The sequence below is a fragment of the Streptomyces sp. 11-1-2 genome, from assembly GCF_003595545.1.
GTDB classification, from domain to species: Bacteria; Actinomycetota; Actinomycetes; order Streptomycetales; family Streptomycetaceae; genus Streptomyces; species Streptomyces hygroscopicus_B.
This window is the reverse complement of record NZ_CP022545.1, coordinates 7,776,440-7,834,110: the sequence shown is the minus strand read 5'-3', so window position 1 is coordinate 7,834,110 and position 57,671 is coordinate 7,776,440. Positions and strand designations below refer to the sequence as shown.

Genomic DNA, 57,671 nt, shown 5'->3' with positions numbered 1-57,671 from the left:
CAGATCACCGAGCAGTACACCCCCGACGAGGCGCTCTTCATCGTGGGCGACTACCGACGCAGCCTCCTCGAGTGCGTACCGGAGTCCCATCTGGTCGGTTACGCCACGACGCAGAACGCCTTCGACAAGTACGTCGCGGACATGAACACCCTCATCGGCAGCCGCATCCCCGGCACCGACGTCACACCCCAGCAGCTACGCAACCGTAGCTGGTGGAAGGGACCGCGGGCGTTCATCGTGGTGGACGACTACGACCTGGTCGCCACGTCCTCCGGCAACCCCATGACCCAGCTGGTGGACAACCTCCCCTACGCACGTGACGCGGGCGTCAACATCATCCTGTCCCGCAACACGGCGGGGGCCGGCCGCTCGTCCTACGAGCAGTTCATCCAGCGCTTCAAGGAACTCGGCGCGCAGGGCGTGCTGCTCTCGGGACCTTCCTCCGAGGGCGAGCTGCTGGCCAACGTGAAGGCGCGTCCTCTGCCGCCTGGCCGCGGCGTGTTCGTCTCCCGTCGAGGGGACGCCTCGCTCGTCCAGACTGCCTGGCTGCCCGACGACTGATCCGACCCTGGAATGAGCTGAAGCCCCCGACGATCCCTGTCCGCAGGAGCCGGGGGCTTCACTGTCAGACCGATCACCGGGTGGCGGCGTAGCGCTCCACCTCTGCCGTAACGTCATCCAGGGCGCGCTGACGATCAGCGTCGAGCATGAATCCCGCGCGGGCCGTCAGCTGTACGAGGATCCCTCCGACACCCTGTCCGCCCGCGGCCAGCTGACAGCCGATGGCGGGCCGTGTAGGCCCGGAACCGGCCGCAAGCAGTTCCAAACGCACCTCGGCGGTGTCGAGGGGCGCCGGGCCGAGCGCCCGCTCGATGTCCTCCGCCAGCGGCTCCGCGTTGGCGTCCAGCGTCTTCTGGCGCAACCGGAACTCGCGATCCAGGTAAACCTCACCAAAGCCCCGGAAACCGACCGCACCGGCCTGGATAGCACGCGTCGCCAAGAGCCCATGGTGGTGCAGCACGTAGGCGAGCACCAAGGCGGTTTTCACCAGGTCGGTGACGACACCCTCCGCCGTCCGGGCGAGTCCCCACTCCAGGCTCCATGATGAGACGCGCCGGGGTGCCCGTCCCTCGGCCAGTGACGCCAGCCCTTCGGCCGCGGACTCGCCCAACAGCCACCACCCGCTGTGATCGACGGCGAAGAGCCGACCCTTGTCATCCACCGCCAGCAACGCCCCGGCATCGGTGCGGCCGAACGGAAACAGCCGGTGACCGAGCCCCTCCTGGAAGGCCGCGAAGGTGCGCAGGGCATGGCGTCCCAGGGACGGATCGACCACGCACCCCGTCGCGGCGACGTCGACGCCAGGCCCTGCCGGAGCCACGGTGAGTCCGTAGAACTCCCGCAGCGCCTGTTCGACGGCGGAGAACGTCTGCCAGGCAGTGACCCCGTCAAGAGCCACGGTGCTCGTCGTCTCGAGAATTCCCAGGAGCGCCCGATTCCCTGCGTCCCTTCCCGGCTGCCACCCCGCAGCGACCAGCGCCTCGTTGCCTCTCCCGCTCACGGCCGCATGATCTCCACGCCGAGACGGTCCAGCAGGGCGGCGCAGGAACGGCACGGTGTGGCCGTGCGGCCGTGCTCGGGGTCACCCTGTTCACGGATCAGCTTGGACACGATCACGGCTCCGGCGAAGTGCGGCCGCGCTTCGTCGAGCCCTGTCCAGCGCCCGTCGGATCGCCCCTCGTCAAGCGACCACAGCTGGTCCGAGATCAATGCGGATTCGGCGCAGTAGCCGATGAACGGTTCGCGCAGCCCGGAGGGAAGGGCGGAGAAAAAATCACTCACGGCGGGATGAAGGTCGGGGGTGCCCTCACCAGAAAGATTGGTCTGGCTGAAGATGTTGCCCTGGACCAGCAGGCTCGAGGAAACGCCGAGGTCGATGTCAGACATAGAATTCCTCCGCATCGGTCTGGTCCCCGGTCAAGAGGCTGTTGAAGATCTCATCTCGCTCCTGGCCCAGGTAATAGTACCCAGACCAGTGAGTGTAGAAGACCCTGCCAAGCGGATCCATGACGGCCGTGCCACGCTCCATCCGCTCGAATGCCACCGGAAATAGCGGCTGCTCCAGCAACTCGGACAGCTCCGCAATCTGCTCGGCCCTGATGGCATCTACGAACCGAACTTCAGTGACGCAGTGTTCCTGTGGAGGCTCCCCGGGCGACTCAAGATCGAGAAAGGCAAATTCCCGGAGAAAGTCAATGGCGGTCGGGAACGGAGTAACAGAGTACCCGTGAGAGAGAAGTTGGGCAGCAGCAGACTCCATGAGTTCGCTCGATTCAACCGCAACATCCCGTCCCGGGTACCAGCCTGCTGAGCGCAGTCGATGCTCGATCTCTTCGTGAGTGAGCTGGCGAGGCATCAGATATCGCTCCTATCTCTTCGTTTTGGCGCTGAGCTAGCGAGTGGGAGTAATACCCAGGGCTGGCAGGGCATGCCGGCATGAGTGGCACGCTGGCAGATGGTCAGCGTGCGGTACGACCTTTCCGGTGTCCGGATCAACCTGCTCTCCAATGGCACGAGTATCGATCACAGCCCCGGACAGTGCGTTCCGTGCGTCTTCCACGGTTCTGATCGATTGTCCTGTGGGATCCATCTGATGCAGACGATCCGAAATGAGAGCAACCTCAGCACACTGGCCATGACCTCGTCCTGTCCTTACCCCGGAGTCCGCGATCTGCTGATAGAGATCGCGGACAGCAGGATGGAGGTCCGGTGTCTGCGCGGCTACCGCCTGGTCCCTGGCTTCCCCTGTCAAGTTCTTGGAGATCTTCATCCGCTGCATGCTCGTGTGGGCTGTAATCTCGCCATTGTGCAGCAGGCTCCCCGCACAGCCAGAGTTGACGCGGCTCTTACCGAGCGGCGCCACGCCCTTCTCGCTCTCCGGTCGCTTCTTCTGCGCCTCGTTCGCGAGTCGCGTCGACTCCTCCTCGAGCGCCCGCCGCTGCGCTTCAGGAGAGAGACCGCTCACGTTCCGCGTATCCAACCGATGATGCCGTGTCTCTCGAGCCGTGCGCCCATGCCAATTCTGACCACCACCAGACCCATTGCCGCCGCCACCCGGCGGATTGCCTCCACCGCCGCCCCCGCTCGCCGGAGGCTGCCCGGAATTCGAACGGAGGCCCTTCTGGAAACTCGCGCGCGCTTTGTGGTTCTGCGTCGCCTGGCCCCCACCGGCCTTGACGAGCCCGTCCCCGACCTTGTTCAGATGCGTCCTCAGCTTCCCGTGCGCATCTCCGAGAGACGTCATCGCCTCCTCGACGACCCCCTCGATCGCCTGCGCCAGTGAGCCGCGACCTTTGGTTCTACCGAAGGACATACGAGTGCGCCCGAGGTGAGCCCCGCCCTTCTCATCGAGATCCTTCGAGTGGTCGAACACACGCGCGGCGAAGAGATTGTGTTCGTGGTCGTCAAAGACCAGGTCGCCAACGCCTCCGGCGGCTCCCCCGCCTCCGACACCCGCGAGCACCAGCCCACCGCCCCCGGCGCTTGCCAGTTGCATGCCTTCCCTGCCCGCTTGCGCCGTCTGGCCGAGGTCGACACCGTCCTGGATACCCGCACCATCGGCAGCGACTTGAACGATGAGATCGGTCGTCATGGCCCCCAACGCGGCGAACACAGGGGCGGTGGCGATGGCCAGAAGCTCCTCGGCGGCATACTCCGCGGCCTCTTTCAGGAGCCGTTTGACGATCGTGCGCGTGGTCGCCACGCCGGCCACGGCTCCGAGTTCCGACAGACCCAACGTGAAGGGCGCCGCGGCCTGTGCCGCGGCAACCTCTGCCGCAAGAATGCCCAGTTGGACGATCGCGGCACCCTTGGCACCCTCGACGATGACCGCGGCCCCGTCCAGCCCACCGGCCAACAGTCGCCCGGCCTGGGCCAGGTTGTGGAGATGCTCGGCGTTGAGCTTTCGCACATGCGCGTTGATGGCATCGGCCATCTCACCGCGGTTCGTCGAGATCAGTCGATTCAGGGCCGTGTTGGTGCCTCCCCGCCCTGTGTCCACGTCATCCGCGAACGTACGCAGAGCGTCAGCCATATCGCGGTAGTCGTCCTCGTCCACGTTCGGCCAGGCCACGCCGATCAGATCGAGCACGAAGGCCAACTCGTCCGGCAGAACAACGCCCATACCTGTACCCCCGGTGACATTCCAGGCTCAGCGAACCCGAACAAGTTTACGGGGATTGGGTAGTGATGGGTTAGGCCTCGATCCCTGTCTCGACCTGCCGTGACAGAGTCGTTGCGATGCCGTGGAGATTCACGGGACTTCCAAGCAGCGCCAGCCCGCCCCGGGAAGAGTGTCGGTGCGTTCGGACCGCTCAAGGCAGGGGCACTCTTCGCACTCGCAATCAAGCATGAGTAGCGACCAGTCACGACGCCCGATCGATCGGGGCACCATCACTCTGCCCAGCAGAGTATGACCGCGGTCAGATCAGAGGCTTCGAGAGCATAAACGCACCAATCATGACAGCGAGTGCACCGTAACTGATCATGACAGTGCGCTTCCGCCAGCCACGGATACCCAACCACGCCGCCACCGTCTCCAGCCCGGCGATAATGAGAGTCGCGGGCTTGAATTCGCCAGTCACAGCGGCGGCAATCACCATTGCCCAGTATCCAATAGCGAACATGACAGGACACAACATGCCCGTCAGGCAGGTAAGCCGATCCCTGTCGCTCACTTGAATCGAACTTCCAGTATCGCGATTATCTGGGATATTCATGTCACGTAGCCTATACTACGGCGACAACAACTGCGAGACTTTCATGGGGGATATTCCGTGACACTCCGGGTGACAGAGGACGATCTGGACTCGTACGGAAAGATGGTCAAGCGCGCAGGGAGCGACGCACTTGACGCCCAGCAGTACGTGGCAAAGTACTGCAGGATCGATACACCAGCCCAAGGCCTCTTCATCGAGGCGTTCAATATTCACGGCTCATTAGTTCCTAAGGTAGAGAACGTGTTCAAGCGACTCCACACGCTTCTCGACTCATCCGCGACCGAACTCAAAGATTCGGCGACGTATTATCGCAAGACCGACCTCAAACATGCCGCGAGTATGGACGCCACGCTACCCGAGACGAAGCGGTGAGGCATCCATGGCATTCACCGATCTCACCGAGCCAACCAGTCACCTCACGGCCCCCAAGAAGCCTTCGGAGTTCACCAACCCGCTCAAACCGATCAATGACGCCGGAGACCTGATCAGCCCGACCTACTGGGTCAACGAGATCCTTTCGATCGCCCTGGGTTTTAATCCGAAGGAGAAGGCACAGGAGTACTTTGCGGGAGATTGGGAGGAGTACTCGAAGTGCAGTGAGGCATGGGGGAATCTCGCTCAACTGTGCAGCGACGTCTCCAAGAACATCACTTCAGGCAACAAACTGCTGGATACGACTTGGGATGGCAATGCCGCAGATGCTGCCTATGTCTACTTCAAGGATGTGGCGGACAAGTGCAATGAGCTTCATTCCGAACTAGACGCCCTCAAGAACGAATACTTCGTCATTGCTGAGGGGGTATGGTCAACGGCAGAACTCGTCGGTACAGCCCTCAGCACAATAGGCGACCTCGCGGCAACCGCCGCCATCTCGGCCGCCGCAGGCTCACTCCTTTCCTGGACCGGATGGGGCATGGCCGTCGGGTACGGCGTCGCAGCCACTCAGATCTTGCAGATCATTGAGAAGTGGGGCGAGATAACCAAGACCATCAACGACTTCCAGTTGATCTTTCACACCGGAATGGCCACCTTGGGAACGACCGCCGGTGGCATCGCCACGAAATTTGCAGATTTCCCGCTTCCGAAGGATCCGTACAACAATCCAGTCGTGGCCTGAAGAGCCTGATTCGGCGGAGAAACAATATGGGAACAAACGAACCTGAAGTGGGCGACGAGGATTTCCTCAGCCCCACACGAGACCAGGCTCAAGCACGTGCGCTGCGCAAACAGCTCAAGGAACTCGCCGGCGGTGGAGCCGGTCCGGTGCTGCAGGAAATGGCGCGGGAACTGCTTTCCGGTCGAGTGGGGTTCCGCGAGGCACTGCGAGTGCCCGCCTATTCCGAGGCCCTGGGCGAACGAATCCGCAAGTTTCACGAGGCCTGGGAACGCATGAGCCCCGAAGAGCAGGAGTCTCACAGACAGGGAGCGCAGGAGTTCCTGGAAGCGCAACGCGAAGAGATAGCACAGGAGAACAACAGGCGCTAACGGCCAAATGTGCTTCCAAGTACAGGGTTCCTACTTGAGAAGCACCACCGCGAAAGAGAACAGGGCGACCACTACGAGCAACAGTAGATAAACCCAGCCAACGCGGATTATCGAACGCGTCTGTGAGCGCGCCTCATCGGACTTCCTGTATGAGCGCATGTGTTCGCGGAGCATCGCCCGTCGTTCTCGCGGTGTGGAGTTCTTCCACAGCTCTTGCCACTCCTGACGACCTGCCGGGTCGTTACCAGAATCACTCATGGCGCGCATTTTATGCGCTGTGCGCTGGAGGCGTCGAGCAACAGACGGAAGTGTGGCCCTTGCCGTCCCCAAGGGACGGCAAGGGCCACACCATTGACTCTGCGAAGACTAAACCGACATTCCCGACCTCCGCCGGAGGACCACAAACAGCCCACCAGCCGCTACGACCACAACAGCCACGCCACCGATGACCCACGGAGTGACACTGCCCCCTTCATCCTTATCAGCGGCCAAAGAATCGGCGGGGGCGGCGGCCTCACTCTTCGACGAGGCCGAGGGCTCCGAGCCCTTGGAGGCCGATGGCGACGGATCGTTCGCCTTGACGAGTGGGTTCACATTGGCAGGACCGGGATCTCCCTTGCCATCAAGAAGGTTGATGCGGGGTCGGACCGTGCCATAACCGATGTACCGGCTGGGGACCTTGCCTTCGCTCGGTTTAGCCGCGGTCTGGATCATGACCCGGAGCACCTGGTTTCCGGTCCAACTGGGGTGCTTGGCCCAGATGAGTGCGGCAGATGCCGAAGTGACGGCTGTTGCTTGGCTAGTACCTCCGCTGCGGCAATATCCGGGTTTTCCGTCCAGGCAGCGAATGGGGATCTCGTCACCTGCCGCCGCGAGCGCAACTTGCGGGCCGTACGTGGAGAACTTGGCCACCGTGAAAGTGTCGTCGACAGCTCCGATACCAGCCACCCCTGTGCTTGCCGCGGGGTATGTGGCCTCGTTTCCATCAGTCGCATTGTTTCCAGATGCAGCGAACAACAGCTTGCCTCGTGAAATGGCATAGTCGACCGCTCGCTGGATTTGGTCCCGCTCATCTGATTCAAGCGTGTAGAACTCATATCCCATGGATATGTTCAGGATTCGGGCATCACTGTCAGCCGCATACCGAATGGCGTCCGCAAAAGCGCGCACATTCCGAGTCCCGGACTCTTTAGTAGTTCCAGCAACAGCCAGGGGCAGAATTCGCGTGTCCGGAGCCAGACCTTTGATTCCCTGGCCATTCATGCCGTTTCCGGCGATGAGCATGGCCATCGCCGTGCCATGACCGTCAGGATCCTGGCGAGCATCTTTCTTCGGCTCCGCGAAGTTCCTCCCCTTGAGGACCTTCCCCTTCAACTCTGGCACGGAGGCGTTCACCCCACCGTCCAGCACAGCAACTGTGATGCCCCTGCCCGTACTGACCTTCCACACCCGTTCGGCCTGCATACGGTCGAGGTACCACTGGCGTTGGCGCATGGTCTCGGCCGCAGCGGAGGGGGCCATAGCGCCCCCGACAACGAGCATGGAAGCAAGCAGAGAGACCACCACTCGCCATTTCTTACATGCAAGCGTCACTGTCGCTTCCATGCCACCTACCGTTCTTCACTCACGCTGGAGAGCAACTTCTTTCGAAGCCAGTCCTACTCGATCACGGGCGGTACGACGTCGCGACGCCCGATGACCTGATCGTCATCGTCCATGAGATAGCCCGTATGTGTCTCGTCGTCACCATCATCCGACCGCTGCCGACGGTTCCCGGGCGCACCTCCCGAGTTCACTCCACCGCGGACCAGCCCGCTGCCGCCAGGAGTGAAATCCCTTCGGCCTGCACCAGGCTCGGACGGCAGTCTCCGAGCAGAACCCGCGGAACGATTACCTCCGCCAATCACCCCGCTGCCGCCGCCCATCATTCCTCGGCCCATGGCCTGAGGGGACTCATTCCCGATGATCGTCCCACGGTTCAGACCGCGTGTGGCCGCTGTCTGCCCTTGGGGCGGAAAACCTCCCACAACGGGATTGTTGGTACGAGTCGGCGCTGGAATCCGATCCTTTCCAATCCCCGGCCCTGTGACAGGACTTACGGGACCGACCCGCCCCAGGGGGCCGGGGCCAGGCCCGGGCCGCCTGATGTTCGAGGGGGACGGAAGAGTCGGAACGGGCGGCATCACAGGCGCAGGGTTGTTGGGCGTCGGTGCCGGAGGAGACACGGGTCCGAGATCGGAAGGCTTCGGCGTGGCCGGTGTGTCCGGCATCGTCACCTGGTCGATGTTCGTGTGCGTGGCGTCAGGAACAGTGACGCGCCCGACTTCCCTCGGGCCGGAAACTTCTCCGACGCTCCCAGCGACGCCGCCAGTGTCCGCTGGGGTGGTGGAAAGTGGCTGGTTGCCAGCCGTGTAGGCAGAGGGCGCCGATGGCGCACCCCCTGAACCTCCTGACGACCCGTATCCCTCCTGCCAGCTGTTCAAGCGGTCTGCCGGCGGAAGTGCGGCAGCTGGCAGCGGTTTGAAGACCGGCGGCTCGTGAAAGCTGAAGCTGTCCGCTCCCGACTGGTAGGCATTCGCCACCCGGGTCATGTACGGGGCGAACTTGTCACGCAGCCCGTCCGACTTCTTCTGCAGCTTGCTCAGAGTCTCGGGATCGTCGTTGAGGTTCCCCGCCGGTACCTCCGGCATCTGAGTGATGGCTTCCTTGAGCGTGTCGCTCGCATGGAGCATGACACCGCCCACGCTGCCCGCGTACGACGCCAGCTTCAGGACCTGCTTGGCGAACTCGTCCCCCCACTCCCGGAAAGCATCGCCACCATCGCCATCCCATTCGACCCGCTGGACTCGCTTTTTCAGCTCGTCGCCGATCTTGTCGAGCGCGGTCTCCGCGTCCTGGAGGGCTGTGGCCTTGGTGGAGAGGGCGCGCCAGTCCGCGTTCTGGATCATGGACACCAGCTCAGCCAGCCCACGCTGCCCCATGCCAGTCCGGTCACTGCAGTCGGGAATGTTCTTGGGCTCACTCATGTGTCTGTACCCCCGTTCACATCAACCGCCGGCTCCGCCACTGCCCTTGCCATCACCGGTCTTCTCGTCGTCCGCGGACGGCTCGTGGGGATGCTTCTTCTTCTGATACTGCTCGTAATACAGCTCGGTGCGCTTCTGGATCCGCTGGAGGCGCAAGGCCTCCTCCTGATCGACGTTCTTGTAGTCGCCCTCGGCCATGTGGACGGTGATCCCCATCGCCTCGAGCTGCTGTCCGAGCGTCTCCGAGAGCAGCTCCAACTGTGCGTGGACTATCTCGTAGGCCGTGGCGAGGTTTCGGGCCTCCGGGAATTCAGCGGACCCGAACGACGTGCTGGTCAGCTTGTAGCCCACCATCTTCTTGTGGCTCGCCTCAGACTTGTCCAGGTCGTCGAGAAGCTCGTCCACACGCTTCTTGAACCTGCCCAGGTCCTCACCGACGCCGAGCTTGTCTTTGGGAGAGCCGTGTTTGTCTCCCCCCGAGTCCTTCTGCCCCACGAAGCACCTCCCCAAAGTGCCTAAAACCCATAGATGTGGGTGTGAGATGCTCAGCGCATCTCACACCCACGACAGCCGGGACCTTTCCGGCTGTGCCCATCCGGCTTCCTCAGCTCTGGAAGCGGCGGGCCTGCGCAAGGTCGTTGCTCTTGTAGCCGTCGGTGGCGTTCATCATCTTCTGCGAGATCGTCAGCAGGGTCTCGTGCAGGTGGTCGACCTGCTTGTCCCAGTCCCGCTGACGGTCGTAGAAGGCCCTCTGGGTCTCACCGTCCCAGGTGTCGACGACAGCTTTGACCTGCGTGATGAGCGTGTCGAGCTCGCTCTTGATGTTGTTGGCGGTCTTCTTGACCTCACCGGCGGCGTGGATGACGCCGGAGTACGTGATCTCCACGGAAGCTTGTCTCCTATGCGAGGCGGGCGGTTACCGGCGGGCTAGGACACCTGGAAGCGGTCGAGCACACCGTTGCTTCCCAAGTCCCCTGCGCTCTTGAAGTCGTTGAGCCGCTCGACCTCTTGCTCGTCGAAGCCCCCCTTGCTCGCCTGGACCGCTTCCTTGGTGAAGGCGAGGAGCTCCTTGATGCGCTTGACGTCCTGGTTGGCCTGCGTCTGCAGGTTGTTGTAGGCGTTGGCCGCGATGCCCTTCCAGTGGCCCTCGACCGCGTCGATCACGCCGTTGAGTGTGCTGATCCTGGCTTCAAGGCCGTCATGCATGGAGCCGAGGTCGCGGATCAACTTGTCGATCTCACTACCTGTAAGCCGGAGCTTGTCTGCCATGTCGCACCTTCCCCCATGAAGTTCGATACGGTGACCCGCCGCCTCGACGGACACCTCACGGAACGTAGATTCGTGTCGTCAACAGCCACTCTAGCCGCCCGAAAACGCGTCCGCTTGGCGATGTGGCGGGTTGTGACAGCGCCGTTACGGCATTGATCGATTCCGGCCGAGTTGTCCCCTGTCGCCCCCTGTGACCTCTGCCGCACCGCGTCGGCGACGCCAGTCGCGGAGCACCACCGCTCCCCCAGCCGTCAGTGAGACCAGGACCGCGGTGATGCCGAGGGCGTACGTGGCAAACCGCTCCCGGCGCTCCTGAGGTGTCTCCCCCTGAATCAGCTTCGCCGCTTCCGGTTCGGGGACATCTTTAAGAGAGCCCTTGTTCTCCGTTGGCTGGTCGATGGAGTGGTCGTCATCGGTGAGCGCACGTACCGGGTCGACAACTCCCCATCCGACGAAACGATCGTGTCCGCTGACACCGCGTTCCGCCGTCTGTTCGATCTGGGCGACGACCTGGTGCTGCTTCCAGTCCGGGTGCTTGGCCCTAATGAGGGCGGCTACACCCGCCACATAGGGAGCGGAGAAGCTGGTTCCGTTGTCGACGCACTGACCGCCTTTCGGAACAGTCGAGACGATATCCACCCCGGGTGCCGCGACACCGACGAAGTCGCCGCTCTGCGAGAAGACCGCTCGTTCGTTGTTGCGGTCGGAGGCGGCCACTGCGAGAACGCCCGGGTAGGACGCCGGGTAGGTTTTCTTGGACTTGCCGTCGGCACCGTCGTTGCCGGCGGAAGCGACGACCACAACATTGTGGTCGATGGCATACGCGACAGCTTCCTCCAGGACGGTTGAGGGACGCGCCCCCTTGGTGTCCTGAGAGATGTTGATGACGCGCGCCCCCTCCGAGACGGCCCTCTTGATGGCCTGGGCCAGCGTTTCCGGGGTGCCACTGCCCTGGTCGTCGTTCTGCTTCAGGGGAATGATCTTCGCCTCCGGAGCCAGCCCCACGAAGCCGGTCCCCTCCCGTGGACGTGCGGCGATGATGCCCGCCGCCTTGGTGCCGTGGCCGACCTGGTCATCGGTGCCGTCCCGCTTCCGGGACTTCCCTGATCCAGAAGCGCTCTTGTCCTTCGGCAGGTAGTTGAACCCTTTACCGGCGTCGACCGCCGTCTTGAGCTGTGGGTTGGTGTTGTCCACTCCGGTGTCGATCACCGCGACCCGCACGGGATTCCCACGGGAGTCACGACCCTTGGTGTCCTTCCACAGCTGATCGAGGACGATGCGCTGCAAAGCCCAGGGGGTGCCTTTGATCTGCTTTTTCATGGGGAAGGTGCATTCCCCATTGCCGTCCAGGTCCGCAGGAGAGCTCGAGGATGGAGTGTCGGCCATCGCGGCAGCGGCAGGCCCCAGGGCTCCGGTCACTCCCACGAACAGAGCTACCGCCGTCAGGCCGGCGGCGTGCCTCGTGGACCGGGCCGCGTTCACTGGTGCCACCTGTGGCCTCTTCTTCGACACTACGAACCCTGCGGCTTCCTGGCGCTGTTGGAGTCGAGCCGTGGTCCGATGGGAAGGAACTCGGACCATGTGGCCGGGATGGGAAGGGGGTCCACGCCTTCGTAACCCAGCCGGATCTGGGCCTGGTTGACATTGGACGAGTCCGTGCCCTTGGCCTCGTCGTCACCGATCTTCGGCTTGCCCGCGCTGCTGTCGCTGTTGGACTGCACCTGGTAGCGGAGGCCGGTGTCCGTGACCAGGAAGATGGACCCTGTCTTGGTCCCCTTGCCCTTGAACTGGCGGTAGAGAAGGCCCGTTCCGGGGGTGACGTACGCGCTGGTGGCCCCGTCGACGATGGTCGCGGGGTACTCGGTCCCCGCCCAAGTGCCCAGCTTGGGGGTTCCATTACCGCTGACGCCGTCGAGCACGCTGCACACGGTGTCACGCGCGGCGCTGCTCTCGGCGGAGGCCACGGAGTTGGCCTGCCGTGGGGCCTGGCCGGGCCAGGCCTTCTCGCCGTAGAACTCCTGGCCGTCGGATGAGAAGTCGGCCGCGCTCACCCGCTCCGCCATTCCCGCCTGGTTGAGCGGCCGTAGCTGATCACTGCTGAGCAGCAGCTTGGCGACGAAATCGGAGATCCGAGCGACCTTGCCCGGCAGCACGACGTAGTGCTGGGTCCCTGGGCCCGTCGTGGCCCGCAGGACCATTCCGACCCGATTGGCCTTGGCACTCAGGGTGTCGACCCCGGCATTGGCCTTGATCTGTCCCGGCACCGGGGGGAAGCGGATGGGTGAGCCGTCCTTGAACGTGTTGAGCCAGTCGTCGGTCACTCGCTCGGGCTTCGCACCGTCCTGGACGAGGACCCGCAACAGGAGGTTGTACTCGGCTTCGGTCGTCGAGCTCTTGCCTTTCTCGCCACCGATGAGGTACTTCGTGCCGTTCGAATCCACGAGGTAGCGTGCACCGCCGCTGCCTTCGACGTAGAGAACCTGGCTCCCCCGTAGCCGCTGGGAACCCTCCACCTTCTTGGCCTCGCGATCGGCGAAGAGGAAGACCGCCTTCTGCGTGGTGTTCTGGTTGCCGCCGGGCTGTTCGCAGATTGCCCAGCGCTTCCTCTTGTGGGCTTCGCTCGCCGAGGGCAGCCGGTCCGGGGCGTACGGGATACCCAGAGTGGGACCGCGAGGAATGTCACCGTTGTCCAGTTCCGACTCCTTGACATCGACGATGCTGGACTTATCCGGAGTCAGAAGCAGTTTGGCCGAGGCGAAGTTGAGGACGGGATGAAGCTGCTTCTTACCATCGGTCTTGAGGACGACGTAACGAGTCGTCGAATCGCTGCCGACGATGATGTGGGATTCGGGCTCGTCCCATCCCTTGGGCGCGGTCGGCTTGAACATGCCCCACGCCCCGAACCCCGCCAGGATCAGCGCCCCCACCACGAGGCCGGGCACGACCGAACGCAGTGGACGAGGTGCCGCCTCTTCGGAGACCCCGTACGAAGGCCGTAGAAACGCCGCAACGGTCCGCTTCTTCGCAAAGGTGTAGGCGTTGAGCTCATCTCGCCGCGATGCCATGTGTCGCCGCTTCTCCCCGGTTATGTGTCCTCGGCCCGAACAATCACGCGCCGGTCAGGGCCCGATACTGACCCAGCTCTCTACTATGCCGGTAGGTGGGGTCGGCGTGTGACCGAGGTGGGGCAAGAGAAGGGAAGAGTGTGGTCAACAGCCATGCGGCTTTCCGATACCGTGACAGCGCGATCTGCCGACCCGTGAGCCGGTGTACTGACGAAAGGGCGAAGTGGTCTCCCTGATGAGCTCTGCCACAAACACCCGAACACGCTCTCCCGAGAGTGGCGCATCGCGGCAGCCCTCACGTGGCACCGGATTCAGGTTTCTGCGACTGCAGCAGCTCGTGCTCCTCGAGATCGCCGCCGCACTGCTCCTGGTCGCCTGGGACAAGCCACTGCTGGCGGTCGTCGCCCTGCCGCTGATCCTCCTCGCCGTGCTGCGCCGCCGGCAACAGCCGATCTCCGAGTGGATATCCACCGCGAACGCTCTGCGTCACCGCCAAAAGCTCGCCAAAGAGCCCATCCCAGTTGATATCGACCCCTCGCTCGCGCCTGCGGTCGAATGCGATCCGGCGTTGCGCACGTACTCCTACGTCGCCCGTGACCGACGACAGATCGGAATGGTCGGCGACGGCACTTTCCTCACCGCGGTCCTCCAGATACAGGGCGCGGACACCCCGCTTCGTCCGGCGCGCACCCAGCGGCCCCTGCCGGTCGAACTGCTGCGTGACACGTTGACCGTGGACGATATCCACCTCGAGTCCGCTCAGATCGTGCTGCACACGCAGCCCGCCCCGGCCCCCCATCTGCCGCAGCAGTCGGTCGCCGCCCGTAGCTACGCACCGCTCCATGAACAGAGCGGTGCTCCCGCCATCCGCATGACCTGGGTAGCCCTCAAGCTGCACCCGGAGCTGTGCCCCGAGGCCATCGAGGCTCGCGGAGGCGGGCTGGAGGGCGTACAGCGCTGTCTGGTGCGGGCTGTTGATCAATTGGCCAGCCGACTGGCAGGAGCAGGCTTCACCGCGAAGGTCCTGGACGAGGGTGAAGTGGCGGCGGCCGTCGCGACGTCCGCGTGTTCCAACCCTATGGCGACCGCTCAGGCAGGGCGTGCGAATGCGTCCTCCCGCCGTACGCTCGAGAGCACTCGCGCCTGGCGATGCGACGACCGCTGGCACACCACCTACTGGGTGGGTCGCTGGCCGCAGTTGGGGGCGGGTGGCGCACCGCTGCCGCAGGTCGTCGCGCTCCTCACCTCCCTGCCGGCCCTAGCGACCACCTTCAGCCTGACGCTGGCTCGCGGGAGTCGCCAGGGGAACGACCTCAAAGCCAGTGCGTATGTGCGCATCACGGGACGCAGCGACTCCGAACTCGTCGACTCACGCAAGACGTTGGAGAGGGCCGCTCGGGGTGTGAAGGTCGGCCTCGTGCGCTTGGACCGCGAGCAGTTGCCTGGCATGCTCGCCACTCTGCCGTTGGGAGGCACCCGCTGATGTCCACCACAGCCGCTACCCGCGGCTTCACCACCGCTCCGGATGAGGGTCCGGACACGCCCACCAGGCCACGCAGGACACGTCCCGGCTTTGGGCTCATCGGGCCGAGGCGGGAACGACACGTGCTGTCGCCGGACCAACTGGAGGCGATGGCCCTTCCGGTCGGCGACGACGGCGTAGTCGTCGGCATGGACGAGCAGGGACAGTCGGCGGTTCTCGGCTTCAGCCGCCCGGAGCCGTTCGACGTGGTGCTGATAGGCGGGCTGTGGACGGCGCAGGCGCTGGCTCTCCGGGCCGCCGGTACGGGCGCCCGGATCGCCATCGAAACCGGCCGCCCCCGCATGTGGGCCAATCTCGTCCAGGCCGCGGGCGGCGGCCAGCAGTGCATGACGGTGTTCGATGTGGGCCGTGTGCCACCGCAGGGTCCCTCGGTGGGCAGCCCAGTCCTGGTGGTGCGGGATTGCGGTATGCGGCCACCACGCGGCCGGGTTTCTGCGCTGCCCTGGCAGTCGGTCCTCACGCTGCTGCCGTATCTGAGCCCCGCCGCCCCCCGGTTGCTGGAGCATGCCGGGCTGGTCGGGATCCAACGGGTCTCGCCGGACGAGGCCAAGCAGATAGGCCGGATCATGGCCCTGCGGCAGGAAGACATCGCCGCCCTCCCGACCATCCCGGACTGGGTCACCCTGTGGTGTACGCGCGGTTCCCGGCAGTACGTCTCGCTCCAGGCGACCGACCCGGAGTCGGGGCTGCTGGGGGCCTCGCGCCGGGTGGACTGACCGTTGCGAACCCTCATCGAGGGGCGCACTCCGCGGTGGGTGCGCCCCTCGACGCGGGGTAGCCGGGGTCAGGGCCCGAAGGCCAGGAGGAGTTTTTCGGGGGTGGTGTCGTTGCCGGTGACGCGGTTGGTGGCGATGTAGAAGTTGCCGTTGCGGTAGGTGTGGGTGGCGGAGTAGAAGTTGCGCTCGGTGCTTTGGGTGGCCTGGGGCAGGCGTAGCAGGGTTTTCGGCTTGCCGCCGTCGGGGGCGATGCGGACGATCTGGCCGGGCTCGCTGTACGAGGGCTTTTCGTAGGCGATGAGGGTCTTGTCGTCCATGTTCAGTGGGAGCAGGAGCCGTTCGGCCACCTTGACGGCCCATTTGCGTTTGCCGGTGTCGAGGTCGAAGGCGTGGATCTCGCTCGTCGAGCCGGTGCCCTGGTCCTGGGTCATCTCGGTCGGCAGGTAGAAGGTGTCGGCGGAGACGGCGACGCCCTCGCAGTTGCCCATGTTCGTGCCGAAGAGGTCCGTGCCGCACTCCGGTTGGTAGGAGTGCTTGCCCAGTGCGAGGGTCGAGCGTTCCCTGCCCTTGTCAGAGATGGCCAGGATGCCGCCGGACTGTCGGTTCTGGTCGGTGAGGGCCACTACGGCGGGGCTGCTGGAGAAGATGTTGTTGACCTTGTAGCCCTTACGGACGTTGTAGGTCCACTTGATCGAGCCGCTGGGGGTGAGTTGCTGCAGCCTCGCGGTGCCATTGGTGCAGGAGTAGGCGCGCAGCAGGACCTTGCCGCCCGCGTAGCCGTCAATGGAGCAGCCCGCACTCGGCTTTTCGGATGAGACTTCCTTGCCGTCGCTGACCTTGATGACGGCGGAGCCGCCGAACCAGGCCATGCCGACGAGGTCGCCGCTCTGTGCCATGCCCACGCTGGTGTAGCCGCTGCCCAGGGAGCCGGCCTCGGGGGCGTGGTGGTCCCAGAGCTTGACGCCCTTGTTCAGGTCGATCAGGGCGAGTTGGCTGCACGAGTCCTTTCTACGGCCCTCATAGGCGACCACGACCTTGCCATCGGTCGTGGAGTGGGGAGCGGCGCAGACCGCCTTGGGGAGTGAGAGGGTCCATTTGCTGCCCCCCTCGTCCTGGTACGCGACGATCTTGTTCTCGACCGCCTTGACGACATAGCCCTTCATCGCCCAGAAGCCGGGCACTTCCAGGTTCTTCTTGCTGAGCTCGGGCGCGGGCGTCTGGTACAGGACCTTCGCCTCGCCCGCCCGGCGCTGGTCGTTGGGATCGCTTTCGCCGCTGCCGCGGCCGCCGGTGTTGTCGCCGTTGCCCGTCGGCCCGGGCGTCGGGTCCTGTGTCCGCGGTCGGTCCGGGGTGGTCGTCGTGGGGCCGGCGGTGGGCTTCTTACCGTCGTCATCGCCGCCCACCGCGGCGTACACCCCGCCACCCGCCGCGAGCAGTACCGCCACCACCGCGCCGATGACGAGGGCTTTGCGCTGACGGGCCGGGCCGCCGCCGCCGGGCGGATGCGCGCCGTACGGCCGGCCGGGCGGCGGGGAGTGCGGGTCGCCGTACCCCGGCTGACTCACGTACGGGCTCTGGGCGTACGGGTGCGCGAGGTCCGGGCCGGGGGGAACGGGCGCGCCGGGCGGCGGTGGAGGCGGGCTCGACGGCAGGACGCCGGTGTCCCATATCTGGGGCGGGGTGTGGCCCGCCGACGGAGCCGATGGGGGTCTCGGGGGTGATGCGGGCGGCACGGGTGGCGCCGGAGGTCTCCGCGGCGAACCGAAGCCGCCCTGGCCCGGCTCCTGGGGCGCCTGAGGCCGCTGGGGCTCCTCGGGCTCCGGGGGCGGGCCAAAGCCGCCGGAGGGGGGCTGGTTGGGGGGCTGGGGCGGCTGCGACATCTGCGCCTACCTCTCACGCGAGTCCACCGACCGGTCGGCCTCCTCTCCGCGATCCGGTCGGCGGCACCGGCCGGAAAGGGGCGACGTGGTCGCAGGTCCCACTGTGCAACGGCATTCGAGCGGGGATTCTTTGTACCACCGGACGCTTGGACTTCCCCCCGTGGTTGCCGGGTACGTACCGCCGTAAGGCACGGTGAGGTCTCGGACTGCCTTGAGTGCGCGGACGGGCCTGCCCTCGTGGCGCTCATGGTGATTAGTCTTGGGGTACCCGGTGGACAACCTGTTCAGGTATCCCCGGCGACACAAAAGGGGAAAGCCGAACGGTCGGACGACAGTAGCGATCGGCAACAGATCGGCCTCGCCAAGATTTTCAAGGGTGTTCGACCACACCAGGAGGCATTGTGAGCAGCGATCGGGACGAGATCCGCACGGGCGGAAACACACCCGGCGATGATCGGTCCGACGCGGAGACCGAGCACACGGGCGAGTTCACCATCGACTACACCCCGCCCGCCTGGTACACGCAGAACGCTTCGTCGTCGTCCTCGCCGGCCTCCACGGCCCCCGCGTCGACCGGCGGTTCCGGAGGAATCGGGACGGGCACCGGTGCGGGAGCGCCGAGTCCGCCGCCTCCGCCGCCCACGGGTAATCCTGTGTCCGTGCCGGGGGCGCCGGAGCCGAGCGGCTTTCCGGGTGCTTGGCCGTCGCCGACCGCGCCGCCCTCCGCCGATGCCGCTTCGGACGCCTCCGAGGTGGAGGAGGTCCCCGCGCGGAGGGAGGACGAGGCACGGTCTGAAGCGGAGGCCGAGGGGTCGGACGCGGGCATCCGCATGCCGCCTTTGCCCGACTCCGAGCCGGTTTGGGGCAGTCGGCCCGCGGCTGACTCCGTGCCGGGTGGTGCCGCGTCGGACAACCCCGAGGCCGAACCCGCGCCCCGAGAATCTTCCGTCGGGGCGTCCGATGTCGAGGCGGAGTCCTCTGCCGCGGCTCCCGCTCCGGCTCCCTTCACCGCTTCCGCTCCCGTCGATGACGACTTCAACCTGGCGCCCGCCGCGGCCCCACGGGACGACGACGCCCCCGAGTCCGCGCCCGAGCCCGAGTCCGGCTCCGATGAGAGCGACAACAGCGATCTGGTCAGCCACTCCACCGTGCGGTTCTCCACCGCCGCGCTGCGGCGCGAGGTGGCCGAGAGGCGGAGTGAGGACTCCGAGGCCGCCGAGGCTGGTCCCGGGTCCGGTTCCGGTTCTTCTTCCGGTTCCGGCTCTTCTTCCGATTCCGGCTCCTCTTCCGGTTCCGGCTCTGGTCTTGCGTCCGATTCCGCTGACAATTCCGGCTTCGCGGACACCGACGACCGTACCGACGACGATGTGCGCAGCGAGGGCACGCTGCGCTTCTCCACGGCCGAGCTGCGGCGTGAGATGGAGGAGCTGAGGCAGGCGACCGCCGAGCCTCAGGACGCGATCCCCGAGGACGCCGTGCCGCCGAGCACGCCCTCCTCCGAGCAGCCCGCCGCCACCTGGGCTCCGCCGCCCGTTCCGCAGTCGGGGCTGCCGCCCCTGCCGCCGGACTTCCAACCCGCCGCGCCCGAGGACGCCGCTCCGGCTCCGGGTCCCGCTCCGGTTCCGGAGCAGCGGACGGACGCCACCCCTGGCGCCGGCGTGCCGCTCCCGCCCCAGGACACCTCCTGGGCGCCTCCCCCGCCCCAGACGCAGGGTCAGCCCGGTCAGCCCGCCGCCGCGGCGCCTGGGCCCGGGCCGCAGGGCGGATACGGCTATCCGCGTCCCGGTGAGGGCGCTCCGGGTGCGATCCCCGGCCAGCCCGGTCCGGCCCCGCTGCCGGATCAGGCCCAGGGGGCACACCCCCCGGCGGCCAACGTGCCTGGTCCGCAGGGCGGTTATCAGCAGCCCGGCCCGGCCGTGCCGGGACCCGGTCCGCAGGGTCCCCCGGCTCCGCAGGGCCCCCACTACGGCTATCCGCAACCCGAGGGCCAGCCCGCACCCGGCCCGGCCGGTCAGGTACAAGGCCAGGGCCAGGGGCCGATGCCCGTCCCGGGCGGCTATGGCTTCCCTCAGCCGCCCGCCCCGGACCAGCAGGGCCAGTACCACCAGCAGCCCCACCCCCAGCCCTATCCCACGCCCCAGCCGGGGCAGGCCGACTACCCCGGACAGCCGGGACAGCCCGGTCAGCCCGGGCAGCCGATGTACCCGGGCCAGCCCGGCCAGCCCGGTCAGCCCGCACCGTACGCGCCGACCGACCCCGCCCAGGGCCAGCAGCCCCCTGGCCAGCAGTTCCCGGGGCAGCAAGGTCCGGGTGCCCAGGGCGGCTACGGCTTCCCGCGCCCCGGCGACGGCGTTCCCGGGCCCGGGCCGCAGGGGCAGGGGCAGGCGCAGGCGCAGGCGCACGACGGCTACGGCTATCCGCGTCCCGACGCCCACGCCGCACCAGCCGCCCCGGCCACCCCGGCGGCCCCGGCCGATCCCCGTACCGGCGGCTGGCCGACGGTCACGCCCGACCAGCGGCGCCAGGGCGGAAGCGCGGGGGCGCCGCTCGGATACACCGCCGCGGTCGAGCTCTCCTCGGACCGGCTGATCAAGGGCAAGCAGAAGCCGAAGAAGAACACCCCCGGCCCCTCCCGCTTCAAGATCGGCGGCAAGAAGGAGGAGGCGGAGCGGCAGCGCAAGCTGGAGCTGATCCGTACGCCGGTGCTCTCCTGCTACCGCATCGCGGTGATCAGCCTCAAGGGCGGTGTCGGCAAGACCACGACGACCACCGCCCTCGGCTCCACCCTGGCCATCGAGCGCCAGGACAAGGTCATCGCGATCGACGCCAACCCGGACGCGGGCACCCTCGGCCGGCGCGTGCGGCGGGAGACCGGTGCGACCATTCGCGACCTGGTCACCGCGATCCCGTATCTCAACAGCTACATGGACATCCGGCGGTTCACCTCACAGGCGCCGTCGGGGCTGGAGATCCTCGCCAACGACGTGGACCCGGCGGTCTCGACGACGTTCAACGACGACGACTACCGCAGCGTCATCGACGTCCTGGGCAAGCAGTACCCGATCATCCTCACCGACTCGGGCACGGGTCTGCTCTACAGCGCCATGCGCGGCGTCCTCGACCTCGCCGACCAGTTGATCATCATCTCCACGCCCTCCGTGGACGGTGCGAGCAGCGCCAGCACAACCCTCGACTGGCTGTCCGCGCACGGCTACGCGGATCTGGTCTCGCGGAGCATCACCGTGATCTCGGGAGTCCGGGAGACCGGGAAGATGATCAAGGTCGAGGACATCGTGTCCCACTTCGAGACCCGCTGCCGCGGGGTGATCGTCGTGCCGTTCGACGAGCATCTGTCGGCGGGCGCCGAGGTGGACCTGGACATGATGCGGCCCAAGACCCGTGAGGCGTACTTCAACCTCTCGGCCATGGTCGCGGAGGACTTCACCCGCGCCCAGCAGCAGCAGGGGCTGTGGACGGGCGACGGCGGGGCTCAGCCGCCGCAGGTGGCCCCGCCGATGCCCGGACAGGCCCAGCAGCCCTACCCCGGCCAGCAGCCCTATCCGGGCTCCTACGCGCCTCAGCAGGGGCAGCAGCCGCAGTACCCCGGATACCCGCAGCAAGGCGGTCAGCAGGGCGGCCAGCAAGGCTGGCAGCAGTCCTACGGGCAGGGGCAGCAGCCGCAGCCCGGCCAGCCGTGGCAGCAGGTCCAGCCGGGTCAGCCCGGGCAGCCGGAGCAGCCCTGGCAGCAGCAGCCCCCTGGGCCGCAGCAGTAGCAAGGGGCTACAGCAGTAGCAAGCGCAAGCGATGCGCCCCGTGGGCCCGGATCACCGGGCCCACGGGGCGCATCCACGTTCACCGCACGGCGTACCTCACGGGCGCACCGCACACCGCACGGCATGCCTCACGGGCCCACCGCACGTCGCCTCAGCGGCTGCTGCCGTGCTCCTCGACGAGTTCACGGGCCCGCTTCACATCGGCCGCCATGCGCTCCAGCAGCGCCTCGATCGAGTCGAACTTCTCCTGGCCCCGCAGATAGGCCAGGAAGTCGACCTCGACATGGAGTCCGTACAGATCCAGTCCGACCCGGTCGATCGCATACGCCTCGACCGTCCGCTCGGTCCCGTCGAACTGCGGATTGGTGCCGACCGAGATCGCCGCGGGCATCGCCTCGCCCCGCGCCGTCAGCCACCCGGCGTAGACGCCGTCGGCCGGGATCGCGGTGTGCGGCGGGGTCTCCAGGTTGGCCGTCGGGAAGCCCAGTTCACGGCCGCGCTGCGCACCGCGCACCACCACGCCCTCGACCCGGTGCGGCCGGCCGAGGACCTCCATCGCGCCCGCGACATCGCCCTCGGCGACCAGTCGGCGCACCAGCGTGGAGGAGAACGGCTCGCCGCCGCCCGCCTCGCCGCGCTCGTACAGGTCGATGACCTCGACCTCGTAGTCGTAGGTGGTGCCGAGCTCGCGCAGGAACGCGACGTTCCCGGCGGCCTTGTGGCCGAAGCGGAAGTTGGGGCCCTCCACCACGACCCGTGCGTGCAACTTGTCGACCAGCACCTTCACGACGAAGTCGGCGGGGGTGAGCCGGGAGAACTCCGCCGTGAACGGCAGGACCAGCACCGCGTCCACGCCCAGCCCGGCCATCAGCTCCGCGCGCCGCTGATGCGTGGCCAGCAGCGGTGGATGGCTGCCGGGCCGCACGACCTCGCTCGGATGGGGGTCGAAAGTGACCACGACCGCCGGTACGCCCAGCTCACGCGCCCGTGCCACGGCACGGCCGATGATCAGCTGGTGCCCTCGGTGCACCCCGTCGTAGGAACCGATGGTGACGACGCTGCGCCCCCAGCCCTCAGGGATGTCCTCCAAGCCACGCCAGCGCTGCACTTTGCCCGCTCCTCGCCCGAACCTTTGTCTGTCGACTTCGCAGGTCTAAGACTGCCATGCCCCGGTCGCCCGCCTCGCATCGGTGGTCTCCACGAGCGCCAGGACCGGCCGGAAAGCCACCGTAGGCGGCCGGTCCTGGCGCTCGCAACGCAGCACGGAGTCAGAGATGACACACCGCGGTGCCCTGGCCCCGACGCGGCCCGATGGCCTCATACGAAGACGGCCAGGCTCTTCGCCTTGCCCTTCGACTCCTCCACGAGGGCGAGAAAACGCCCCTCCGGCCCGAAGACCGCGACCGGCCCCGGCCCCGAATCCGACCCCGAACCCGGATCCAGCGCCCCCTCCCCCGAGGGCATGTCGATCCGCACGCCGTTGCCCAGCAGCCGGGCCTGGTGATCGTCCACGTCCCAGCGCGGGAAGGCGGCGGCCGCCGCCTCGGCGATGGGCATGATCTCCAGCGACTCCTCCAGGCTCTCCAGCGTCCTGGCCGCCTCCAGTCCGTACGGGCCGACCCGGGTGCGGCGCAGGGCCGTCAGATGGCCGCCGGCGCCGAGTCCGGCGCCCAGGTCGCGCGCCAGCGCCCGGATGTAGGTGCCGGAGGAGCACACCACCGTGACGTCCAGGTCGAGGACGGTGGTGCCGTCCTCCGCCTTGGCCTCGCGGCGGTCGTGGAGGACGAAGGAGGAGACGGTCACCGGCCGCGCCGGGATCGCGAACTCCTCGCCCTCCCGAGCCCGTGCGTAGGAGCGCTTGCCGTCGATCTTGATGGCGCTGACCTTCGAGGGGACCTGCTGGATGTCCCCGGTCAGCTCCTCGATCCCGGCCTCGACGGCGCCCGGTTCGACCCCGGCGGCGCCGTCCGATGCGGTGATCTCGCCCTCCGCGTCATCGGTGACCGTGGCCTGGCCGAGCCGGATGGTGGCCCGGTACTCCTTCTCGGTCAGCGCCAGATGGCCCAGCAGCCGGGTCGCCTTCTCCACGCCGACCACGAGCACGCCCGTGGCCATCGGGTCCAGTGTCCCGGCGTGGCCGACCCGCCGGGTGCGGGCGAAGCGGCGCATCCTGGCGACGACGTCGTGCGAGGTGAAACCGGCCGGCTTGTCGACGATCACCAGGCCGTCCGGTGCCCCGGAACCGGCCCTGCCCTTGCGCGTCATACGTCCGATGAACCCTTGCCGTCCGTGCCGGACCCTTCGCCGTCCGCGCCGGGCTCCGCGTCGTCCGTGCCGGGCTCCTCGTCGTCCTCGTCCTCGCCCGGCTTGCGGTAAGGATCGGCGTCGCCGGCGTAGCTGGCGCCCGAGGACGCCTCGCGCACCTGGGCGTCCGCCTCCCTGGCCTTGGCGAGCAGGTCGTCGATGGTGCGGGCGTTCTCCGGCAGTGCGTCCGGGACGAACGTCAGGGTCGGGGTGAAACGCACCCCCGTCTGGCGTCCGACCTCCGACCGCAGCACACCCTTGGCGCTCTCCAGGGCCGCGGCGGAGGCCGCCCGCTCCTCGTCGTCGCCGAAGACCGTGTAGAAGACGGTCGCCTCCCGCAGATCACCGGTGATCCGGGTGTCGGTGATGGTCACATAGCCCAGCCGCGGGTCCTTGATCCGCCGCTGCAGAGTCTCCGCGACCACGACCCGGATGCGGTCCGCCAGCTTGCGTGCCCGCGCGGTGTCGCTCATGCGTCTTCTTCTCTCTTCTTCGCGTCAGTCATCGATTGCCGCGGCGGTCTGCCACCGCCGATCCGGCCCTCATTCATCATCGCCACCGTGGAACCGCCGTCGCACCGACAACAGCTCCACCTCCGGCCGCGCCGCCACCAGCCGCTCGCAGCGGTCGAGCACGTCCGTGAGATGGCCCGCGTCCCCGGAGACCATCGCCAGGGCGATCTGGGCCCTGCGGTAGAGGTCCTGGTCCCCGACCTCCGCCGCGCTCACCGCGAATTTGCGGTGCAGCTCGGCGACGATCGGGCGGACGACGGAGCGCTTCTCCTTCAACGACCGTACGTCGCCGAGAAGCAGGTCAAAGGACAACGTCCCTACATACATGCGGTCCGGGTCAAGCCACCCGTGGGGCCTTTGTGAATGCGGGCTTCTCGCACCGTACACGCAAGGGCCGGGGCCGATCGACGGAAATTTCTCCGCCGACCGGCCCCGGTGGGACAGCCGCTTGTCAGCCGCGCGGCTTCTCGCGCATCTCGTACGTCGCGATGACGTCGTCGATCTTGATGTCGTTGTAGCTGCCGAGGTTGATACCGCCCTCGAAGCCTTCGCGAATCTCGGTGACGTCGTCCTTGAAGCGGCGCAGACCCTCGATGTTGAGGTTCTCCGCGATGACCTTACCGTCGCGGACGAGGCGGGCCTTGGTGTTCCGCTTGACCTCGCCGGAGCGGATGAGCACACCGGCGATGTTGCCCAGCTTGGACGAGCGGAAGACCTCGCGGATCTCCGCCGTACCGAGCTCGACCTCTTCGTACTCCGGCTTCAGCATGCCCTTCAGGGCCGCCTCGATCTCCTCGATCACCTGGTAGATGACCGAGTAGTACCGGACGTCCACGCCCTCGCGCTCGGCCATCTGCGTGGCACGCCCATCGGCGCGCACGTTGAAGCCGATGACGATGGCGTCGGAGCCGGTCGCCAGGTCGATGTCGGTCTCGGTGACCGCACCCACACCGCGGTGCAGGACGCGCAGGTCGACCTCTTCGCCGACGTCGAGCTGGAGCAGCGAGGACTCGAGAGCCTCCACCGAACCGGACGCGTCGCCCTTGATGATGAGGTTGAGCTGCTGGACCTGACCGGCCTTGAGCACCTTGTCCAGGTCCTCCAGGGAGACCCGGCGGGTGCGCTTGGCGAACGCCGCGTTCCGCTCGCGGGCGGCACGCTTCTCGGCGATCTGGCGGGCGGTGCGGTCCTCGTCGACGACGAGGAAGTTGTCGCCCGCACCGGGCACGTTGGTCAGACCGAGCACCAGGACCGGGGTCGCCGGGCCGGCCTCTTCCAGCGCGTTCCCGTTGTCGTCGAGCATCGCCCGGACGCGGCCGTAGGCGTCGCCCGCGACCATCGTGTCGCCGACCCGCAGGGTGCCGCGCTGGACCAGCACGGTGGCCACGGCGCCGCGGCCACGGTCGAGGTGCGCCTCGATCGCGATGCCCTGCGCGTCCTGCTCCGCGTTGGCGCGCAGGTCGAGCGAGGCGTCCGCGGTCAGGACGACGGCCTCGAGCAGGTCGTCGATGTGCAGCCCCTGCTTGGCGGAGATGTCGACGAACATGGTGTCGCCGCCGTACTCCTCGGCCACCAGGCCGTACTCGGTCAGCTGACCGCGCACCTTGGTCGGGTCCGCGCCCTCGACGTCGATCTTGTTGACCGCGACCACGATCGGCACATCGGCCGCCTTGGCGTGGTTCAGCGCCTCGATCGTCTGCGGCATCACACCGTCGTTGGCCGCCACCACGAGGATCGCGATGTCGGTCGACTTGGCACCACGGGCACGCATGGCGGTGAACGCCTCGTGACCCGGGGTGTCGATGAAGGTGATCCTGCGCTCTTCCTCGTTGACCTCGGTCGAGACCTGGTAGGCACCGATGTGCTGGGTGATGCCGCCGGCCTCGCCCGCGATGACGTTCGTCTTGCGGATCGCGTCCAGCAGTCGCGTCTTACCGTGGTCGACGTGACCCATGACGGTCACCACCGGCGGACGCGCGACGAGCATCTCCTCGCCGCCCTCGTTCTCGCCGAACTCGATGTCGAAGGACTCGAGAAGCTCGCGGTCCTCCTCCTCCGGGCTGACGATCTCGACGTTGTAGTTCATCTCGTCGGCGAGGAGCTGCAGCGTCTCGTCGGAGACGGACTGCGTCGCGGTGACCATCTCGCCGAGGTTGAGCATCACGGCGACCAGCGACGCCGGGTTGGCGTTGATCTTCTCCGCGAAGTCGGTGAGCGAGGCACCCCGCGACAGCCGGACCGTCTGGCCGTTGCCGCGCGGCAGCATCACACCGCCGACGGACGGGGCCTGCATGGCCTCGTACTCCTGGCGCCTCTGCCGCTTCGACTTACGGCCACGACGCGCCGGACCGCCGGGACGGCCGAACGCACCCTGCGTGCCACCACGGCCACCGGGACCACCCGGACGACCGCCGAAGCCGGGACGGCCACCGCCGCCACCGAAGCCGCCGCCACCACCGGGACCGCCCGGACGACCGGCGAAACCGCCGCCGCCACCGGGACGACCGCCACCGGGACCGCCGGGACGACCGGCGAAACCGCCGCCGCCACCGGGACGACCGCCACCGGCACCGCCGGGACGACCGCCGCCGCCGGGACCGCGACCGCCGCCGCCACCGCCGGGACCCGGACGCGGGCCGGCAGCCGGACGCTGCGGCATCATGCCCGGGTTCGGGCGCGCGCCGCCGGGACCCGGACGCGGGCCGCCCCCCTGGGCGCCCTGCGGACGGGGCATCTGGCCCGGAGTGGGACGGGGACCGCCGGGACCGCCCTGGCCACGGCCGGGACCGCCCTGGCCGCCGCCCTGCGGACGCGGGCCGCCGCCGGGCTGACCGCCGGGACGCGGGGCGCCGCCGGGACGGGGCGCCTGCGGGCGCGCCATACCGGTGGAGCCACCGGAGGTGAAGGGGTTGTTACCGGGACGGGGACCGGCCGGACGGGGACCACCCGGACGCGGACGCTCCTGACCACCGGCACGCGGACCGCCACGGCCACCACCCTGACCGCCCTGGCCACCCTGACCCTGGCCGCCCTGACCCTGACCGCCCTGACCCTGGCCCGGTGCACCCGGACGGGCGCCGGGGCGCGGACCGGGCGTGGCGCCCGGCTTGGCGGGCGCGCCCGGCTTGGCCGCGGCGGGCTTGGGGCTGGCGGGACTCGGGGCCGCCGGCGGCGCGGTGAACTCGGGCTGCGCCGGAGCCGCCGGCGCGGGGCCCGGCTTGGGGCCGGGGGCCGCCGGACGGGCAGCGGGCGCGGGACGCGGGCCCGGCGTGGGCGCCGCACCCGGAGTGGGCGCCGCACCGGGGGTGCCGCGCTGGCCCTCGGCGGCCGGCTTGGGGCCGGGCGCCGTCGGGGGCTTGGGGGCGGCCGGACGTGCCGCAGCCGCCGGACCGGGGGTCGGCGGCTTGGGCGTCGCCTTGCGCGGCGCCGAAGGCTTACCGGCGGCACGGCCGGAGCCGTTGCCACCCTGGAATGCGTCAGTCAACTTGCGCACAACCGGCGCCTCGATCGTCGAGGACGCCGAACGTACAAATTCACCGAGTTCTTGGAGCTTGGCCATGACGACCTTGCTCTCAACTCCGAACTCCTTGGCGAGTTCGTATACCCGGACCTTAGCCACTTCGCTCCTTTTAGGTCCGGGTTGTCGCCGGACCGTCGCTACTTCATGGGCGTACTCATCGCGTACTCATCGAGTGCTCATCGCAATCTCGACCTACTTCCGACTCGCGAGGTACCTGACCGCACGGTGTCCCGTGCCGTTCTCTTCCAACTTCTTACTCAGGGTGTCGCCTGCTCACCCTTCTCGACAAACCGGCGGAGCGCCGTGGTGTCGAGCGCCCCCGGCCCCCTGAAGGCCCGGGAAAAGGCCCGGCGGCGAACCGCCAGGTCAAGGCAGACCCGTGTGGGGTGAACATAAGCACCCCGACCGGGGAGCGTACCGCGCCGGTCGGGGACACAAACACCCTCGACCAGCACGATGCGCAGCAGATCGTTCTTGGCCGCCCGATCCCGGCATCCCACACAGGTTCGCTCAGGGCAGGCACCAGCTCGCGTGCGGCCAGACACTGCTTAAGTCTACCTCCCCATACCGACCTCACCCCTTGGGGGGAGTGATCGAATCGTCACTCGATTTCAGGCCGGATCCCACGGGATCCGGCCTGAATCAGCCTTGATCACCCGACTGCTCGGTGTCCGGCCGGATGTCGATCCGCCAGCCGGTCAGCCGGGCCGCCAGCCGGGCGTTCTGCCCCTCCTTGCCGATGGCGAGGGACAGCTGGTAGTCGGGCACGGTGACGCGGGCCGAGCGGGCCGCCAGATCGACCACCTCGACCTTGCTCACCCGCGCGGGTGACAGCGCGTTCGCCACCAGGTCAGCGGGGTCGTCCGACCAGTCGACGATGTCGATCTTCTCGCCGTGCAGCTCGGCCATCACGCTGCGCACCCGGCCGCCCATCGGACCGATGCACGCGCCCTTGGCGTTCAGCCCCGAACGGGTCGACCGGACCGCGATCTTGGTGCGGTGGCCCGCCTCGCGGGCGATCGCCGCGATCTCCACCGAACCGTCCGCGATCTCCGGCACCTCGAGCGCGAAGAGCTTCTTGACCAGATTGGGATGCGTACGCGAAAGAGTCACCGACGGGCCGCGCACGCCCTTGACGACTCGTACGACGTACGTACGCAGCCGGGTGCCGTGCGCGTAGTCCTCGCCCGGGACCTGCTCCTGCACCGGCAGGATCGCCTCGAGACGGCCGATGTCCACCAGCACGTTCTTCGGGTCCTTGCCCTGCTGGACGACGCCGGCGACGACATCGCCCTCCCGCCCCGCGTACTCGCCGAAGGTGATCTCCTCCTCGGCGTCCCGCAGCCGCTGCAGGATGACCTGCTTCGCGGTCGTCGCGGCGATCCGGCCGAAGCCGGAGGGGGTGTCGTCGAACTCGCGGGGCTCCTGCCCCTCCTCCAGATCCTCGGCGTCCTCACGGGCCCATACGGTCACATGGCCGGTGTCGCGGTCCAGCTCCACCCGGGCGCGGCGACGGCTTCCATCGGTGCGGTGGTAGGCGATGAGGAGCGCCGATTCGATCGCCTCGACCAGCAGGTCGAAGGAGATCTCCTTCTCTCGCACCAGACCCCGCAGGGCACTCATGTCGATGTCCACGGCTACGCCTCCTCTTTGCTCTCGTCGTCCTCGCCCGCGGTCTTCTCGTCGGGCTTGCGGTTGAACTCGATCTCCACGCGGGCCTTGGAGATCTCCTCGAAGGCAAGCCGTCTGGCGGTGGGCTTGCGCCCCTTCACACCGGGGACCTCCAGATCGAGCCCCTCGTCGTCCACCGCGACGATCCGGGCGACCAGCTCGCCGTCGTCGGTGAGTCGCGCTCGCATGAGGCGGCCGGTGGCGCGGCGGTAGTGGCGCGGCTCGGTCAGGGGGCGCTCGGCGCCGGGAGAGGTGACCTCGAGGACATACGGGACCTGGCCCATCGCGTCCGTGTCGTCGAGAGTCTTGGAGATGTCCCGGCTCAGCTCCGCACACGTGTCCAGCTGGACGCCGTCGTCGGAATCCACGACCACTCTCAGCACACGCCGCCGCCCAGCCGGTGTCACCTCGACCTCTTCCAGATCCAGATCTCGCGCGCTGACGAGCGGTTCCAGCAGTCCGCGCAGCCTCTCGCTCTGGGTCGTGCTCATCCGGGTGACTCCTCGGCCGCGTGTGCTGTTGTGGGAAGGTCGCGTGTCAGGTCAAAGCCTATCTGTTCCGGCGGCGGGCTGACGATTCGGTGGCCGCTGCCGGGCAGACGGGCTCGGCGCGGGTACGCTCGCCTGCTGTGATCACTACCGGCGGCCGGGAGCGGCCGCAGCCCGGAAAGAGGAACGTGTCGATCACGACTCCCCCACCTCCTCCCACACCCGCATCCGACGCGATGTCTTCGGCCTCCCCGGCGTCCGCGAAGTCCTCGGCGGACGCCGCCGCGGTGCCCCGGCGGCGGAGTCTGCTGCTGGGCGGCGGAGCGCTGGGGGCGGTCGCGCTGCTGAGCGGCTGTTCCGACGATGCCGAGCCCCGGCGCGACGCGGGCGGCGAGGCGGCCGTCGCCCAGCTGCGGGCGCGGGGCGCTCGGGACTCCACCGCACTCCTCGCGCGCTACGACGCGACCGTGGACGCGCATCCCGACCTCGCGCAGCGGCTGGCGCCGCTGCGGGAGGAGACGGCCCGGCATGCCGCGGTCTTCACCACAAAGGACCGGTCCGCCTCCCCCTCCGCGACCGCGTCGCGCTCGCCCTCGGCGGGCGGGCAGCGGGTGCCGAAGGTGCCCGAGGACGAGAAACAGGCCCTCTCCGCCCTCGCCCAGGCCGAGCGCCAGACCGCCGACACCCGCACGGCCGCGCTCGCCACCGCGCCGCCCGAGCTGGCCCGGCTGCTGGCCTCCGTCGCGGCCTGCGGCGCCGCCCACGTGTATCTCCTCACGCAGCGCGGCACGGATTCGTGATCACGCTCGGGACCACCGGGAAGGGGTACTGACATGGCCTCTCGAGCAGGCCGATCGGCCGTCGGCGAACGGGCCGCGGCGCTCAGGGCCGCACAGGCCGCGCTCGCCGCCGAGCACGCCGCGGTGTACGGATACGGCGTCGTCGGCGGGCGGATCGGCGACGACCGGCTCGCGGAGGCGCGCGAAGGCTACGCCGCGCACCGCGCGCGCCGGGACGACCTCGCCCGCACCGTGCGCGACCTCGGCGGCAGCCCCGAGGCCGCGGCGCCCGCCTACGCCCTGCCCTTCGCGGTGCCGGACGCGCCCGCCGCGGTGCGGCTCGCGGCCGAGCTGGAGAACCGGGTCGCCGCCGTCTACGCCGACCTCGTCCGGGCCTCGACCGGGTCCCTGCGCCGCCAGGCGGCGGGGGCGCTGCGGGAGGCGGCGGTCCGGGCGGTGCGCTGGCGGGGCGGCGGCGTAGCCTTCCCTGGACTCACCGAACGCGCCGCACCGGCCACTCCGTCGGCATCGCCCAGCGGTGGGGCGGACGGGGTGTGAGACCGATGGGGTCTGTGAAGTCATTGATGGTGGAGGGGACAGCTCAGGAATGGCATCGGCACCACAGCCCGGCGGCCGCGATACGGCCCGCGTCCAGGTGCCGAAGCGGCTCCTGGACGCGCTGAGCGACAGCCCGGCGAGCGCCGTGCGGAGCTGGCTCGACGCCCTGCCCGAGACGGTCGAGCAGCAGCTCGCGGCGTGGGAGCTGACCCTGGAGCGGGTGTCGGCGCCCGGCGGGCGCCGCGGACTCGTCGCGCTCGTACGGCAGGCGGACGGCACGCCGGCGGCGCTGAAGCTCCCGGTCCCCGGCCCGGACGCCGACCATGAGCGGGCCGCCCTCGCGCACTGGGACGGCTGGGGCGCGGCCCGGCTGCTGCGCGCCGACCCGGACACCGGTGCGCTGCTGATCGAGGGGCTGCGCAGCACGGTCTCGCTGCGCTCGCTGCCCGAGGCGAAGGCGGTGCTGGAGGCGGCGGGGACGGTGCGGCGGCTGTGGGTGGCGCCGCCCGAGGGACATCCGTTCGCGTCGGTCACCGGGCGTACGGAGGAGGAGCGCGAAACCCTGCGGACGCTCGGCGCCGGGAGCTGGGCGGCGGAGGCCCGCCCGCTGACCGACGAGGCGCTGGAGCTGCGGGAGGCACTGCCCGCCGAGCCGCCCGAGGAGGTGCTGCTGCACGGCGACTTCCGGCAGGGGAAGGTGCTGGCCGGGGAGCGCACGCCCTGGCTCGCGGTGGGCCCGTCGCCGGTCGTGGGCGAGCGCGCGTACGACCTGGCGCGGCTGGTGCTCGACCGCTGCGAGGACCTGGCCGCCGGCCCCGGCCCCGCCGCGGCCGCGCGCCGCCGGGTCGGCAAGCTGGCGGATGCCCTGGAGGTCGACCGCGACCGGCTGCGGGGCTGGTCCTTCTACCGCGCCGTCGAGACGGGCCTGCGCCACGCCGCCGCGGGCGACCGCCGCCGCGCGGAGCTGCTGCTGGAGTTCGCGGGCTGGCTGTAACGGGGCCTGGCTGTAACGGTGGCCCCGCCCCCAACCCCCTTGCCGAGTGCCGGTTTCGTCTCGCGCCTGCGGCGCAATCGAGCAGCGGAGCAGGGGTGCCGGGCCGAGCCGCGTCGCGTCGCCGACCGCCGGGCCGGTGGGGACGAGCGCCGGTGGCGGCTTCCGTAACGGGGAGCCGAAGCACCCAGCACGCGGAATCCCCGGCTCCCGGGCGTGGAAGCGCGGGAGCCGGGGATTCCGGATCGTCCGGTGCGGGTCCGCCCGTCAGGCGGTGGCGGTGGCGGTGAGGCGAGAGATCGCCTCGTCGATCGGCAGCTCCTCGCGCTCACCCGTACGGCGGTCCTTCAGCTCGACGACGCCGTCCTTGGCGCCGCGGCCCACGACCAGGATGGTCGGGACGCCGATCAGCTCGGCGTCGGTGAACTTCACGCCCGGGGAGACGCCTGCGCGGTCGTCGACCATGACGCGCACACCCGCCGTGCCCAGCTTCTCGGCGATGTCGAGCGCCAGCTCGGTCTGGAGGGCCTTGCCCGCCGCGACGATGTGGACATCGGCCGGAGCGACCTCGCGGGGCCAGCAGAGGCCCGACTCGTCGTGGGTCTGCTCGGCGAGCGCGGCGACGGCTCGGGAGACGCCGACGCCGTACGAGCCCATCGTGACCCGCGCGGGCTTGCCGTTCTGGCCGAGCACATCGAGCTGGAAGGCGTCGGCGTACTTGCGGCCGAGCTGGAAGATGTGGCCGATCTCGATCGCCCGGTCCAGCTCGATGCCCGAACCGCAGCGGGGGCAGGGGTCGCCCGGCTCGACCACGACGACGTCGAGGTAGTCGTCGACCTCGAAGTCACGGCCGCAGACCACGTTGCGCGCGTGGGTGTCGGGCTTGTTGGCGCCGGTCACCCAGGCGGTGCCGGGGGCGATGCGCGGGTCGGCGATGTAGCGCAGGGACTTGCCCGCCAGGCCCTGCGGGCCGACGTAGCCGCGCACCAGCTCGGGGCGGCCCTCGAAGTCCTCGGCCGTGACGAGCTCGACGACGGCGGGGGCGAGGTGCTCGCCCAGCTTGCCCAGGTCCACCTCGCGGTCGCCGGGGACACCCACCGCGGTGATCTCGCCGTCGACCTTGACCAGGAGGTTCTTCAGGGTGGCGGAGGCCGGGACGCCGAGGTAGTCGGCGAGGGTCTCGATGGTCGGGGTGTCGGGGGTGTCCAGCTCCTCCAGGGGCCCGTGCTCGGCGCCCTCGACCGGCGATACGGCCACCGTGACCGCCTCGGTGTTCGCGGCGTAGTCGCAGTTCGGGCAGTCGACGAAGGTGTCCTCGCCGGCCGCCGCCGGGGCCAGGAACTCCTCGGAGGCCGAGCCGCCCATCGCGCCGGAGACCGCGGAGACGATGCGGTAGTCCAGGCCGAGGCGCTGGAAGATCCGCTGGTACGCCTCGCGGTGCAGCCGGTAGGACTCGGCGAGGCCCTCGTCGGTGGTGTCGAAGGAGTACGAGTCCTTCATCAGGAACTCGCGCCCGCGCAGCACGCCCGAGCGGGGGCGGGCCTCGTCCCGGTACTTGGTCTGGATCTGGTAGAGCATGACCGGCAGGTCCTTGTAGGACGTGCACTGGTCCTTGACCGTCAGGGTGAAGATCTCCTCGTGGGTCGGGCCGAGGAGGTAGTCGGCGCCCTTACGGTCCTTGATCCGGAAGAGCAGATCGCCGTACTCGTCCCAGCGGCCGCTCACCTCGTACGGCTCACGGGGCAGCAGCGCGGGCAGGAGGACCTCCTGGGCGCCGATGGCGTCCATCTCCTCGCGGACGATCCGCGAGACGTTCTCCAGGACCTTCTTGCCGATCGGCAGCCAGGTCCAGATGCCCGCGGCGGCGCGGCGGACGTAGCCGGCGCGGACGAGCAGCTTATGGCTGGCGGTCTCGGCGTCCGCCGGGTCTTCGCGCAGCGTCTTCAGCATTGTCGTGGACAAGCGCTGGACGTTGACGGCGTGGGCCATGGGGTCTCTCCTGCGTGCGATGGGATGTTCAGGAGGTTAGCCGCACCGGTCGGTTTCCCGGAAATGCGTAAGGCACGGACAGGGCCTAGCGGCGGCGCAGCGGCAGCGGGGCTCCCATCACGGCGTACGGGCTCGGGGCGCTCGGGAAGAGCACGGGGCGGGCGAGGTCGCGGTAGCCCAGTGAGTGGTAGAGCGCGCGGGCCGGGCTCTCGCTGTCGATGGCGGAGAGGATCGAGCGCGGCTGGTCGGCCCCGTCCGTGATCGTCGTGATCAGCTCTCGGCCGATACCGCGGTCCTGGAAGTCGGGGTGGACGTGCAGCTCGGTGATGACGAACGAGTCGTCCAGCCAGTCGTCCTGCCCGGCCGCGCGCAGATACGGCTGGACGACCGTCGACCACCAGTGGGTGCGGTTGTTGGGCATGCCGTAGACGAAGCCGACGAGCCGGCCGGAGGGGGTGGTCGCGCCGAGCGCGCGGGCGCCGGGGCTCTTGAGATGGCGCAGCACGATGTGGCGTCGTACGCCGATCTCCTCGCCGGTCAGCCCGAAGGCGACGGCCTGAACGGCGAGCGCTTCGTCCACGCGTGCGGCGAGGTCGAGCGACCCGACGACGACGTCTTCGGGTTCCGGGGTCCGCCCCCCGGCAAGATGCAGCATGGGCGGCACCCTACTTGGCCGTCGATCAGAACAGCACACTCATGAACGCGCCGACTTCCCGGAAGCCGACCCGGCGGTACGCGGCGCGGGCCGCGGTGTTGAAGTCGTTGACGTACAGGCTCACCACGGGAGCGACCTCGCCCAGCGCATAGCGCAGCACGGCCGCCATCCCGGTCTCGGAGAGGCCGTGGCCGCGGTACTCGGGGGCGACCCATACGCCCTGGATCTGACAGGCGTGCGGGGTGGCCGCGCCGATCTCGGCCTTGAACACCACCCGGCCGTTCTCGATCCGGGCGAAGGAGCGCCCGGCGGTGACGAGCTCGGCGACCCGCGCCTGGTAGAGCAGCCCGCCGTCGCCCGCGAGCGGCGAGACGCCGACCTCCTCGGTGAACATCGCCACGCACGCCGGCATGATCACGTCCATCTCGTCCTTACGGACGCGGCGCACCAGCGGATCGGGCGGGACGTCGGCGGGCATCGCGTTGGTGACCATCAGCGGCTGCCGGGCTCGGACCTCACGAGCCGGGCCCCAGCTCGGCTCGAGCAGGGACCACAGTCCGGCGGTGGTCTCGGCGGGGCCGACGATCGAGGAGCAGCGGCGGCCGGCCCGGCGGGCGCGCTCGGCGAAGCCGCGCACGGCCTCGGGGGTGGCGCAGATGGGCACCAGGTTGGCTCCGGCGTAGCAGAGCGACTCCAGCCGTCCGCCGGAGTACCAGCCCCACATCTCGCCGCCGAGCCGCCACGGATCCAGTCCGGCGACCTGGACGCGGGCGGCCACGAAGGCGTTCGAGACAGGGTCGCGGTTGAGCACCGCGAGGGCCGCGTCGAGCTCATGGGGCTCGAGGACCCTGGTCGTGGACGTGGTCAGCACGTGTCGGTCTGCCTCACGTGGTGCGGGCCTGCGGGCCGGGGACGTCAATTCTCCAGACTCTATCGCGCAGGTCCAGAAGGGGGTTTTTCGAGGGCTCGGTTCGCCTCCGGGGCACTTCGGTCGCCTCCGGCCACCGCTGGGCGGGCTGCCCCCGCCGGGAAGAATGCCGCGCCCGAAGGCGAACCGAGCCTCGAAAAAATCAGCTGATGGAGACCTGGGGTTCGCCGGAGGCGATGCCGTCCTTCTCCATCTGCTCGGCGATCTTCATGGCCTCGTCGATCAAGGTCTCCACGATCTTCGACTCCGGCACGGTCTTGATGACCTCGCCCTTGACGAAGATCTGCCCCTTGCCATTACCCGAAGCGACACCCAGATCCGCCTCACGCGCCTCACCGGGGCCGTTCACCACACACCCCATGACCGCCACCCGCAGCGGAACCTCCATGCCCTCCAGACCGGCCGTCACCTCATCCGCCAGCTTGTACACATCCACCTGCGCCCGCCCACACGACGGACACGAGACGATCTCCAACCGCCGCTGCCGCAGATTCAACGACTCCAGAATCTGGATCCCGACCTTGACCTCCTCCGCCGGAGGCGCCGACAGCGAGACCCGGATCGTGTCCCCGATCCCCTCACTCAGCAGCGCACCGAACGCCACCGCCGACTTGATCGTCCCCTGAAACGCCGGACCCGCCTCCGTCACACCCAGATGCAACGGATAGTCACACTGCGCCGCGAGCTGACGGTAGGCATTGACCATCACCACCGGATCGTTGTGCTTCACCGAGATCTTGATATCCCGGAAACCATGCTCCTCGAACAGCGAGCACTCCCACAACGCCGACTCCACCAACGCCTCCGGCGTGGCCTTCCCGTACTTCTCCAGCAACCGCTTGTCCAACGACCCCGCGTTCACCCCGATACGGATCGGCACACCCGCATCCGACGCCGCCCTCGCGATCTCCTTGACCTTGTCGTCGAACTGCCGGATGTTCCCCGGATTCACCCGCACCGCCGCACACCCGGCATCAATCGCCGCGAACACATACTTCGGCTGGAAATGAATGTCCGCGATCACCGGAATCTGCGACTTCCTCGCGATCACCGGCAACGCGTCCGCGTCATCCTGCGACGGACACGCCACCCGCACGATCTGACAGCCCGACGCCGTCAGCTCCGCGATCTGCTGCAGCGTCGCCCCGATATCCGCCGTCACCGTCGTCGTCATCGACTGAACCGAGATCGGAGCGTCGCCACCCACGGCCACCGGACCGACCTGGATCTTCCGGCTGACCCTGCGCTCGGCGAGCTTGGCCGGTACGGACGGCATTCCTAGCGAAATCGCAGTCATCTGGTTCGTAACCCCAAGAAGGTGTGTGCGTGGCCGGAGATCAGCGGACTCCGATCTCCGAGATTACGGCAACGGTGATGGCGTCAGCACACCGCGCTCCTGAAGTCCACCTAAAGGTGAACTTCAGGACATCTCGCGTCATCAAGAGATTTTCACGGGGTTCACGACGTCCGCCACCAGGACGAGGAGGGTGAAGCAGATGAAGACTCCGGCGATCACATAGGCGACCGGCATCATCTTCGCCACATCGAACGGCCCGGGGTCGGGCCGCCGGACCAGCCGGGCGGTGTGGCGCCGGATGGCCTCCCACAGCGCGCCCGCGATATGGCCGCCGTCCAGCGGCAGCAGCGGGAGCATGTTGAACAGGAACAGCGAGAGGTTGAATCCGGCCACCAGGAAGAGCATGGTCGCGATCCGCTGGGAGGGCGGGATGTCGAGGCTGGCGACCTCGCCGCCGACCCGGGCCGCGCCCACGACGCCCATCGGGGAGTCGGCCTTGCGCTCGCCGTCCCCGAAGGCCGCGTTCCACAGGTCCGGGACCTTGGAGGGCAGCGCGATCATGGAGTCGATGCCGTCGTGGACCATGGAGCCCATGCGGTCCACGGACTGCCCGAAGGACTGCTGGACCACGCCGTTGGCCGGGGTGAAGCCGAGGAAGCCGGCGGTGACGTACTCACCCTCGACATAGCCGCCGTTCCCGTCGGACTTGGCGACCTGGTTCTTTATGAGGTTGGCGTGCAGGGTCTTGCGGACGCCGTCCCGCTCGATGGTGATCGTGGCGGGGCCGGTGGTCTCGCGGATGTCCTTCTGGAGCGCGCCCCAGTCCGGGGTGCGGTGCCCGTTGAAGGCGATGATCTTGTCCCGCGGCTGCAGACCGGCGGCCTTGGCCGGGGAGTCCTTGGCGGTCTTGGGGCACTTGTCGGTGGCGGACGAGGCCGCGACCACGCATTGGGAGACCGTGCCCACGCTGGTGGTCTGGGTGTTGACGCCGAAGCTCATCATCACCCCGAGGAAGATCACCACGGCGAGGATCAGGTTCATAAAGGGCCCGGCGAACATGACGATCACGCGCTTCCACGGCTTGCGCGTGTAGAAGAGGCGCTTCTCGTCGCCGGGCTGGAGCTCCTCGAAGGCGGCCGACCGGGCGTCCTCGATCATGCCGCGCCAGGGGGAGGTGGAGCGGGCGGTGAGCTTGCCGTCGTCGCCCGGCGGGAACATCCCGATCATGCGGATGTAGCCGCCGAACGGGACCGCCTTGATGCCGTACTCGGTGTCTCCCTTCTTGCGGGAGAAGATCGTCGGCCCGAAGCCGACCATGTACTGCGGGACCCGGATGCCGAAGAGCTTGGCCGTGGAGAGATGGCCGAGCTCATGCCAGGCGATCGAGATCAGCAGGCCGACGGCGAACACCACTATGCCGAGGACCGTCATCAGTGTCGTCATGCGCGAGCCTCCGGGGTCGCCTTCGCCGCTCTGGCGGCCAGTTCCGTTGCGCGGGCGCGGGCCCATGTCTCAGCCTCGAGGACGTCCGCGACGGTGAGCCGGGTTCCCACGGCGGGGGTGCCGTGCTCGGCCACCACCTCGGCGACCGTATCGACGATTCCGTTGAAAGGCAGCTTTCCGTCAAGGAACGCGTCCACGCACTCCTCGTTCGCCGCGTTGAAGACGGCCGGGGCGGTGCCGCCGAGGCCGCCGACATGGCGGGCGAGGCCGACCGAGGGGAACGCTTCGGTGTCGAGGGGAAAGAACTCCCAGGTGTGGGCCTTGGTCCAGTCACAGCCGGGCGCGGCGTCCGGCACCCGCTCGGGCCAGCCGAGGCCGAGCGCGATGGGCATCCGCATATCCGGCGGGCTCGCCTGGGCGAGCGTCGAGCCATCGGTGAATTCAACCATCGAGTGGATATACGACTGAGGGTGGACCACCACCTCAATCCGCTCGAAGGGAATGTCGTACAGCAGATGGGCCTCGATGACCTCGAGGCCCTTGTTGACGAGGGTCGCGGAGTTGATCGTGACCACCGGGCCCATGTCCCAGGTGGGGTGGGCCAGCGCCTGCTCCGGGGTGACCGAGGCCAGCTCCCGCTTCGTCCGGCCGCGGAACGGGCCGCCGGAGGCGGTGACGACCAGCTTGCGGACCTCCTCGCGGGCGCCGCCGAGCAGCGCCTGGAAGAGCGCGGAGTGCTCGGAGTCGACGGGGACGATCTGGCCGGGCTTGGCGACGGCCTTGACCAGGGGGCCGCCGACGATGAGCGATTCCTTGTTGGCCAGCGCCAGCACCCGGCCCGCCTCCAGGGCGGCCAGGGTCGGCGCCAGGCCGATGGAGCCGGTGATGCCGTTGAGCACGGTGTGGCACTGGGAGCGGGCGAGCTCGGTGGCCGCGTCGGGCCCCGCCAGGATCTCGGGGAGCGGCTCACCGGCTCCGTAGAGCGCGCTCAGCGCCTCGCGCACCTCGGGCACCGCCTCCGGACGGGCGACCGCCACCCTCTCCACCCGCAGCAGGTGGGCCTGCTCGGCGAGGAGCCCGGCCCGTCCCCCGGCGGCGGACAGGCCGGTCACGCGGAAGCTGTCGGGGTTGCGCACCACCACGTCGATGGCCTGGGTGCCGATCGAACCGGTGGAGCCCAGGATCACGATGTCGCGCACGCTCTCCGCGGCGGTGGCCGCCGGAAAGCGCAGATGCGGGTCAGCCAGGGATTCCGTCATCCCCCCATTGTGGCGGCAAGGGATGACGGCTCGGGGACACGCCCCGGGTTACGGCGATCACGGGCTTCAGCGGCCTCCGAAGTGACTCCTCGGTCCTCTTCAGTGACTCCTCGGTGACTCCTCGGCCGCTCCTCAGTGGATGGGGCGGTGGACGTTCTGTGCGGCGGTCGGGCCGGGGGTGGCGTCGGCGATCCAGGGGCCGTCGCCGCTGGGGTCGAGAACGCCCTGCTCGAGCCACTCGTACGCCCCGGAGAGCACCCCGGAGACCACCTTGCGGTCGAGCTCGTCGGTGTTGGTCCACAGCCGCCCGAAGAGCTCGTCGGCGCGGATCCTGGCCTGCCGGCAGAACGCGTCGGCCAGCTGGTAGGCCGCGACGCCGTGGTCACCGCGCGAGCGCAGCATCTCGGCCCGTACGCAGGCCGCGCTCATCGCGAACAGCTCCGCGCCGATGTCCACGATCCGGGCGAGGAAGCCCTGTTTGGTCTCCATCCGGCCCTGCCAGCGGGACATGGCGTAGAACGTCGAGCGGGCCAGCTTGCGCGCCGAGCGCTCCACATAGCGCAGATGCGGTGAGAGGTCCGGATGTCCGGCGGGGTTGAACTCCGGGTAGGCGCGTGGCAGTTGGCCGGGACCGGCGAGCAGTCCTGGCAGCCAGCGGGCGTAGAAGCCGCCGGCCTTGGCGGCCGCCTTGCCCTTGTCCTGCAGCGACTTGTCGGGGTCGATGAGATCGCCCGCCACCGACAGATGGGCGTCCACCGCCTCGCGGGCGATGAGGAGATGCATGATCTCGGTCGAGCCCTCGAAGATCCGGTTGATGCGCAGATCGCGGAGCATCTGCTCGGCGGGGACGGCCCGCTCCCCGCGGGCGGCCAGCGAAGCCGCGGTCTCATAGCCCCGGCCGCCGCGGATCTGGACCAGTTCGTCGGCCATCAGCCAGGCCATCTCGCTGCCGTAGAGCTTGGCGAGCGCCGCCTCGATGCGGATGTCGTTGCGGTCCTCGTCGGCCATCTGGGAGGCGAGGTCGATGACGGCCTCCAGGGCGAAGGTGGTCGCCGCGATGAAGGAGATCTTGGCGCCGACGGCCTCGTGCTCGGCGATGGGCTTGCCCCACTGCTCACGGGCGGCGGACCATTCGCGGGCGATCTTCAGGCACCACTTGCCGGCGCCCGCGCACATCGCGGGCAGCGACAGCCGTCCGGTGTTGAGCGTGGTCAGCGCGATCTTGAGGCCGGCGCCTTCGGGGCCGATCCGGTTGGCGGCCGGGACGCGGACCTGGTGGAGGCGGGTGACGCCGTTCTCCAGGCCGCGCAGCCCCATGAAGGCGTTGCGCTTCTCGACGGTGACGCCCTCGGAGGCGGTCTCCACGACGAACGCGGTGATGCCGCCCTTACGGCCCTCGGAGCGCGGCACCCGGGCCATCACCACCAGGAGGTCGGCGACCACGCCGTTGGTGGTCCACAGTTTGACGCCGTCGAGGAGGTAGTCGTCGCCGTCGGGCACGGCGGTGGTGGCCAGGCGGGCCGGGTCGGAGCCCACGTCCGGCTCGGTGAGCAGGAAGGCCGAGATGTCGGTGCGGGCGCAGCGCGGCAGGAAGCGGTCCTTCTGCTCCTGGGTGCCGAAGAGCTTCAGCGGCTGCGGTACGCCGATGGACTGGTGCGCGGAGAGCAGGGCACCGATCGCCGGGCTGGCGGAGCCGGCCAGCGCGAGGGCCTTGTTGTAGTAGACCTGCGTGAGGCCGAGGCCGCCGTACTTGGTGTCGATCTTCATGCCGAGCGCGCCGAGTTCCTTGAGCCCCTGGATGGTCTCGTCGGGGATCTGGGCCTCGCGCTCGATGCGGGCGGCGTCCACCTGCGTCTCGCAGAACTCGCCGAGCTTGGCGAGGAAGGTCTCGCCACGGCGCACATCATCCGGGGCGGGGGCGGGGTGCGGATGGATCAGATCGAGTCGGAAGCGGCCGAGGAAGAGCTCCTTGGCGAAGCTGGGCTTGTGCCATACCTGTTCGCGTGCGGCCTCGGCGACCTGGCGCGCTTCACGCTCGGACACCGGCCTGACGGAGGATGCGGTCATCGGTGCTCCCTTGCCGCGAATGACGATCTCGTGACATTACCGGCACGTACCGCTGCCAGTGTGCCTCCGGTCCGACCGGTCGGCAAAGCGGGAGGACGCCGCGATCGGGAGGATGGAACGGGATTGCCGCAGCCGTGGGACTCAGGGGGCGTACGAGGGGTGCCCAAGTGGCGTCGGAGCAGCGTCGAAGCGCTTCGATAACTCTGGACAGCCCTGCGCTGCAGGTCTACTGTCAATCCGCATGGCCAGCGGGAAGAGGCTCGGCCATGCGTCGAAGCGCTTCACTGAATCGTCTCGCCTTCTTCTCCTCTCCTCGCAATTCCTCGCAATTCCCCGCAATCCCATCGGATGGAGTCGCCCCGCATGGTCACCCTCGCCGAGGTCGCCCGCCACGCCGGAGTCTCCGCCAGCACGGTGAGCTACGTCCTCAGCGGCAAGCGGTCGATCTCCGCCCCCACGCGCGAGCGCGTCGAGCACAGCATCAAGGAGCTGGGCTATCACCCGAACGCCGGGGCCCGCGCCCTGGCCAGCAGCCGCTCCAACATCCTCGCGCTCATGGTGCCACTGCGGACGGACATGTATGTGCCGGTCATGATGGAGATCGCCATCGCGGTCGCCACCACCGCCCGCTCCCACGGCTATGACGTGCTGCTGCTCACCGGCGAGGAGGGCCCGGCGGCGGTGCGCCGGGTGACCGGCAGCGGGCTCGCCGACGCCATGATCGTGATGGATGTGGAGCTGGAGGACGAACGGCTGCCGCTGCTGCACGCGGCCCGCCAGCCCACCGTACTGATCGGACTGCCCGCCGATACCGTCGGCCTGACCTGCGTCGATCTGGACTTCACCGCCACCGGCGCGCTGTGTGCCGAGCATCTGGCGGAGCTCGGCCACCGGGAGATCGCCGTCGTGGGTGAGGCCGCGGCCGTCTACGAGCGCCACACCGGCTTCGCCGAGCGGACCCTGGAGGGGCTGCGGCGCCGCGCCGGTGAGCTGGGGTTGCGGCTGCTGCACCGCCCGTGCGAGGGCAGCTACGAGTCCATGGACGGCACCCTGTCCCGGATCTTCGACGAGCGGCCCGGCACCACCGGCTTCGTGGTGCAGAACGAGGCGGCCATCGATCCGCTGCTCAGCCTGTTGCGGCGGCAGGGGCGCGCGGTTCCCGAGGACGTCTCGGTGGTCGCCGTCTGCCCCGAGCAGGTGGCCACCCAGGCTTCGGTGCGGCTCAGCTCGGTGGCCATCCCCGCGCAGGAGATGGGGCGGCGCGCCGTGGAGCTGGCGGTGGCGAAGCTGGAGGGGCAGCCCCTTGAGGAGCAGGTGACCCTGCTGGCCCCGGAGCTGACCGTACGGGCCAGCTCGGGCCCGGCACCCGGCACCTCCTGACCCCGCGGGCCCCGGAACCCGGCGCCTCCTTACCCCCGCGAGCCCGGAAGCGTACCGCCGCCGCGCGGGAGGGCGGCGGCGGTACGGGGGCGTCAGCTCGCGCTCACTCCGAAGCTGTTGGTGCGGAAGTCCAGACCGCCGGCCGAGGAGGTGATCTCGTACCCGAACTGGACGTCGCCGATGGTCACATCGCCGAACCAGCCCTTGGTGTTCTTGATCCAGTTCACGATGGGCTTGATGTCCACGGAGCCGGAGGTGGAGTTCGAGGTGCGGATGAACGAGAAGACTTCGTTGGCCCCGTTGCTGCCCTTGTAGACGCTCCAGGTGTGGCCGCCGAGGGAGACATTGCCCTGGGCGGTGCCGAGCGGGCCGACCGGGCCGGTCTTGTTGACCCAGAGCATGATCTCGTAGTCGTAGTTGGTGTCCCAGATGTCGTACGAGGTGTTGTACGCGCCCGAGGACGGCACGGTGACGTTGTAGGTGCTGGTGAGGGTGGAGATGGCGCTGATCTTCTTGCCGACGACCTTCTTGGCGTTGGGGTAGGACTTGATGCCGCCGGTGTTCGGGTGGTTGGCCCACACTCCCCAGTCGCTGAAGGAGTTGGCCCAGATGGTCTGGGCTCCGGCGCCGGAGCCCCAGATGTTGTTGTAGAGGGTGTAGCCGCCGTTGGACCAGGTGCCCCACTGGTCCGAGGAGGACCAGGTGGCGGCCTGGGCGGGGGCGGCGGCGAAGCCGATCAGCGCGAGTAACGCGATCAGCGGGGTCAGGAAGATCGTTCGGGCGGTTCGTCGCACGGGACTTGTCCCTTCGGGTGGGGGGTCGGACGGGGGGATGCGGGCGGAGCCAGGACCATGACCGCGAAGCGGTCGAGCCGGACGCCGGTGTGGTGCGCGCGTCCGGTGAGCAGATCCGTCCGCGGGGACGGCAGGGGGACGGCCGCCGGGGTGCGGCCGTGGTTGAGGAGGAAGAGATACGGGCCGCGCTCCACCGCCTCGACGCCCTCGGGGAGACCGGGCAGCGCCGGTGCCAGCCCCGCCTCCTCGGCGGCGCGGGCGAGCAGCGCGCGCAGGGCTGCTGGTTCGGGGAGGGTGGAGACGTACCAGGCGGTCCCGGCGCCGTAGGCGTGACGGGTCACGGCGGGGCGGCCGTCGAGCTCACCGCCCTTGACCCGGGCGACCGGTTCGGCGGTGGACGGCTCCAGGTCCTCGGACCAGCCGGTGCCGTGGAACGGGCCGAGCCAGGCGCCCTCGGCGTCGAGCGTCTCGCCCTCGTCCAGCGGCCACCACTCGTGGACCGTACGGATGCCGAGAAGCTCACGGAGCCGCCGGTCCACGCCGCCGGGGCGCACCCGGTCGTCCTCGTCGGCGACGCCCGTGAAGAAGCCGCAGACGAGAGTGCCGCCGCCGCGCACATACGCCGCGAGGTTGTCCAGCGCCTCGTCGGTCAGCAGATACAGCTGGGGGACGGCGACGAGGGCGTAGTCGGTGAGGTCGGCGTGCGGATGGGCGAAGTCGGTGGTGAGGTTCCGCTCCCACAGGGCCCGGTGCCAGGCGCGCAGCAGCCCTTCGTAGGGGACCTGGGAGGAGGGTCGGCCGTCCTGGACGGTGGCCCACCAGGAGTGCCAGTCGTGCAGGATCGCGGCCCGCGCGGGGACGTCCGAGCCGGTGACCGGGGCCAGTTCGCGCAGCTCGGCGCCGAGGTCACGCACCCGCGCGAAGGTGCGGCTGTGCTCACCGGCGTGCGGGACCATCCCGGAGTGGAACTTCTCGCTGCCCTGCCGGGACTGCCGCCACTGGAAGAAGCAGATCCCGTCGGCGCCGCGCGCGACGGCCTGCAGGGACCACAGCCGCATCAGGCCGTCCGGCTTGGGGTGGTTGACGCCGCGCCAGTTGACCGGGCCCGCGGCCTGCTCCATGAGGACCCAGGGGCCGCCCGCCTGGGAGCGGGTCAGGTCCTGGACCATCGCCCCGTAGGCCGCCGCGTGCGGGTCCTTGGGGTCGGGGTAGAGGTCGACGGAGACCACGTCCTCCTCCGCCGCCCAGGCCCAGCCGTCCTGGCCGATGAACAGCGGCATGAAGTTGGTGGTCACGGGGATGCGCGGGGTGCGTGCGGCCAGCGCGTCGCGTTCGGCGGTGAAGCACTCCAGCAGGGCGTCGCTGGTGAAGCGGCGGAAGTCCAGCCCCTGACCGGGGTTGATCATGTACTGGGCGCGGCGCGGCGGGATGATCTCCTCCCAGGAGTCATAGCGCTGGCTCCAGAAGGCCGTCCCCCACGCCTCGTTGAGGGCGTCCAGGCCGCCGTACCGCACGCGCAGCCAGCGGCGGAAGTGCCGGGCGGTCTCATCGCACCAGCAGTGGGTGCCGTACTCGTTGCCGACATGCCACATCCGCAGGGCCGGATGTCCGCCATAGCGGTCCGCCAGATCCTCGGTGATGCGCAGCGCGTAGTCGCGGTAGACGGGGGACGAGGCGCAGAACTGGTTCCGTGAGCCGTACCAGACGACCGAGCCGGTCTCGTCGCGCGGCAGGGTCTCGGGGTGGCGGGAGCCCATCCAGGGCGGCGGGGAGGCGGTCGGGGTGGCCAGGCACACCTCGATCCCGCCGTCGTGGAGCAGGTCCATGACGCGGTCCAGCCAGTCGAAGTCCCGTGCGCCGGGGCGGGGTTCGAGCCGGGCCCAGGAGAAGACGCCGAGGGTGACGGTGGTGACGCCCGCCCGGCGCATCAGCCGGATGTCGTCGTGCCAGACGCTCTCGGGCCACTGTTCGGGGTTGTAGTCGCCGCCGTAGAGGATGCGGCCGCGGGTGGCGTCGTTCAGGTCGGGCATACCGGCTCCCGTCTCGGGTCGGCTGGGAACGGGGGCAACCGGCGTCAGCCCTTGACGGCGCCGGTGAGCATGCCCTTGGTGAAGTGCTTCTGGACGAAGGGGTAGAGCACCGCGACGGGGATCAGCGCGAGCACCATGACGGCCATCTGCACGGCCAGGCCGGGGATCTGCTGGGTGGCGATCATCTGGGACATGCCCTGCGGCGCCTGCTGCTTGATCACCAACTGGCGCAGGATCATCTGCAACGGCCATTTGTCCTGGTCGTTGAGGTAGAGCATGGCGTTGAACCACTGGCTCCAGTAGCCCACCGCGTAGAACAGCGAGACCACCGCGATCACGGCCTTCGACAGCGGCAGCACGATGCGCAGCAGGATCCGCCACTCCCCCGCGCCGTCGATCCGGGCACTGTCGATCAGCTCCGGCGCGATGTTCTGGAAGAACGCCCGCAGCACCAGGACATTGAAGACCGAGACGGCCCCGGGCAGGATCATCGACCAGTAGCTGCCCTCCAGACCGACGCCGGTGACCAGCAGATACGTGGGGATGAGACCGGCGTTGAAGAACATGGTGATCAACAGCACCATCAGGATCGGCCGGTGCAGGAAGGACCCCGAGCGGGACAGTCCGTAGGCGCACAGGACCGAGACCACGGTGCTGATCACGGTGCCCACGGCGGTGAGCGCGAGGCTGACGAGCGTCGCGCGGGTGACCGTGCCGCCGCTCAGCAGTTCCGTGTAGGCCCGGAAGGTGATCGTCTTGGGGACGATCACCAGTCCCCCGGCGTCGGTGATGGTCCTCTGGTCGGAGAGGCTGGTGACGATCACCACCCACAGCGGGCCGAGGATCACCAGACACACCCCGGTCAGGGTGACCCCCTTCAGCCCCTGGCCGACCTTGCCGGGCTCCTCCTCCCACACCGGGCGCTTCTCGCTGCCGCCCCGCCGCGGCGGCGGGGCGGTGGATGTGGGCGGGGTGTGCGGGGCCGGGGTCCGCTCGGTCACGGTCATTTCCGGTAAACCCCCTGCTCGCCGAGCATATGGGCGACTTTGTTGGCGATCAGCACCAGCACCAGGCTGAAGACGCCCTTGATCAGCCCGCCGGCGGCGGCGATCCCGTAGTCGGTGTTGGCGATGCCGACCCACCACACATAGGTGTCGAAGACCTCCGAGGCGCCGGGCCCCACCGCGTCGCGCTGGAGCAGGATCTGCTCGAAGCCGACGGTCAGCGAGTCGCCGACGCGCAGCACCAGCAGCAGGGCGACCACGGGGCGCAGCGCGGGCAGGGTGACGTGCCACATCCGGCGCCAGCGGTTCGCGCCGTCCACCGCCGCGGCCTCGTAGAGGTCCTGGTTGACGGCGGAGAGGGCGGCCAGGAAGACGATCACGCCCCAGCCCGCGTCCTTCCACACCAACTGGGCGGTGATCAGGAACTTGAACACCGCCGGGTCGGTCATCAGGTCGAAGCCCTCGTGCCCATGGGCGCGCAGCTGCTGGGCGAGCAGCCCGGCGCCGCCGAGCATCTGCTGGAAGATCGTGACGACCAGCACCCAGGAGAAGAAGTGCGGCAGATACAGGATCGACTGCACCAGGCCGCGGACCCGGTCGCTGAGCACGCTGTTGAGCAGCAGCGCCAGCGCGATGGGCACCGGGAAGAACAGCACCAGCTGGATGAAGGTGATGGAGAGGGTGTTGGCGAAGGCGTCCCAGAAGCGGCTGTCCTCGAAGAGGAGGGTGAAGTTGTCGAAGCCCACCCAGGGGCTGGTCCACAGCCCCTGGGTGAACGGGTCGTAGTCCTTGAAGGCGACGGTGGTCCAGATCAGCGGAACGTAGGTGAACAGCAGCAGCAGACCGACGGCGGGCGCGGTCATCAGCAGCAGGGGGCGGTCCCGGCGCAGCCGGTGCCACCATCCGCCGCGACCCGTCGGGACCCCGCGACCCGGCGAAGTGCCACGGGCCTTCGCGCGGCCGGGGCCCTTGGCCGGGCCGCCTCCGTTCCGGCGGCTGGTGGCCCGGCCGCGGATGTCCAGCGTCATCAGGCGCCGCTGCCGTTCTTGTCGAGAAGCTTCGCGTACCAGTCGCGGAGCCGGTCGCCGCCACCGCCGCGCCAGTCGCTGATGGCCTGCTGGGCGTCCTTGATGGACTTACGGCCACGGGTGACGTCCTTGGCGAGGTCCTCGAAGGGCGTGTAGAGCGAGGCGTACCGGTTGGGCTCCTGGATCTGCATCCCGTAGAAGAGCGGCTTCCTGGCGAACTTGCCCATCCGCTGCATCCAGCCGCAGTAGTCCTCGACCATCTGCGGAAAGTCCGGATAGGCGACGCTCGCCTGTGGGGAGGCGATGAAGCGGTAGGTGTCCTGGACATCCCGGACGCCCGTGGCGTTCTTGACCGGCACCCCCTTCTTCATGTCGTGGTGCACGCCTTCGACGCCGTAGTCGATGAGGCGCTGTTCCTTGGTGCCGAAGGGCGCGGCGATGAAGTTCGCGAGGGCGAGGATTTCCTCGATCTCGTCCTTGGAGAGGTTCTTGTTGAGGAAGGACCAGATCTGGGCGGGCGGGTCGAGATAGATGACCGGGTCGCCGCCGTCGGGGCCGAACCAGTCCATTCCCTGGATCTTGAATTCGGGGTTCGGCCCGGCCTGTTCGAAGGTGGCGCCGTACCACTTGGCGTCGCCGTCGTTGTAGAGGAGCGTCTGGCCGGAGGTGAAGCGGGTCAGCGCGTCATTGCCCTTGCCCGCGACCGCGTCGGGGTGCACATAGCCCTTGGCGAAGAGCTTGCGGCACCATTCCAGGGCCTCGAGATAGTTCTCGGTCTCGACCTTGTGGACCAGCTTGCCGTCCTTCTCGACCCAGTAGTACGGCTTCTCCCCCGGGCAGCCGAAGAACCGCTGCGCCGACCACCACATGTCGTCGCAGGCCCATACCTTGCTCTTGGGCCGGGTGATCTCCTTGGCCAGAGCGAGGAATTCCGCCGGACTCTTCGGGACCTGGTAGCCCTCCTTGGCGAAGATGTCCTCGCGGTAGTACGGAATGACGCCGGTGAGTGGGCGGGAGGGCATCGGCAGCCCACGGAGCTTGCCGCCGAAGACGGACATCTGCCAGGCGGCGGTGGGAATGGCGGCGAGGTTCGGATATTTCTTGACCTTGTCGCCGGAGAGATACGGGCCCAGATCGGCGAATTTGGCGCTGACCGCGCCATGGATCCGCCCGCCCATCTCCCATAGCGGGATCATCACGATATCGGCGATATCGCCGGAGGCGAGGACGGCGCCGAGCTTCTCGCCGTAGGTGTTGCCGTCCTGCGGCTGCAGGCTGATCTTGGCGCCGAGCGCGTCGTTGACCGCCTTGTAGTAGGCGTTGTTCTTGGGCGGCGGGGTGCCCCACAGCGGTTCGAACATCGTGTAGCCGCCACCGTGGCCGGGCTTGCCCTTCACGGAGGCGACCAGGTCGGCGGCGGGCGGGGCCTTGGTGTAGCCGGGGCTGGAGCCGTTGACGCTGGGGATGTCCGGGTCCGCCACGGTCGAGGCCACATAGGTCGGCAGCAGGTTCTTCAGCTCCTTGCCGGAGGTGGTGCCACCCTTGCCGGAGCCCTCCTCGGTGGAGCACCCGGACAGCAGCGGTATCCCTCCCGCGACGGCCGCCGCGGCAACCGCCGTGGAGGCCAGGAAGGTTCTTCGGCTGGGAGCGGAAGTGGAGGCCGAAGCCTGGGAGTTCGACATGTGCGTCAACCCTTCGTGGCGTGCCCGCCGTACGACTGATGGTCGAAGCGCTTCGATATTGCGCCGAGGTTAAGTCGGGGGGTGAGGTCGCGCAAGAGCGGTGTCGAAATGAGCCGTTGGGCGTCCGGCGATCGAGGATCTGGGCACCCGTGGTGGCGGTTGCGGGCCATTGACCCGTTGAGCCTTGACAGGGTCGGTGTGGCACCTCCAGCATCGAAGCGCTTCGAATTGATGATGCATCACGTTGTGCGGCACGTCTCCGACGAACTCTGGGTAAGGGGATCGGTATCCGTGATGAGTGATGACGGTGGTCTGATCACACGTCCGCCGTTTCGCGATACGCGGCTGCCGGTGCTTACGCGCGTGGCGGATCTGCTGACCCGGCTCACGCTCGATGAACGGATCGCGATGCTGCACCAGTTCGCGCCGGGAGTGGAGCGGCTCGGCCTCGCGCCCTTCCGTACCGGGCAGGAGGCGCTGCACGGTGTCGCCTGGATGGGTCCGGCGACCGTCTTTCCCCAGGCCGTCGGGCTCGGCGCGACCTGGAACCCGGAGCTGGTGCGGCGCGTCGGCGAGGCGGTCGGCCGCGAGGCACGGGCCATGCGCGCACGCGATCCGCGGGTGGGCCTCAATGTGTGGTCGCCGACGGTGAATCTGCTGCGCGATCCGCGCTGGGGCCGCAACGAGGAGGGGTACGCCGAGGATCCGTGTCTCACCTCCGCCCTGGCCACGGCCTACACCCGCGGGCTGCGCGGCGACCACGCGGAGCGCTGGCGCACCGCGCCCGTCCTCAAGCACTGGCTGGCACACAACAACGAGACCGACCGGGACACCACCTCCTCCTCGGTACGGCCGCGGGTGCTGCACGAATACGATCTGGCCGCCTTCCGCGGGGCGGTGCGGGCGGGCGCGGTGGCCGGGGTGATGCCCGCGTACAACCTGGTCAACGGGCGGCCCAACCACGTCTCCCCCTATCTGCGCGAGCAGTTGCGCACCTGGACCGACCAGGAGCTGGTGGTCTGCTCCGACGCGGGCGCGCCGTCCAATCTGGTCGACTCCGAGCACTACTTCGACACCCATGAGGAGGCCATCGCCGCGGCTCTGCTGGCGGGGGTGGACAGCTTCACCGACCACGACCAGGACGCGTCGAAGACGATCGCGCGGGTGCGGGGCGCCCTTGAGCGCGGGCTGATCGACGCGTCCACGGTGGACACGGCGGTGCGGCGGCTGCTGACGATGCGGTGTGCGCTGGGCGAGTTCGACGAATGCGACGAGTCTGACGAGTTCGACGGGCCCGACCAGCCCGACGGAGCGGCAGACGGCTCCGGCGGGTCGGCAGACGGAACCGACGGCGCCTTCGACACCCCCGCCCATCGCGCGCTCGCCCTGAAGGCCGCCGAACAGGCCGTCGTCCTGCTCGCCAACGACGGTCTGCTGCCGCTCTCCGACAGCGGCGTCCGCACCCTCGCGGTCGTCGGTCCGCTCGCGGACGAGTGCAAGCTGGACTGGTACAGCGGCAGCCTGATCCGGCGCAGTTCGCCACGCGAGGCGCTGGCCGAGCGGCTCGGCGCGGACCGGGTGGTATTCGCGGACGGCCTGGACACCGTACGGCTGCGCACCGCGGCCGGTTGGGTGCGGGTGCCGGACGCGGCGGCGGAGGGCGAGCGTTCGGCGGACGAGGGGCTGGCGAACGAGGGGCCGACGGACGAAGGGCCCACGGGCGAGGGACCGGCAGACGAAGGCTCGCTCAACCCTGCCCATGCGGCGGGCCGTACCGATCTGCCCCCGCTGACCGTCGGCGACACCCCCACCGATCTCTCCCTGGCCGACTGGGGCGGCGGTGTGCTCACCCTGCGCGCGCCCTCCGGCCGCTATCTGACCGTGGCCGACGACGGCTTCGTGCGCGCGGCGGCCGAGCGGCCCGGGGGCTGGGTGGTCCAGGAGACGTTCACGCTCGAAGCACACCGCGACGGACACCTCCTCCGGCACATGGGGACGGGCGGCTACGTCTGTGTCGCCGCGGGCGCGCTGAAGGTTGCCGAGCGTGACAGCGGCGCGGAGGGGACCGTCTTCCGACTGGAGGTCGTCGAGCGCGGCGAGGACGCGGTGGCCCGCGCCGCCGCGCGGGCGGACGCCGTGGTGGTCGTGGCGGGGAACGATCCGCATATCGGCGGCCGGGAGACCGAGGACCGCACCACCCTCACCCTGCCCGCCCAGCAGGAACGGCTGTGGCGCGCGGCCCACGCCGCCAATCCGCGGACCGCGCTGGTGCTGACGTCCAGCTATCCCTACGCGGTCGGGGAGGCGGCCGGCGCACTGCCCGCGCTGCTGTGGACGGCGCACGGCGGCCAGGCGGCGGGCACGGCGCTGGCCCGGGTGCTGTTCGGGGACGTCTCACCGGCGGGGCGGCTGCCGCAGACCTGGTACGCCTCCCACGACGATCTGCCGGACCTGCTCGACTACGACATCATCGCCTCGCGCGCCACCTATCTGTACTTCGACGGCACCCCGCTCTTCCCCTTCGGACACGGCCTGTCGTACACCGACTTCAGCTACGGCGAGCTGTCGGTGCGGCGGGAGGCGGGGCTCACCGTGGAGTGCGAGATCACCAACTCCGGTCCGTACGACGGCGACGAGGTCGTGCAGATCTACGCGAGCCCGCCGGGGTCGCGGGTCCCGCTGCCGCACCGCCGGCTGATCGCCCACCGCCGGGTGCGGCTGTGCCGGGGCGAGAGGGTGCGGCTGTTCTTCACCGTGCCGGTCGAGGACGCGCTGGGCTTCTGGGACGTGGCGCACGGCCGCTGGACCGTCGACCCGGGTACGTACGAGATCCACGCGGGCGCGTCCAGCGCGGATCTACGCGCCACCGCCACCGCCAATGTCGAGGGCCCGCCGCCCGCGCCGCGCCCGGTGCTGCGGCGCGGTCTGGAGGCCGCGGACTACGACGCGGCGGACGGGATCGTGCTGGTGGACCGCGCCAAGGTCCGCGGGGACGCGGTGGCCTGCCGTGCTGACGCGGTCGGCCGACTGCTCTTCCGCGCCTGCGACTTCGGCACGGGCGCCACGTCGATGACCGTCGAGGCGGCGCGCGACGCGGCCTGGGCGGGGGATGACGCGACGGTCGAGGTGCACCTCGCCGACGGCACCACCCTGGCCACCGTCGCCGTCCCGCCCACCGGTGGCCGCTACGCCTACACCACGCTGCGCGCCGCCCTGCCCACGCCGCCGACCGGCGTCCAGGACCTGCACCTCACGCTGCGCGGCGGCCTGAGACTGGCCCGTCTCGGCTTCTCCGGTTGAGGGTTTGAGGGTCCGGAGCGGCAGAGGCGAGCGATCCCCCTGCGCCGGGCCCCGCCGTGGGGCGGGGCCCGGCGGGGTGGATCAGAGGTCGAGGCCGGTGAGGACCATGACCCGCTCGTAGGTGTAGTCCTCCATCGCGTACCGCACGCCCTCGCGGCCGACGCCGGACTTCTTGGCGCCGCCGTACGGCATCTGGTCGGCGCGGTACGAGGGCACATCGCCGATGATCACGCCGCCGACCTCCAGCGCGCGGTGGGCGCGGAAGGCGGTGCGCACCTCGCGGGTGAAGACGCCCGCCTGGAGGCCGTACTTGGAGTCGTTGACGGCCGCGAACGCCTCGTCCTCGTCCGTCACCTTGCGCAGGGTGAGCACCGGCCCGAAGACCTCCTCGCAGGAGAGGGTGACATCCGCGGGGACGTCCGCGAGCACGGTCGGGGCATAGTTCGAGCCCTCGCGCTTGCCGCCGGTCAGCAGCCTCGCACCGGCCCGGACGGCCTCGTCGACCCAGGACTCGACACGCTTGGCGGCGTCCTCGCTGATCAGCGGGCCGACATCGGTGGCGTCATCGGTCGGGTCGCCGGTGACTTGCCCCTCGACGGCCGCGACGATCTTCGGCACGAGCTCCTCGTAGACGGACGCGTCCGCGATCACCCGCTGCACGGAGATGCAGGACTGTCCGCCCTGGTAGTTGGAGAAGGTGCCGATGCGGGTGGCCGCCCAGTCGAGGTCGGCGTCGGAGGCGTAGTCCGACAGGACGACCGCGGCGCCGTTGCCACCGAGCTCCAGGGTGCAGTGCTTGAGCGGCACCGACTCCTTGATCGCGTAGCCGACCTTCTCCGAACCGGTGAAGGAGATGACCGGCAGCCGCTCGTCCTGGACCAGCGCGGGCATCCGGTCGTTGGGCACCGTAAGGACGCTCCAGGAGCCTGCCGGGAGCTCGGTCTCGGCCAGCAGCTCGCCGAGGATCAGCGCGGACAGCGGGGTCGCGGGCGCCGGCTTGAGGATGATCGGCGTGCCGACCGCGATCGCCGGGGCGACCTTGTGGGCGCTGAGGTTCAGCGGGAAGTTGAACGGCGCGATGCCGAGCACGGTGCCGCGCGGGAAGCGGCGGGTCAGCGCGAGCCGCCCGGTGCCACCGGCGTCGGTGTCCAGCCGCTGGGCCTCCCCGCTGTTGAACCGGCGGGCCTCCTCGGCCGCGAACCGGAACACGGACACGGCGCGGCCCACCTCGCCGCGCGCCCACTTGATCGGCTTGCCGTTCTCATCCGAGATCAGCCGGGCGATCTCCTCACTGCGCTCGGCGAGACGGCGCGACACATGGTCCAGCGCGGCGGCCCGGACATGCGCGGGGGTCGCGGCGAACTCCTCGCGCACCGCGTCGGCCGCGGCGACGGCCTCCTCGATCTGCGCATCGGTGGGAACGCTCACCACGCCGACGCGGCGGCCGTCCCAGGGCGAGGTGACCTCGAGCGCGCTCTCGCCCGTCGCCTTGCGGCCGGCGAGCCAGAACGCGTGGGTGACAGCTTCGTTTGTGTCTGGCACAGCGGATCCCGACCCTTCTGAAGTGGTGTATCTCCTTCCACCGTAGGCGCGCCCGGCCCGCTCGGCGTTTGTCCGGGGCGTAGCAGTCGGGGCCGTCGGCGCTCCGCTATGGCGTGCCCGATTCGGGGGAGATCGGGAGGAGGATGACCGGAATGAGGTGACTGGAGCGAACGCGGTCGCCTCGTGGTGCAGATGCGGGCCTCAGGCCGAGGTACCGGCGGCCGTGGCCTTGAGGGCGAGCCACAGCTCCATGCGGACGTCCGGGTCGTCCAGGGAGCGGCCCAGGATCTCCTCGACGCGGCGCATCCGGTAGCGCAGGGTGTGCCGGTGGACGCCGAGGTCGGCGGCGGCGGCGTCCCACTGGCCGTGCCGGGAGAGCCAGGCGCGCAGCGAGGCGACCAGATCGCCCCGGCCGGTGGCGTCGTGTTCGTGCAGGGCGCGCAGCATGCCGTCGGCGAACGCCCTTACGGCGTCGTCGGCGAGCAGGGGCAGCACGGAACCCGCCGCGACCTGCTCATGCTCGACCAGCATCCGGCCACGGCGGCGCGCCACCGACAGCGCCTGCTCGGCCTGGCGGTAGGCGGCAGCGGCGGCGATGGGGCCCGCGGGGGCGGACAGTCCGATGACGAGCTCGTCGCCGTGGCGCGCGGTGGCGGCCGTACGGTCGCGGGGGCGGGCCTTGGTGCCGCGGCGGCTCTCGACGGCCCGGGCGTGCTCGGCGCATGCCGCGACCGCCGCGCCGCCGTCGGGGGCCAGCACGATAAGCCGTTCGCCGTCGGGCACCACCAGCACCGACTCGCCGATGCGGGCCGCGGCAGTCTCCATGGTGTCGGTGAGCGTGGCGAGGGGGTCGGCCGCCTCGGCCTCACCCGCGGTCGTGCCCGTGGTCGTGCCCGTGGTCGTGGTGGTGGCTTCGGCGAAGGGCTCCGGAGGGGCCTCATCCGCTCCGGGCGTCGCCGCGTGGGGCTGCTGGGCCGCGCCGCCGGACGGCACCTCGGCGACCAGCATCCGGAATGGCGCGTCGAGCAGCCCGCCGTACAGCCGCCCGGCGACCGCCCGCGCATGGTCGGGCTCGCCCGCGAGCAGCATCCGCAGCACGGCGGCGCCGAGCCGCTGCTCGGCCTCCCGCAGGGCGCGGGAACGCTCAGTGGTCAGGGTCAGCAGCGCGACCGCGGAGTGCACGGCATAGCGCTCGGCGGTGCCCAGCGGCGCGGCCGTACCGACCGCGAGCACGCCACGGGTGGTACGGCGCCCGGTGCCCAGGGACTGGAGCTCCACCCGGTCGGCGGCGGCCGTGTCCTCGGCCGGTTCCGTGCCTGTGCCCCCGGCCTCGCCGCCCCCGCCGACCACGATGCTCGCGGGGCCGGGGCGGGAGCGCAGCCGCTCGACGTCGGCGGTGAGCCGGGCGGCGCGGCGGGCGGCCCAGTCGGGGGCGGCGGCGACCACGGAGCCCGAGACGTCGTAGAGCGCGGCCCAGCCGTCGACATGGGCGGCGAGCCGGGCGAGCAGCGCGGCGGGCCCCTCGGCGCCGATGGCGGCGCGGGTCAGCTCGCGCTGCGCCTCGAACCCGGCGGTCACGGCCCGGTACTGATCGGCGGCTATCGCCGCGGAGACGGCCTTGCTGATCGCGATGAAGGGGGTAGGCCGGGGTACGCCGATCAGTGGCAGCCCCTCCTCCTTGGCCGCCGCGGCGAGCGCGGCCGGCACCTCGGCGTACTTGACGCCGAGCGCGAAGCCGAGCCCGACCACGCCCGCGCCGACCAGCCGCCGCACATAGCGGCTCATCTCCTCCGGGTCCTCGGCCTCGATCTGCATCGCGGTGATCAGGAGCAGCTCGCCGCCCTCCATATAGGGCACGGGGTCGGCGAGCTCGCTGACGTGTGCCCAGCGCACAGGCGTCTCCAGCCGGTCCTCGCCCGCGAGCACGGACAGCTTGAGACCGGGGTGGCGGACGAGTGAGGCGAGCGTGGGAGGCATGGCACCTTCGATGCGAGTGCGACGACTTCACCGCCCCGTATGAACGGCTACTGCCGATTCTGCCTCAATGGAGGAATACGTGGAATTGACGGCCTGATTTGGCCACCGGTCTGGCCGTGACGCTGCGGTTGCCCCGTCACGTTGAGCGGGGCAACCGCGGCAGAACAGCCGACTGCGGCAATGAGGAACACCCGGGGCGCCGGTCGGTCACCCGCGGAGATCCACCAGCACCGGCGGCCCGCCCTCGCCCCTTACGGAGGTCACCGACAGCACCGCATGCCCGGCGGGAACCGCGTGGGCCAGCTCTGATGCGGACCAGCGCTCGCGCTCCACGGTCCGTACGGTCACCGACTGCGTGGTCACCGCCTTACCGGTGACGACCTTACGGATGAAGTGCAGCACCTTGGTGAGCGGTTCCTCGGCGATGATCTGCCGGTCGGTGATGTCGCGCGTCTCGACCCACTCCGTCCCCCACACCTCCGCGAACCGCGCCCCGTCCCAGGTCGTCACCCCCGCGCAGGCCATCCGGCAGCCGACCGCGCCGAGCAGGGCGCTGCGCAGCGCCTCGGGGACGTCGTCGAGGGTGCGAAGGGTGAGCACGGCGCCCGCGTGGGCGGAACGGAGCCGCTGGATACCGCGCAGGGCCTCGGGGGTGATGGTGTGCGAGGCGTCGTCGAGGACCAGACAGGCGAACAGCGAACGGTCGGCGCGGCCCACGGCGCACTCGGTGAACTGCGCCAGGACCAGCCGCGCCAGCATCCGCGACGCCTCCGCATGGCCGCGCTCGGGCAGATCGATACGGACCCGGAGGGGGTGTTCGAGGGCCCGGAGGGAGAACGGACGGCGGTCCCCGGTGGTGTCGAAGAAATCGGCGAACGCGGGCCGGTCCAGCAGCGCGATCCGGTCCGCGAGCAGCGTGCCCACGTCCCCGGGCGCAC

The 57,671-nt window shown here is 69.3% G+C and carries 48 protein-coding genes (2 of these 48 running past the window's edge); 12 read left to right on the top strand and 36 right to left on the bottom strand.

Features of this window, described 5'->3' with window-relative positions; all coding sequences use genetic code 11:
* Positions 1-561, top strand: partial view of a type VII secretion protein EccCa gene (gene eccCa / locus CGL27_RS33775; RefSeq protein ID WP_119991687.1) — the 3' end only. Its footprint begins 3,390 nt before the window's first position; 561 of the gene's 3,951 nt are visible here — the last part of the coding sequence; the start codon falls outside the window, past its left edge; its stop codon occupies positions 559-561.
* 73 nt (positions 562-634) lie between these two features.
* Here eccCa and CGL27_RS33770 read toward each other — a convergent pair whose 3' ends face one another.
* From CGL27_RS33770 to CGL27_RS33750, 5 genes are all read right to left on the bottom strand, one after another.
* Positions 635-1,561, bottom strand: coding sequence for an SUKH-3 domain-containing protein (locus CGL27_RS33770; RefSeq protein ID WP_162953126.1), 927 nt, complete (start codon positions 1,559-1,561; stop codon positions 635-637).
* On the bottom strand, positions 1,558-1,947 hold the full coding sequence (locus tag CGL27_RS33765) for a YwqJ-related putative deaminase (RefSeq protein WP_119991685.1): 390 nt from the start codon (positions 1,945-1,947) through the stop codon (positions 1,558-1,560). The genes CGL27_RS33770 and CGL27_RS33765 overlap by 4 nt, the downstream gene beginning before the upstream one ends.
* A complete protein-coding gene (locus CGL27_RS33760; protein WP_119991684.1) occupies positions 1,940-2,416 on the bottom strand; it encodes an SUKH-3 domain-containing protein in 477 nt (158 codons plus the stop codon). The genes CGL27_RS33765 and CGL27_RS33760 overlap by 8 nt, the downstream gene beginning before the upstream one ends.
* Before the next feature lie 36 nt (positions 2,417-2,452).
* On the bottom strand, positions 2,453-4,183 hold the full coding sequence (locus CGL27_RS50335; protein WP_162953125.1) for a YwqJ-related putative deaminase: 1,731 nt from the start codon (positions 4,181-4,183) through the stop codon (positions 2,453-2,455).
* 298 nt (positions 4,184-4,481) lie between these two features.
* Complete coding sequence (locus tag CGL27_RS33750; RefSeq protein WP_162953124.1) at positions 4,482-4,778, bottom strand: hypothetical protein; 297 nt, start codon at positions 4,776-4,778, stop codon at positions 4,482-4,484.
* Between the two features lie 57 nt (positions 4,779-4,835).
* On the opposite strand from CGL27_RS33750, the gene CGL27_RS33745 reads away from it, so the two are divergent.
* The 3 genes from CGL27_RS33745 to CGL27_RS50330 are packed head-to-tail and all read left to right on the top strand — an operon-like array spanning position 4,836 to position 6,263.
* Entirely contained in the window at positions 4,836-5,150 is a 315-nt protein-coding gene (locus tag CGL27_RS33745; RefSeq protein WP_119991682.1) for a hypothetical protein, read from the top strand.
* Positions 5,151-5,157: 7 nt separating this feature from the next.
* Complete coding sequence (locus CGL27_RS33740) at positions 5,158-5,895, top strand: hypothetical protein (protein WP_119991681.1); 738 nt, start codon at positions 5,158-5,160, stop codon at positions 5,893-5,895.
* Between the two features lie 26 nt (positions 5,896-5,921).
* The gene (locus CGL27_RS50330) at positions 5,922-6,263 is read left to right on the top strand and encodes a hypothetical protein (RefSeq protein ID WP_162953123.1); all 342 of its coding nucleotides are present in this window, start codon (positions 5,922-5,924) and stop codon (positions 6,261-6,263) included.
* A 366-nt stretch (positions 6,264-6,629) separates the two neighbouring features.
* Here CGL27_RS50330 and CGL27_RS33730 read toward each other — a convergent pair whose 3' ends face one another.
* The 7 genes from CGL27_RS33730 to eccB form a co-directional block, all read right to left on the bottom strand.
* Positions 6,630-7,868, bottom strand: a complete 1,239-nt coding sequence (locus CGL27_RS33730; protein ID WP_240450727.1) for a S8 family serine peptidase — start codon at positions 7,866-7,868, stop codon at positions 6,630-6,632.
* Positions 7,869-7,921: 53 nt separating this feature from the next.
* Positions 7,922-9,289, bottom strand: coding sequence for a hypothetical protein (locus tag CGL27_RS50325; protein WP_162953122.1), 1,368 nt, complete (start codon positions 9,287-9,289; stop codon positions 7,922-7,924).
* 21 nt (positions 9,290-9,310) lie between these two features.
* A complete protein-coding gene (locus CGL27_RS33725; protein WP_119991679.1) occupies positions 9,311-9,784 on the bottom strand; it encodes a hypothetical protein in 474 nt (157 codons plus the stop codon).
* Between the two features lie 109 nt (positions 9,785-9,893).
* Positions 9,894-10,175 carry a WXG100 family type VII secretion target gene (locus CGL27_RS33720; protein ID WP_119991678.1) on the bottom strand — a complete coding sequence of 94 codons (282 nt, stop codon included), beginning with the start codon at positions 10,173-10,175 and terminating at the stop codon, positions 9,894-9,896.
* A gap of 41 nt (positions 10,176-10,216) precedes the next feature.
* Positions 10,217-10,558, bottom strand: a complete 342-nt coding sequence (locus CGL27_RS33715) for a WXG100 family type VII secretion target (RefSeq protein ID WP_119991677.1) — start codon at positions 10,556-10,558, stop codon at positions 10,217-10,219.
* Between the two features lie 144 nt (positions 10,559-10,702).
* Positions 10,703-11,944, bottom strand: a complete 1,242-nt coding sequence (mycP, locus tag CGL27_RS33710) for a type VII secretion-associated serine protease mycosin (RefSeq protein ID WP_119991676.1) — start codon at positions 11,942-11,944, stop codon at positions 10,703-10,705.
* Between the two features lie 125 nt (positions 11,945-12,069).
* A complete protein-coding gene (gene eccB, locus CGL27_RS33705) occupies positions 12,070-13,623 on the bottom strand; it encodes a type VII secretion protein EccB (protein ID WP_119991675.1) in 1,554 nt (517 codons plus the stop codon).
* A gap of 319 nt (positions 13,624-13,942) precedes the next feature.
* Here eccB and eccE point away from each other — a divergent pair, with 319 nt between their 5' ends.
* Together eccE and CGL27_RS33695 are read left to right on the top strand one after the other, a co-directional pair.
* Positions 13,943-15,106, top strand: coding sequence for a type VII secretion protein EccE (gene eccE / locus CGL27_RS33700; protein WP_240451028.1), 1,164 nt, complete (start codon positions 13,943-13,945; stop codon positions 15,104-15,106).
* Complete coding sequence (locus CGL27_RS33695) at positions 15,106-15,882, top strand: hypothetical protein (RefSeq protein ID WP_240450726.1); 777 nt, start codon at positions 15,106-15,108, stop codon at positions 15,880-15,882. Before eccE ends, CGL27_RS33695 begins: the two co-directional genes overlap by 1 nt.
* A gap of 68 nt (positions 15,883-15,950) precedes the next feature.
* Here the strand turns inward: CGL27_RS33695 and CGL27_RS33690 are convergent, their stop codons facing one another.
* Positions 15,951-17,447, bottom strand: coding sequence for a PQQ-binding-like beta-propeller repeat protein (locus CGL27_RS33690; RefSeq protein WP_240450725.1), 1,497 nt, complete (start codon positions 17,445-17,447; stop codon positions 15,951-15,953).
* 716 nt (positions 17,448-18,163) lie between these two features.
* Between CGL27_RS33690 and CGL27_RS33685 the strand changes: the two genes are divergently transcribed.
* Positions 18,164-21,535: an SCO5717 family growth-regulating ATPase gene (locus CGL27_RS33685; RefSeq protein ID WP_119991673.1), complete on the top strand. Its 3,372-nt coding sequence runs from the start codon at positions 18,164-18,166 to the stop codon at positions 21,533-21,535.
* 151 nt (positions 21,536-21,686) lie between these two features.
* On the opposite strand, the gene CGL27_RS33680 is transcribed toward CGL27_RS33685, so the two are convergent.
* From CGL27_RS33680 to rimP, 8 genes are all read right to left on the bottom strand, one after another.
* A complete protein-coding gene (locus tag CGL27_RS33680) occupies positions 21,687-22,643 on the bottom strand; it encodes a bifunctional riboflavin kinase/FAD synthetase (protein WP_078644081.1) in 957 nt (318 codons plus the stop codon).
* Between the two features lie 209 nt (positions 22,644-22,852).
* On the bottom strand, positions 22,853-23,800 hold the full coding sequence (truB, locus tag CGL27_RS33675) for a tRNA pseudouridine(55) synthase TruB (protein WP_119991672.1): 948 nt from the start codon (positions 23,798-23,800) through the stop codon (positions 22,853-22,855).
* Positions 23,797-24,312: a 30S ribosome-binding factor RbfA gene (gene rbfA / locus CGL27_RS33670; protein WP_119991671.1), complete on the bottom strand. Its 516-nt coding sequence runs from the start codon at positions 24,310-24,312 to the stop codon at positions 23,797-23,799. Before rbfA ends, truB begins: the two co-directional genes overlap by 4 nt.
* Positions 24,313-24,381: 69 nt before the next feature.
* The gene (locus CGL27_RS33665) at positions 24,382-24,678 is read right to left on the bottom strand and encodes a DUF503 domain-containing protein (protein WP_078644076.1); all 297 of its coding nucleotides are present in this window, start codon (positions 24,676-24,678) and stop codon (positions 24,382-24,384) included.
* 124 nt (positions 24,679-24,802) lie between these two features.
* The gene (gene infB, locus CGL27_RS33660) at positions 24,803-27,970 is read right to left on the bottom strand and encodes a translation initiation factor IF-2 (protein WP_119991670.1); all 3,168 of its coding nucleotides are present in this window, start codon (positions 27,968-27,970) and stop codon (positions 24,803-24,805) included.
* A gap of 158 nt (positions 27,971-28,128) precedes the next feature.
* Positions 28,129-28,416, bottom strand: a complete 288-nt coding sequence (locus CGL27_RS33655) for a YlxR family protein (protein ID WP_078644074.1) — start codon at positions 28,414-28,416, stop codon at positions 28,129-28,131.
* A 97-nt stretch (positions 28,417-28,513) separates the two neighbouring features.
* Positions 28,514-29,506: a transcription termination factor NusA gene (gene nusA / locus CGL27_RS33650; RefSeq protein ID WP_119991669.1), complete on the bottom strand. Its 993-nt coding sequence runs from the start codon at positions 29,504-29,506 to the stop codon at positions 28,514-28,516.
* Between the two features lie 2 nt (positions 29,507-29,508).
* Positions 29,509-30,033, bottom strand: a complete 525-nt coding sequence (gene rimP, locus CGL27_RS33645; protein ID WP_119991668.1) for a ribosome maturation factor RimP — start codon at positions 30,031-30,033, stop codon at positions 29,509-29,511.
* Positions 30,034-30,266: 233 nt separating this feature from the next.
* Between rimP and CGL27_RS33640 the strand changes: the two genes are divergently transcribed.
* Genes CGL27_RS33640 through CGL27_RS33630 form a run of 3 tightly spaced genes read left to right on the top strand, consistent with a single transcriptional unit; the run spans position 30,267 to position 32,361 of the window.
* On the top strand, positions 30,267-30,830 hold the full coding sequence (locus CGL27_RS33640; RefSeq protein ID WP_119991667.1) for a hypothetical protein: 564 nt from the start codon (positions 30,267-30,269) through the stop codon (positions 30,828-30,830).
* 33 nt (positions 30,831-30,863) lie between these two features.
* Positions 30,864-31,367 (top strand): ferritin-like domain-containing protein, encoded by a 504-nt coding sequence (locus tag CGL27_RS33635; protein ID WP_078644067.1) that lies wholly within the window; start codon positions 30,864-30,866, stop codon positions 31,365-31,367.
* A 49-nt stretch (positions 31,368-31,416) separates the two neighbouring features.
* Positions 31,417-32,361 (top strand): aminoglycoside phosphotransferase family protein, encoded by a 945-nt coding sequence (locus CGL27_RS33630; RefSeq protein ID WP_119991666.1) that lies wholly within the window; start codon positions 31,417-31,419, stop codon positions 32,359-32,361.
* A 264-nt stretch (positions 32,362-32,625) separates the two neighbouring features.
* Here the strand turns inward: CGL27_RS33630 and CGL27_RS33625 are convergent, their stop codons facing one another.
* From CGL27_RS33625 to CGL27_RS33595, 7 genes are all read right to left on the bottom strand, one after another.
* Positions 32,626-34,347, bottom strand: a complete 1,722-nt coding sequence (locus tag CGL27_RS33625; protein WP_078644064.1) for a proline--tRNA ligase — start codon at positions 34,345-34,347, stop codon at positions 32,626-32,628.
* 85 nt (positions 34,348-34,432) lie between these two features.
* Positions 34,433-35,002, bottom strand: a complete 570-nt coding sequence (locus tag CGL27_RS33620) for a GNAT family N-acetyltransferase (protein ID WP_119991665.1) — start codon at positions 35,000-35,002, stop codon at positions 34,433-34,435.
* Positions 35,003-35,027: 25 nt separating this feature from the next.
* Positions 35,028-35,873: a GNAT family N-acetyltransferase gene (locus CGL27_RS33615; RefSeq protein WP_078644061.1), complete on the bottom strand. Its 846-nt coding sequence runs from the start codon at positions 35,871-35,873 to the stop codon at positions 35,028-35,030.
* A 199-nt stretch (positions 35,874-36,072) separates the two neighbouring features.
* A complete protein-coding gene (ispG, locus tag CGL27_RS33610) occupies positions 36,073-37,227 on the bottom strand; it encodes a flavodoxin-dependent (E)-4-hydroxy-3-methylbut-2-enyl-diphosphate synthase (protein WP_119991664.1) in 1,155 nt (384 codons plus the stop codon).
* A gap of 141 nt (positions 37,228-37,368) precedes the next feature.
* Entirely contained in the window at positions 37,369-38,670 is a 1,302-nt protein-coding gene (locus CGL27_RS33605; RefSeq protein ID WP_119994673.1) for a site-2 protease family protein, read from the bottom strand.
* On the bottom strand, positions 38,667-39,929 hold the full coding sequence (dxr, locus tag CGL27_RS33600; RefSeq protein WP_078644058.1) for a 1-deoxy-D-xylulose-5-phosphate reductoisomerase: 1,263 nt from the start codon (positions 39,927-39,929) through the stop codon (positions 38,667-38,669). Before dxr ends, CGL27_RS33605 begins: the two co-directional genes overlap by 4 nt.
* A 132-nt stretch (positions 39,930-40,061) precedes the next feature.
* Complete coding sequence (locus tag CGL27_RS33595; RefSeq protein ID WP_119991663.1) at positions 40,062-41,996, bottom strand: acyl-CoA dehydrogenase family protein; 1,935 nt, start codon at positions 41,994-41,996, stop codon at positions 40,062-40,064.
* Between the two features lie 363 nt (positions 41,997-42,359).
* Here CGL27_RS33595 and CGL27_RS33590 point away from each other — a divergent pair, with 363 nt between their 5' ends.
* A complete protein-coding gene (locus tag CGL27_RS33590; RefSeq protein ID WP_119991662.1) occupies positions 42,360-43,376 on the top strand; it encodes a LacI family DNA-binding transcriptional regulator in 1,017 nt (338 codons plus the stop codon).
* Positions 43,377-43,468: 92 nt separating this feature from the next.
* On the opposite strand, the gene CGL27_RS33585 is transcribed toward CGL27_RS33590, so the two are convergent.
* Genes CGL27_RS33585 through CGL27_RS33565 form a run of 5 tightly spaced genes read right to left on the bottom strand, consistent with a single transcriptional unit; the run spans position 43,469 to position 49,914 of the window.
* On the bottom strand, positions 43,469-44,170 hold the full coding sequence (locus CGL27_RS33585) for a hypothetical protein (RefSeq protein WP_078644054.1): 702 nt from the start codon (positions 44,168-44,170) through the stop codon (positions 43,469-43,471).
* Entirely contained in the window at positions 44,140-46,200 is a 2,061-nt protein-coding gene (locus tag CGL27_RS33580; RefSeq protein ID WP_119991661.1) for a beta-galactosidase, read from the bottom strand. The genes CGL27_RS33585 and CGL27_RS33580 overlap by 31 nt, the downstream gene beginning before the upstream one ends.
* A gap of 44 nt (positions 46,201-46,244) precedes the next feature.
* Positions 46,245-47,207 (bottom strand): carbohydrate ABC transporter permease, encoded by a 963-nt coding sequence (locus CGL27_RS33575; RefSeq protein ID WP_119991660.1) that lies wholly within the window; start codon positions 47,205-47,207, stop codon positions 46,245-46,247.
* Complete coding sequence (locus CGL27_RS33570) at positions 47,204-48,232, bottom strand: ABC transporter permease subunit (RefSeq protein WP_119991659.1); 1,029 nt, start codon at positions 48,230-48,232, stop codon at positions 47,204-47,206. Before CGL27_RS33570 ends, CGL27_RS33575 begins: the two co-directional genes overlap by 4 nt.
* A complete protein-coding gene (locus tag CGL27_RS33565) occupies positions 48,232-49,914 on the bottom strand; it encodes an extracellular solute-binding protein (protein ID WP_119991658.1) in 1,683 nt (560 codons plus the stop codon). The genes CGL27_RS33570 and CGL27_RS33565 overlap by 1 nt, the downstream gene beginning before the upstream one ends.
* 294 nt (positions 49,915-50,208) lie before the next feature.
* Between CGL27_RS33565 and CGL27_RS33560 the strand changes: the two genes are divergently transcribed.
* Positions 50,209-53,214, top strand: coding sequence for a glycoside hydrolase family 3 C-terminal domain-containing protein (locus CGL27_RS33560; protein ID WP_205587785.1), 3,006 nt, complete (start codon positions 50,209-50,211; stop codon positions 53,212-53,214).
* Positions 53,215-53,295: 81 nt separating this feature from the next.
* Here CGL27_RS33560 and CGL27_RS33555 read toward each other — a convergent pair whose 3' ends face one another.
* The 3 genes from CGL27_RS33555 to CGL27_RS33545 form a co-directional block, all read right to left on the bottom strand.
* Positions 53,296-54,756, bottom strand: coding sequence for an aldehyde dehydrogenase family protein (locus CGL27_RS33555; RefSeq protein ID WP_119991657.1), 1,461 nt, complete (start codon positions 54,754-54,756; stop codon positions 53,296-53,298).
* A 201-nt stretch (positions 54,757-54,957) separates the two neighbouring features.
* Positions 54,958-56,733, bottom strand: a complete 1,776-nt coding sequence (locus CGL27_RS33550; RefSeq protein ID WP_119991656.1) for a PucR family transcriptional regulator — start codon at positions 56,731-56,733, stop codon at positions 54,958-54,960.
* Positions 56,734-56,940: 207 nt separating this feature from the next.
* On the bottom strand, positions 56,941-57,671 hold the final stretch of the coding sequence (locus tag CGL27_RS33545) for an ATP-binding protein (RefSeq protein ID WP_119991655.1). It continues 1,465 nt past the right edge of the window; the window shows 731 of its 2,196 coding nt (coding positions 1,466-2,196); the start codon falls outside the window, past its right edge; its stop codon occupies positions 56,941-56,943.

Bases quoted from the DNA above. Each gene is read 5' to 3' on its own strand.
- CGL27_RS33765 (WP_119991685.1), bottom strand. From the start codon at position 1,947: ATGTCTGACATCGACCTCGGCGTTTCCTCGAGCCTGCTGGTCCAGGGC.
- CGL27_RS33760 (WP_119991684.1), bottom strand. From the start codon at position 2,416: ATGCCTCGCCAGCTCACTCACGAAGAGATCGAGCATCGACTGCGCTCA.
- CGL27_RS50335 (WP_162953125.1), bottom strand. From the start codon at position 4,183: ATGGGCGTTGTTCTGCCGGACGAGTTGGCCTTCGTGCTCGATCTGATC.
- CGL27_RS33750 (WP_162953124.1), bottom strand. From the start codon at position 4,778: ATGAATATCCCAGATAATCGCGATACTGGAAGTTCGATTCAAGTGAGC.
- CGL27_RS33740 (WP_119991681.1), top strand. From the start codon at position 5,158: ATGGCATTCACCGATCTCACCGAGCCAACCAGTCACCTCACGGCCCCC.
- CGL27_RS50330 (WP_162953123.1), top strand. From the start codon at position 5,922: ATGGGAACAAACGAACCTGAAGTGGGCGACGAGGATTTCCTCAGCCCC.
- CGL27_RS33730 (WP_240450727.1), bottom strand. From the start codon at position 7,868: ATGGAAGCGACAGTGACGCTTGCATGTAAGAAATGGCGAGTGGTGGTC.
- CGL27_RS50325 (WP_162953122.1), bottom strand. From the start codon at position 9,289: ATGAGTGAGCCCAAGAACATTCCCGACTGCAGTGACCGGACTGGCATG.
- CGL27_RS33715 (WP_119991677.1), bottom strand. From the start codon at position 10,558: ATGGCAGACAAGCTCCGGCTTACAGGTAGTGAGATCGACAAGTTGATC.
- mycP (WP_119991676.1), bottom strand. From the start codon at position 11,944: ATGGCCGACACTCCATCCTCGAGCTCTCCTGCGGACCTGGACGGCAAT.
- eccB (WP_119991675.1), bottom strand. From the start codon at position 13,623: ATGGCATCGCGGCGAGATGAGCTCAACGCCTACACCTTTGCGAAGAAG.
- CGL27_RS33695 (WP_240450726.1), top strand. From the start codon at position 15,106: ATGTCCACCACAGCCGCTACCCGCGGCTTCACCACCGCTCCGGATGAG.
- truB (WP_119991672.1), bottom strand. From the start codon at position 23,800: ATGACGCGCAAGGGCAGGGCCGGTTCCGGGGCACCGGACGGCCTGGTG.
- rbfA (WP_119991671.1), bottom strand. From the start codon at position 24,312: ATGAGCGACACCGCGCGGGCACGCAAGCTGGCGGACCGCATCCGGGTC.
- CGL27_RS33665 (WP_078644076.1), bottom strand. From the start codon at position 24,678: ATGTATGTAGGGACGTTGTCCTTTGACCTGCTTCTCGGCGACGTACGG.
- rimP (WP_119991668.1), bottom strand. From the start codon at position 30,033: ATGAGCACGACCCAGAGCGAGAGGCTGCGCGGACTGCTGGAACCGCTC.
- CGL27_RS33640 (WP_119991667.1), top strand. From the start codon at position 30,267: ATGTCTTCGGCCTCCCCGGCGTCCGCGAAGTCCTCGGCGGACGCCGCC.
- CGL27_RS33635 (WP_078644067.1), top strand. From the start codon at position 30,864: ATGGCCTCTCGAGCAGGCCGATCGGCCGTCGGCGAACGGGCCGCGGCG.
- CGL27_RS33630 (WP_119991666.1), top strand. From the start codon at position 31,417: ATGGCATCGGCACCACAGCCCGGCGGCCGCGATACGGCCCGCGTCCAG.
- CGL27_RS33625 (WP_078644064.1), bottom strand. From the start codon at position 34,347: ATGGCCCACGCCGTCAACGTCCAGCGCTTGTCCACGACAATGCTGAAG.
- CGL27_RS33620 (WP_119991665.1), bottom strand. From the start codon at position 35,002: ATGCTGCATCTTGCCGGGGGGCGGACCCCGGAACCCGAAGACGTCGTC.
- ispG (WP_119991664.1), bottom strand. From the start codon at position 37,227: ATGACTGCGATTTCGCTAGGAATGCCGTCCGTACCGGCCAAGCTCGCC.
- CGL27_RS33605 (WP_119994673.1), bottom strand. From the start codon at position 38,670: ATGACGACACTGATGACGGTCCTCGGCATAGTGGTGTTCGCCGTCGGC.
- dxr (WP_078644058.1), bottom strand. From the start codon at position 39,929: ATGACGGAATCCCTGGCTGACCCGCATCTGCGCTTTCCGGCGGCCACC.
- CGL27_RS33595 (WP_119991663.1), bottom strand. From the start codon at position 41,996: ATGACCGCATCCTCCGTCAGGCCGGTGTCCGAGCGTGAAGCGCGCCAG.
- CGL27_RS33590 (WP_119991662.1), top strand. From the start codon at position 42,360: ATGGTCACCCTCGCCGAGGTCGCCCGCCACGCCGGAGTCTCCGCCAGC.
- CGL27_RS33580 (WP_119991661.1), bottom strand. From the start codon at position 46,200: ATGCCCGACCTGAACGACGCCACCCGCGGCCGCATCCTCTACGGCGGC.
- CGL27_RS33575 (WP_119991660.1), bottom strand. From the start codon at position 47,207: ATGACCGTGACCGAGCGGACCCCGGCCCCGCACACCCCGCCCACATCC.
- CGL27_RS33570 (WP_119991659.1), bottom strand. From the start codon at position 48,232: ATGACGCTGGACATCCGCGGCCGGGCCACCAGCCGCCGGAACGGAGGC.
- CGL27_RS33565 (WP_119991658.1), bottom strand. From the start codon at position 49,914: ATGTCGAACTCCCAGGCTTCGGCCTCCACTTCCGCTCCCAGCCGAAGA.
- CGL27_RS33560 (WP_205587785.1), top strand. From the start codon at position 50,209: ATGAGTGATGACGGTGGTCTGATCACACGTCCGCCGTTTCGCGATACG.
- CGL27_RS33550 (WP_119991656.1), bottom strand. From the start codon at position 56,733: ATGCCTCCCACGCTCGCCTCACTCGTCCGCCACCCCGGTCTCAAGCTG.